Origin of the sequence: Falsiroseomonas sp. (assembly GCF_051859025.1) — a bacterium.
Taxonomy (GTDB): Bacteria; Pseudomonadota; Alphaproteobacteria; order Acetobacterales; family Acetobacteraceae; genus Falsiroseomonas.
Genome location: NZ_JBHYGL010000012.1, coordinates 284810 through 338496, shown reverse-complemented (window position 1 = coordinate 338496; position 53687 = coordinate 284810). Strand labels below are relative to the sequence as shown.

At 70.0% G+C, this 53687-nt stretch carries 56 protein-coding genes (1 of these 56 cut by a window edge); 21 read left to right on the top strand and 35 right to left on the bottom strand.

What is annotated here, in order from left to right:
• The first annotated feature begins 37 nt into the window (after nt 1-37).
• From ACTIE5_RS13770 to ACTIE5_RS13760, 3 genes are read left to right on the top strand one after another with little or no spacing between them, the layout of a single operon-like run.
• Complete coding sequence (locus ACTIE5_RS13770; RefSeq protein ID WP_439550275.1) at nt 38-1009, top strand: hydroxymethylglutaryl-CoA lyase; 972 nt, start codon at nt 38-40, stop codon at nt 1007-1009.
• Nucleotides 1009-1968 carry a Bug family tripartite tricarboxylate transporter substrate binding protein gene (locus ACTIE5_RS13765; RefSeq protein WP_439550274.1) on the top strand — a complete coding sequence of 320 codons (960 nt, stop codon included), beginning with the start codon at nt 1009-1011 and terminating at the stop codon, nt 1966-1968. The genes ACTIE5_RS13770 and ACTIE5_RS13765 overlap by 1 nt, the downstream gene beginning before the upstream one ends.
• Nucleotides 1965-3092, top strand: coding sequence for a CaiB/BaiF CoA transferase family protein (locus tag ACTIE5_RS13760; RefSeq protein ID WP_439550273.1), 1128 nt, complete (start codon nt 1965-1967; stop codon nt 3090-3092). The genes ACTIE5_RS13765 and ACTIE5_RS13760 overlap by 4 nt, the downstream gene beginning before the upstream one ends.
• On the opposite strand, the gene ACTIE5_RS13755 is transcribed toward ACTIE5_RS13760, so the two are convergent.
• From ACTIE5_RS13755 to ACTIE5_RS13715, 9 genes are all read right to left on the bottom strand, one after another.
• On the bottom strand, nt 3082-3396 hold the full coding sequence (locus ACTIE5_RS13755) for a hypothetical protein (RefSeq protein ID WP_439550272.1): 315 nt from the start codon (nt 3394-3396) through the stop codon (nt 3082-3084). The two genes, ACTIE5_RS13760 and ACTIE5_RS13755, sit on opposite strands and share 11 nt — an antisense overlap.
• On the bottom strand, nt 3396-4382 hold the full coding sequence (locus ACTIE5_RS13750; protein ID WP_439550271.1) for a phosphotransferase family protein: 987 nt from the start codon (nt 4380-4382) through the stop codon (nt 3396-3398). Before ACTIE5_RS13750 ends, ACTIE5_RS13755 begins: the two co-directional genes overlap by 1 nt.
• Nucleotides 4375-5580, bottom strand: coding sequence for an acyl-CoA dehydrogenase family protein (locus ACTIE5_RS13745; protein WP_439550270.1), 1206 nt, complete (start codon nt 5578-5580; stop codon nt 4375-4377). Before ACTIE5_RS13745 ends, ACTIE5_RS13750 begins: the two co-directional genes overlap by 8 nt.
• Before the next feature lie 14 nt (nt 5581-5594).
• Nucleotides 5595-6377 (bottom strand): SDR family NAD(P)-dependent oxidoreductase, encoded by a 783-nt coding sequence (locus tag ACTIE5_RS13740; RefSeq protein ID WP_439550269.1) that lies wholly within the window; start codon nt 6375-6377, stop codon nt 5595-5597.
• Nucleotides 6378-6432: 55 nt separating this feature from the next.
• Nucleotides 6433-6801 (bottom strand): response regulator, encoded by a 369-nt coding sequence (locus ACTIE5_RS13735; protein ID WP_439550268.1) that lies wholly within the window; start codon nt 6799-6801, stop codon nt 6433-6435.
• A gap of 8 nt (nt 6802-6809) precedes the next feature.
• Nucleotides 6810-8360 (bottom strand): sensor histidine kinase, encoded by a 1551-nt coding sequence (locus tag ACTIE5_RS13730; protein ID WP_439550267.1) that lies wholly within the window; start codon nt 8358-8360, stop codon nt 6810-6812.
• 147 nt (nt 8361-8507) lie between these two features.
• A complete protein-coding gene (hpxZ, locus tag ACTIE5_RS13725) occupies nt 8508-8885 on the bottom strand; it encodes an oxalurate catabolism protein HpxZ (protein WP_439550266.1) in 378 nt (125 codons plus the stop codon).
• Nucleotides 8886-8945: 60 nt separating this feature from the next.
• Nucleotides 8946-9854 carry a DUF6282 family protein gene (locus tag ACTIE5_RS13720; RefSeq protein ID WP_439550265.1) on the bottom strand — a complete coding sequence of 303 codons (909 nt, stop codon included), beginning with the start codon at nt 9852-9854 and terminating at the stop codon, nt 8946-8948.
• A 30-nt stretch (nt 9855-9884) separates the two neighbouring features.
• The gene (locus tag ACTIE5_RS13715; protein ID WP_439550264.1) at nt 9885-10625 is read right to left on the bottom strand and encodes an amino acid ABC transporter ATP-binding protein; all 741 of its coding nucleotides are present in this window, start codon (nt 10623-10625) and stop codon (nt 9885-9887) included.
• Nucleotides 10626-10750: 125 nt separating this feature from the next.
• Between ACTIE5_RS13715 and ACTIE5_RS13710 the strand changes: the two genes are divergently transcribed.
• Genes ACTIE5_RS13710 through ACTIE5_RS13695 form a run of 4 tightly spaced genes read left to right on the top strand, consistent with a single transcriptional unit; the run spans nt 10751 to nt 14539 of the window.
• The gene (locus ACTIE5_RS13710; RefSeq protein WP_439550263.1) at nt 10751-11029 is read left to right on the top strand and encodes a (2Fe-2S)-binding protein; all 279 of its coding nucleotides are present in this window, start codon (nt 10751-10753) and stop codon (nt 11027-11029) included.
• On the top strand, nt 11026-12504 hold the full coding sequence (locus ACTIE5_RS13705) for an FAD-dependent oxidoreductase (protein ID WP_439550262.1): 1479 nt from the start codon (nt 11026-11028) through the stop codon (nt 12502-12504). The genes ACTIE5_RS13710 and ACTIE5_RS13705 overlap by 4 nt, the downstream gene beginning before the upstream one ends.
• Nucleotides 12501-13610 (top strand): NAD(P)/FAD-dependent oxidoreductase, encoded by a 1110-nt coding sequence (locus tag ACTIE5_RS13700; RefSeq protein ID WP_439550261.1) that lies wholly within the window; start codon nt 12501-12503, stop codon nt 13608-13610. Before ACTIE5_RS13705 ends, ACTIE5_RS13700 begins: the two co-directional genes overlap by 4 nt.
• Entirely contained in the window at nt 13607-14539 is a 933-nt protein-coding gene (locus ACTIE5_RS13695; RefSeq protein WP_439550260.1) for a dihydrodipicolinate synthase family protein, read from the top strand. The genes ACTIE5_RS13700 and ACTIE5_RS13695 overlap by 4 nt, the downstream gene beginning before the upstream one ends.
• Here the strand turns inward: ACTIE5_RS13695 and ACTIE5_RS13690 are convergent.
• The 5 genes from ACTIE5_RS13690 to ACTIE5_RS13670 form a co-directional block, all read right to left on the bottom strand.
• Nucleotides 14502-15212, bottom strand: a complete 711-nt coding sequence (locus ACTIE5_RS13690) for an amino acid ABC transporter permease (protein WP_439550259.1) — start codon at nt 15210-15212, stop codon at nt 14502-14504. The two genes, ACTIE5_RS13695 and ACTIE5_RS13690, sit on opposite strands and share 38 nt — an antisense overlap.
• A complete protein-coding gene (locus ACTIE5_RS13685; protein WP_439550258.1) occupies nt 15212-15880 on the bottom strand; it encodes an amino acid ABC transporter permease in 669 nt (222 codons plus the stop codon). The genes ACTIE5_RS13690 and ACTIE5_RS13685 overlap by 1 nt, the downstream gene beginning before the upstream one ends.
• Nucleotides 15881-16019: 139 nt before the next feature.
• Nucleotides 16020-16835, bottom strand: coding sequence for a transporter substrate-binding domain-containing protein (locus tag ACTIE5_RS13680; RefSeq protein WP_439550257.1), 816 nt, complete (start codon nt 16833-16835; stop codon nt 16020-16022).
• A 102-nt stretch (nt 16836-16937) separates the two neighbouring features.
• Nucleotides 16938-18086: an MFS transporter gene (locus ACTIE5_RS13675; protein ID WP_439550256.1), complete on the bottom strand. Its 1149-nt coding sequence runs from the start codon at nt 18084-18086 to the stop codon at nt 16938-16940.
• A 13-nt stretch (nt 18087-18099) separates the two neighbouring features.
• Complete coding sequence (locus ACTIE5_RS13670; RefSeq protein WP_439550255.1) at nt 18100-18486, bottom strand: VOC family protein; 387 nt, start codon at nt 18484-18486, stop codon at nt 18100-18102.
• Between the two features lie 88 nt (nt 18487-18574).
• Between ACTIE5_RS13670 and ACTIE5_RS13665 the strand changes: the two genes are divergently transcribed.
• The 5 genes from ACTIE5_RS13665 (at nt 18575) to ACTIE5_RS13645 (ending at nt 25293) form a co-directional block, all read left to right on the top strand.
• Nucleotides 18575-19201 carry a TetR family transcriptional regulator gene (locus tag ACTIE5_RS13665; protein WP_439550254.1) on the top strand — a complete coding sequence of 209 codons (627 nt, stop codon included), beginning with the start codon at nt 18575-18577 and terminating at the stop codon, nt 19199-19201.
• 75 nt (nt 19202-19276) lie between these two features.
• Nucleotides 19277-20377, top strand: coding sequence for an efflux RND transporter periplasmic adaptor subunit (locus ACTIE5_RS13660; RefSeq protein ID WP_439550253.1), 1101 nt, complete (start codon nt 19277-19279; stop codon nt 20375-20377).
• An 11-nt stretch (nt 20378-20388) separates the two neighbouring features.
• Nucleotides 20389-23472, top strand: coding sequence for an efflux RND transporter permease subunit (locus ACTIE5_RS13655; RefSeq protein WP_439550252.1), 3084 nt, complete (start codon nt 20389-20391; stop codon nt 23470-23472).
• Between the two features lie 40 nt (nt 23473-23512).
• Nucleotides 23513-24601, top strand: a complete 1089-nt coding sequence (locus ACTIE5_RS13650) for an FAD-dependent oxidoreductase (protein WP_439550251.1) — start codon at nt 23513-23515, stop codon at nt 24599-24601.
• Complete coding sequence (locus ACTIE5_RS13645; protein WP_439550250.1) at nt 24598-25293, top strand: TVP38/TMEM64 family protein; 696 nt, start codon at nt 24598-24600, stop codon at nt 25291-25293. The genes ACTIE5_RS13650 and ACTIE5_RS13645 overlap by 4 nt, the downstream gene beginning before the upstream one ends.
• Here ACTIE5_RS13645 and ACTIE5_RS13640 read toward each other — a convergent pair.
• From ACTIE5_RS13640 to ACTIE5_RS13590, 11 genes are all read right to left on the bottom strand, one after another.
• Nucleotides 25290-26015: an aspartate/glutamate racemase family protein gene (locus ACTIE5_RS13640; RefSeq protein WP_439550249.1), complete on the bottom strand. Its 726-nt coding sequence runs from the start codon at nt 26013-26015 to the stop codon at nt 25290-25292. The genes ACTIE5_RS13645 and ACTIE5_RS13640 overlap by 4 nt on opposite strands.
• Before the next feature lie 5 nt (nt 26016-26020).
• On the bottom strand, nt 26021-26890 hold the full coding sequence (locus tag ACTIE5_RS13635; protein ID WP_439550248.1) for a polysaccharide deacetylase family protein: 870 nt from the start codon (nt 26888-26890) through the stop codon (nt 26021-26023).
• Nucleotides 26891-26892: 2 nt separating this feature from the next.
• Entirely contained in the window at nt 26893-27993 is a 1101-nt protein-coding gene (locus ACTIE5_RS13630; RefSeq protein ID WP_439550247.1) for a ring-opening amidohydrolase, read from the bottom strand.
• Nucleotides 27994-28129: 136 nt separating this feature from the next.
• Nucleotides 28130-28903: an ABC transporter ATP-binding protein gene (locus tag ACTIE5_RS13625; protein WP_439550246.1), complete on the bottom strand. Its 774-nt coding sequence runs from the start codon at nt 28901-28903 to the stop codon at nt 28130-28132.
• Nucleotides 28896-29744, bottom strand: a complete 849-nt coding sequence (locus ACTIE5_RS13620) for an ABC transporter permease (RefSeq protein ID WP_439550245.1) — start codon at nt 29742-29744, stop codon at nt 28896-28898. The genes ACTIE5_RS13625 and ACTIE5_RS13620 overlap by 8 nt, the downstream gene beginning before the upstream one ends.
• Nucleotides 29745-29756: 12 nt before the next feature.
• A complete protein-coding gene (locus tag ACTIE5_RS13615) occupies nt 29757-30707 on the bottom strand; it encodes an ABC transporter substrate-binding protein (protein ID WP_439550244.1) in 951 nt (316 codons plus the stop codon).
• 18 nt (nt 30708-30725) lie between these two features.
• Nucleotides 30726-31115, bottom strand: a complete 390-nt coding sequence (locus ACTIE5_RS13610) for an allophanate hydrolase-related protein (RefSeq protein WP_439550243.1) — start codon at nt 31113-31115, stop codon at nt 30726-30728.
• Nucleotides 31112-32449 (bottom strand): allophanate hydrolase, encoded by a 1338-nt coding sequence (atzF, locus tag ACTIE5_RS13605; protein ID WP_439550242.1) that lies wholly within the window; start codon nt 32447-32449, stop codon nt 31112-31114. Before atzF ends, ACTIE5_RS13610 begins: the two co-directional genes overlap by 4 nt.
• 186 nt (nt 32450-32635) lie before the next feature.
• A complete protein-coding gene (locus tag ACTIE5_RS13600) occupies nt 32636-33328 on the bottom strand; it encodes a GntR family transcriptional regulator (RefSeq protein WP_439550241.1) in 693 nt (230 codons plus the stop codon).
• 43 nt (nt 33329-33371) lie between these two features.
• Entirely contained in the window at nt 33372-34418 is a 1047-nt protein-coding gene (locus ACTIE5_RS13595) for a transporter substrate-binding domain-containing protein (RefSeq protein WP_439550240.1), read from the bottom strand.
• Between the two features lie 36 nt (nt 34419-34454).
• Nucleotides 34455-35309: a DUF4189 domain-containing protein gene (locus ACTIE5_RS13590; protein WP_439550239.1), complete on the bottom strand. Its 855-nt coding sequence runs from the start codon at nt 35307-35309 to the stop codon at nt 34455-34457.
• A 208-nt stretch (nt 35310-35517) separates the two neighbouring features.
• On the opposite strand from ACTIE5_RS13590, the gene ACTIE5_RS13585 reads away from it, so the two are divergent.
• The 4 genes from ACTIE5_RS13585 (at nt 35518) to ACTIE5_RS13570 (ending at nt 40855) form a co-directional block, all read left to right on the top strand.
• The gene (locus ACTIE5_RS13585) at nt 35518-36630 is read left to right on the top strand and encodes an S-(hydroxymethyl)glutathione dehydrogenase/class III alcohol dehydrogenase (protein ID WP_439550391.1); all 1113 of its coding nucleotides are present in this window, start codon (nt 35518-35520) and stop codon (nt 36628-36630) included.
• A gap of 129 nt (nt 36631-36759) precedes the next feature.
• Nucleotides 36760-38415, top strand: a complete 1656-nt coding sequence (locus ACTIE5_RS13580) for an NAD(P)/FAD-dependent oxidoreductase (RefSeq protein ID WP_439550238.1) — start codon at nt 36760-36762, stop codon at nt 38413-38415.
• Nucleotides 38412-39590 (top strand): NAD(P)/FAD-dependent oxidoreductase, encoded by a 1179-nt coding sequence (locus ACTIE5_RS13575; protein WP_439550237.1) that lies wholly within the window; start codon nt 38412-38414, stop codon nt 39588-39590. Before ACTIE5_RS13580 ends, ACTIE5_RS13575 begins: the two co-directional genes overlap by 4 nt.
• A gap of 65 nt (nt 39591-39655) precedes the next feature.
• Entirely contained in the window at nt 39656-40855 is a 1200-nt protein-coding gene (locus ACTIE5_RS13570; protein WP_439550236.1) for an LLM class flavin-dependent oxidoreductase, read from the top strand.
• 135 nt (nt 40856-40990) lie between these two features.
• Here the strand turns inward: ACTIE5_RS13570 and ACTIE5_RS13565 are convergent, their stop codons facing one another.
• Genes ACTIE5_RS13565 through ACTIE5_RS13525 form a run of 9 tightly spaced genes read right to left on the bottom strand, consistent with a single transcriptional unit; the run spans nt 40991 to nt 47038 of the window.
• Nucleotides 40991-41437 (bottom strand): bleomycin resistance protein, encoded by a 447-nt coding sequence (locus ACTIE5_RS13565; protein WP_439550235.1) that lies wholly within the window; start codon nt 41435-41437, stop codon nt 40991-40993.
• Entirely contained in the window at nt 41434-41991 is a 558-nt protein-coding gene (locus ACTIE5_RS13560) for a HupE/UreJ family protein (RefSeq protein ID WP_439550234.1), read from the bottom strand. Before ACTIE5_RS13560 ends, ACTIE5_RS13565 begins: the two co-directional genes overlap by 4 nt.
• Entirely contained in the window at nt 41991-42617 is a 627-nt protein-coding gene (gene ureG, locus ACTIE5_RS13555; RefSeq protein WP_439550233.1) for an urease accessory protein UreG, read from the bottom strand. Before ureG ends, ACTIE5_RS13560 begins: the two co-directional genes overlap by 1 nt.
• Nucleotides 42614-43348, bottom strand: coding sequence for an urease accessory protein UreF (locus ACTIE5_RS13550; protein ID WP_439550232.1), 735 nt, complete (start codon nt 43346-43348; stop codon nt 42614-42616). The genes ureG and ACTIE5_RS13550 overlap by 4 nt, the downstream gene beginning before the upstream one ends.
• A complete protein-coding gene (locus ACTIE5_RS13545; RefSeq protein ID WP_439550231.1) occupies nt 43293-43844 on the bottom strand; it encodes an urease accessory protein UreE in 552 nt (183 codons plus the stop codon). The genes ACTIE5_RS13550 and ACTIE5_RS13545 overlap by 56 nt, the downstream gene beginning before the upstream one ends.
• A 9-nt stretch (nt 43845-43853) precedes the next feature.
• Nucleotides 43854-45566, bottom strand: coding sequence for an urease subunit alpha (ureC, locus tag ACTIE5_RS13540; RefSeq protein WP_439550230.1), 1713 nt, complete (start codon nt 45564-45566; stop codon nt 43854-43856).
• Nucleotides 45566-45871 (bottom strand): urease subunit beta, encoded by a 306-nt coding sequence (locus ACTIE5_RS13535; protein WP_439550229.1) that lies wholly within the window; start codon nt 45869-45871, stop codon nt 45566-45568. The genes ureC and ACTIE5_RS13535 overlap by 1 nt, the downstream gene beginning before the upstream one ends.
• Nucleotides 45868-46170: an urease subunit gamma gene (locus ACTIE5_RS13530; protein ID WP_216837806.1), complete on the bottom strand. Its 303-nt coding sequence runs from the start codon at nt 46168-46170 to the stop codon at nt 45868-45870. The genes ACTIE5_RS13535 and ACTIE5_RS13530 overlap by 4 nt, the downstream gene beginning before the upstream one ends.
• Before the next feature lie 40 nt (nt 46171-46210).
• Nucleotides 46211-47038 carry an urease accessory protein UreD gene (locus tag ACTIE5_RS13525; RefSeq protein ID WP_439550228.1) on the bottom strand — a complete coding sequence of 276 codons (828 nt, stop codon included), beginning with the start codon at nt 47036-47038 and terminating at the stop codon, nt 46211-46213.
• A 304-nt stretch (nt 47039-47342) separates the two neighbouring features.
• On the opposite strand from ACTIE5_RS13525, the gene urtA reads away from it, so the two are divergent.
• From urtA to urtE, 5 genes are read left to right on the top strand one after another with little or no spacing between them, the layout of a single operon-like run.
• Nucleotides 47343-48587, top strand: a complete 1245-nt coding sequence (urtA, locus tag ACTIE5_RS13520) for an urea ABC transporter substrate-binding protein (RefSeq protein WP_439550227.1) — start codon at nt 47343-47345, stop codon at nt 48585-48587.
• Between the two features lie 43 nt (nt 48588-48630).
• A complete protein-coding gene (urtB, locus tag ACTIE5_RS13515) occupies nt 48631-50199 on the top strand; it encodes an urea ABC transporter permease subunit UrtB (protein ID WP_439550226.1) in 1569 nt (522 codons plus the stop codon).
• Complete coding sequence (urtC, locus tag ACTIE5_RS13510; protein ID WP_439550225.1) at nt 50196-51287, top strand: urea ABC transporter permease subunit UrtC; 1092 nt, start codon at nt 50196-50198, stop codon at nt 51285-51287. The genes urtB and urtC overlap by 4 nt, the downstream gene beginning before the upstream one ends.
• Nucleotides 51284-52024: an urea ABC transporter ATP-binding protein UrtD gene (urtD, locus tag ACTIE5_RS13505; protein ID WP_439550224.1), complete on the top strand. Its 741-nt coding sequence runs from the start codon at nt 51284-51286 to the stop codon at nt 52022-52024. Before urtC ends, urtD begins: the two co-directional genes overlap by 4 nt.
• A gap of 3 nt (nt 52025-52027) precedes the next feature.
• Nucleotides 52028-52720, top strand: a complete 693-nt coding sequence (gene urtE, locus ACTIE5_RS13500; RefSeq protein ID WP_439550223.1) for an urea ABC transporter ATP-binding subunit UrtE — start codon at nt 52028-52030, stop codon at nt 52718-52720.
• 98 nt (nt 52721-52818) lie between these two features.
• On the opposite strand, the gene ACTIE5_RS13495 is transcribed toward urtE, so the two are convergent.
• Nucleotides 52819-53687 carry the 3' portion of an ABC transporter substrate-binding protein gene (locus ACTIE5_RS13495; protein WP_439550222.1) on the bottom strand. It continues 511 nt past the right edge of the window, so only the last 869 of its 1380 coding nucleotides appear in the window; its start codon lies off the right edge, out of view; it ends in the stop codon at nt 52819-52821.

The window sequence follows — 53687 nt, the reverse complement described above, 5'->3', positions numbered from 1 at the left end:
CGCGACGATACCGGCAAGTAGCAAGGAGGAAATAGCCATGGCTGACCGGCCGAAGCGCGTGGAGTTCCGGGAGGAAGGGCCGCGCGAGGGCTTCCAGATCGAGAAGACCATCTTCCCGCTGGAGAGCCGCGTGCAGTTGGTGGAGGCCCTGGCCGAGACCGGCCTGCACCACATCCAGGTCGCGAGCTTCGTCAGCCCCAAGGCCGTGCCCCAGATGGCCGACAGCGAGGCCTTCTTCGCCGCCATCCGCAAGAAGCCGGGCGTCCACTACGCCGGCCTCTGGCTGAACGAACAGGGCTTCCACCGCGCCAAGGCCACGCCCGGCGTGGACCTCTCCGGCAAGATCTCCCTCTATGCCTCCAACGCCTTCGCGCTGAAGAACAATGGCTGCACGGCGCAGGAGATGGCTGAACGCCAGCGGCGCTGGCTGGAATTGTATGACGAGGCCGGGATCGCGCCGGAATTTGCCATCATCATGGCCGCCTTCGGCTGCAACTATGAAGGCGACATCCCACCCGATCGCGTGGTGGGGATGGCGAAGTTCGCGCATTCGATCTGTGCCGAACGCGGCCACAAGCTCCCGGCGGTGTTCCTGGCGGACACGATGGGCTGGGGCAACCCGGACCAGACGCGCCGCCTGGTCGGCATGGTGCGGGATGCGCTGCCGGATGTGCGGATCGGCCTGCACCTGCACGACACGCGCGGCATCGGCACCGCCAATGTCATGGCCGCGCTCGACATGGGCGTCGATTTCTTCGACAGCAGCGTGGCGGGATTGGGCGGCTGCCCCTTCGCGGCGCATGGCGATGCGGGCGCGGCCGGCAATGTCTGCACCGAGGACCTGGTCTTCCTGTGCCACGAACTCGGCATCGAGACGGGCATCGACCTGGAAGCCCTGGTGGAATGCGCGAAGCTGGCGGAACGCATCATCGGCCGCCGCCTGAATGGCCGCGTCATGCATGCGGGATCACTGGCGAAGTACCGCGCGCCGAAGCGGGAGGCCGCGTGATGATCGCCCGCCGTTCGCTGTTCGCGCTGCCGCTGCTGGCCACGCCCGCCTTCGCCCAGGAACGCTACCCCTCACGCCCCATCCGCTTCATCGTCCCCTTCGCCGCCGGCGCCGCCACGGATTTGCGGGCGCGCATCTTCGCCGAACGCATGGCGCAGGATTGGGGCCAGCCCGTCGTGGTGGATAATCGCGGTGGCGCCAATGGCTTCATCGCGGCGGAGGCCGTCGCCCGTGCCCGCGGCGATGGCTACACGCTGCTCTTCACCTCGAACACCACGCATGGCTCCAACCCCGCTCTGTTCCGCCGCCTGCCCTATGATCCCATCAAGGATTTCGAACCGGTGGCGCTGCTCGGCGTCTCCACCATGCTCGTCGTGGTCAACAACAATCTCGGCATCCGCAGCATCGCGGAGCTGATCGCCTACGGCCGCGCCAACCCCGGCAAGCTGAGCTTCGGCAGCGGCAGCCAGTCCAGCCGCATGGCGGGGGAGATGTTCAAGGCGATGGCGGGGATCGACATGGAGAATGTCTCCTACCGTGCCAACCCGCAGGCCATCACGGATGTCATCTCCGGCACCCTGCCGCTGATGTTCTGCGACACCACCACCGCGATCCCGCAGGTGCGGGAGGGGCGCGTCCGCGCGCTGGCCGTCACCGCCGGCGCGCGCATCTCCGCCATGCCGGACCTGCCGACGGTGGCGGAGGCCGGCAACCTGCCGGGCTACGAACTGGGTACCTGGACTGCGGTCTATGCGACGGCCGGCACGCCGCGGGAGATCGTGGACCAGCTGAACGCGAAGCTGCGGGAAATCCTGGCGCTGCCCGCCGTGGCGGAGCGCCTGCGCGCCGATGCGACGGAGCCGCTGACAGGCTCGCCCGACCATCTCCGCGATTTCACCCTGGCGGAAATCGAGAAATGGACCCGTGTGGCGCGCCAGGCCGGAATCCAGCCGGAATGAGCGGGCCTCTTGCTGGCATCAAGGTCATCGAGATCGGCCAGGTCCTCTCCGGCCCCTTCGCCGGCGCCATCTTCGCCGATCTGGGCGCCGACGTCATCAAGGTGGAGAAGCCGGAGGGCGGCGACGACGCCCGCCAGATGGGTGTCGCCTTCCGCCACGGCGATGCCTTCAATTTCCATGAGTTCAACCGCGGCAAGCGGAGCATCGCGCTGGACCTGAAATCGGAAGCGGGCATGGCGGCGCTGCATGCGCTGCTCGATGAAGCCGACATCCTCGTCCACAACATGCGCCCCGGCGTGCCGGAGGCACTCGGCCTCGATCCCTATGCGACGACCGAGCGCCACAAGCAGCTGATCTACTGCAACATGGGCGCCTTCGGTCACAAGGGGCCGCTGAAGGACCGGCCGGGCTATGAGCCGCTGCTGCAGGCCTTCGCCGGCCTCAACGCCATCACCGGTGAACCGGATGGCCCGCCCGTGCGCATGGGTGCCTCCGTCGTGGACCAGGGTACGGGCATGTGGACCGTGATCGGTGCGCTGTCCGCGCTGCAACAGCGTGCCCGCACCGGCCGCGGCTGCGTGGTGAACACATCGCTGTTCGAGACGGCGTTCCTCTGGGCAGGCCAGAAGGTCGGCGCCTATGTGAACCAGGGCAAGCTGCCGGAACGCCACGCCAGCGGCCACCCCGGCTTCGTGCCCTATGAAAGCTTCGAGGCTTCCGACGGCCCGCTGCTGGTGTGCTGCGGGAATGACCGGCTGTTCCGGAAATTCGCCGCGGAACTCGGCCACCCCGAATGGCCGCAGGACCCCCGCTTCGCCACCAACCGCCTGCGCCTGGCCAACAAGGCCGAATGCCTGGCGCTGGTGCGAGACGCGATGCGCCAGCGCCCGCGTGCGGAATGGCTGGAACGGCTGGTGGCGGCGGGCGTGCCCTGCGCGCCGATCAACACCATCCCGGAAATGCTGGAGGAACCGCAGGCCAAGGCCATCGGCATGCTGGTCACGCCACCCGGCGAGGACTTTTGCGTAACTGCCCTGCCGGTGTCCTTCGATGGCGAACGCCCTCAGCCGAAAGCGGGGGCGCCACGGCTGGATGGCCACAAGGGCGCGCGGTTCAGCCCGTAGCGCCCAGCGCCTTCGGCGCGCTCACCGCCGCGCGGGCACGGGCATAGTCCCGCAACAGCGCTGCGGTGGCGTCGTGGTGCGGCGTGCCGGGATCGTGCGCCCCCGCGCGGATCGCCGCCGCCAGCGCGGCCAAATCCGGCATCGGCGGCGCCACCGCATCCCGTTCCCGCAGCGCCAGCGCGATCGCGGCCGCCACCATCCGCGCCGCCATCGCCTTCTCCGGCGGCAGCGCCGGCAGAATCTCGAGCAACACCACGTCCCGCGCGGTGGCCAGCAGGTCCGCGCCGTCGGGCTTTTCCAGCATCACAGCGCCTCCACCATCGCCAGCACGTCCAGTTCCAACTCAGGCACGATATGCCCGGTCAGCGCCAGTTCCAGGCTGCGTTCCTGGCCCGAGAGGTGCCGCGCCGCCTGGTCGGCCGCGATGACGGCCCAGCGGATCGTCGCCATCAGCTCCCACCACGGCATCCGGGCGCGGTCGATCACGACACCAGCCTCCGCCTCATACCCCGCATAGAAGGCCTCCCGCGCACCGATGCCACCGGCCTCCCGCGCCACCGCGCCGAAGCGCCAGCACTTCGCGCAGAACCAGCCGAGATCGGCATGGGGATCGCCCCAGGCAGCGAATTCCCAGTCCAGCACGGCGGAAACCCGCGCGCCGTCCAGCATGATGTTGCCGGTGCGGAAATCATGGTGGCAGAGCACGGGCGCGACCGACGCCGGCACATGACGTTCCAGCGCCCGTAGCCCCCATTCCAGCACCGGCCGCGGCGTGCGCGCCTCATCCAGCCTCGCCCGCATCGATGCGATCATCGCCCGCGCCGCATCCGCCGGCGGATCGCCGAGGAAGCCGAGATCCGCGCGCGGCGGCACGATGCGATGGATGCGCGCGAGTTCCCTGCCCAGCGCGGCAACAACCTCATCGCCGTAAGGCGCCGCCTGCTTCACCACGCGATGCGCGGCGGCGATGCCGTCCACGCGCCCCATGACGAAAAACGGCCGGCCGATCACGCCAGTGTCCTCGCAGAGGAACAGCGGCGCCGCCACCGTCACCCCCGCATCCCGCGCCGCCCGCAACAGCGCGAACTCCGCCGCGCGCGGCAGGGACACCGCCAGCACGGCCGGCGCATCCGTGCGCAGCACCCAGCGCTCCGCACCCTCCCGCGTCTCCACATCCAGCGCCCAGTTCTGCTGGATGGCGCCGCCGGACAGCCGCTTCAGCGCGGTGATGCGAAGCCCGTCATCGCCCGCTGCGCGCGCCAGCCAGGCGCGGAGCCTTTCCTCATCCATGCGCGCCCCACTCGAAGAAGTCGCGCCCCTCCCGCCGCAGGAAATTCGCCAGCACCATGCGGTGCACCTCGCTCGCGCCATCCACCAGGCGGGCCTGGCGGGCGTAGCGATACATCCACTCCACCACCGTATCCTTGGAATAGCCGCGCGCGCCGAGCAGTTGCAGCGAGGTATCCACCGCCTTGTGCAGCGCATCCGCCACGACGATCTTGGCCATGGAGACCTCCTTCCGCGCGAAGCCGCCCTGGTCCAGCACCCAGGCCGCCTTCATGGTCAGCAGGCGCCCGATCTCCAGCTCCATCGCCGCCTGGCCCACCAGGCCCTGCACGCTTTCCCGGTCGATCAGCTTCTGCCCGAAGCTTTCGCGGGTCGCGATGCGCTCCATCGCGATCTCCAGCGCGCGGCGGCCCATGCCGAGCCAGCGCATGCAATGGGTCAACCGCGCCGGGCCGAGGCGGATCTGCGTCACCTTCAGCCCGTCGCCCACGCCCATCAGCACGTTCTCGTCGGGAATCTCCAGGCCATCAAAGGCCAATTCGCAATGCCCGCCATGCTCTTCCGGCCCCATGATCGGGATGCGGCGGACAATCTCCCACCCCGGCTGGTCGGCATGGAACAGGAAGCAGGTCAGCCCCTTGCGCGCATCGTCGGAGGTGCGCGCGATCAGCAGGAAGTGCTTCGACTCCCCCGCGCCGGTGATGTAGTGCTTGCGGCCCGTGATGCGCCAACGGTCGTTGCCGATGCGCTCCGCCTTGGTGTAGGTCAGGCCGGGATCGCTGCCGCAGCCATCGGGTTCCGTCATCGCGAAGGATGACTGCACATCGCCATCGACGATCGGTTGCAGCCAGCGCGTCTTCTGCGCCTCCGTCCCCACCTTCTCCAGCACCTGCATGTTACCGTCATCGGGTGCGGCGCTGTTGAAGACGACGGGGCCGAAGATGGATCGGTTCATCTCCTCATAGCAGGCGGCCATGCCGATCTTGGTCAGGCCGCCACCACCGCGATGCTTCGGCATCTGCAAGGCCCAGAGTCCCGCCGCCTTCGCCTCCGCCCGCATCCGCTTCAGCACAGCGGGGTGGATGTTCTCATGCTCGTCGTAATTGGCGCGGTCCGCTTCCAGCGGGATCAGCCTTTCATCGACGAAGGCGCGCACGCGGGTCTGCACATCCACGATGTCGGGCGACAGGCGAAAATCCATGCGGGGTGCTCCGGTCAGAGGCTGTTGACGGAATGGCCGCCATCGATGGTGACGACGCTGCCCGTCATATGGGCGCCGGCGTCGGATGCCAGCAGCAGCAGCGGCCCGGTCAGGTCATCGACCGTGCCGAGGCGGCGTTGCGGGATGCGCTTCACCACGGCCTGGCCGGCCTCGCTGGCGAAAAAGTCGCGGTTGATCTCGGTGGCGATGTAGCCGGGCGCCAGCGCGTTCACGCGGATGCGGTGGCGCGCCAGTTCCACGGCCATCTGCCGCGTCAGGTGCACCAGCGCCGCCTTGGCGGCGGAATAGCCGGCAACGCCCGGGATGACGCGCTCCGCCAGGATGGAGGCGATGTTGACGATGCTGCCGCCATTCCCCGCCGCCACCATCCGCCGGGCCACCGCCTGCCCCATTGCGAAGGCCCCGCGGAGGTCCACGGCCATCACCTGGTCCCAATCCTCCGCCGTGTGGTCCAGGAAGGGCCGCGTGGCGGCGATGCCGGCATTGTTGACCAGGATGTCCACCGGCCCGAAGGCGCGTTCCGTCACGGCCAGCGCATCGGCGATGGAGGCATCCTCCGTCACATCCAGCGCCACGGCGCGCGCGCCCTCCCCCAGCTCCTCCGCCAGGCCGCGCAGGCTGGCGGGCTTGCGCGCCCCCATCGCCACGCGGGCGCCCGCCCCGTGCAGGATTCGGGCGAAATGCCGGCCCAGCACGCCGGAGGCACCCGTCACCAGCGCGACCCGCCCTTCGAGCGAGAATGCCGCGAAGGGCGATCCCGCCCCGCTTTCCGCCATGCCCTGCCTCCCCGGTGCTGCGCCCCGCTGGATTCGCACCCGGGGGCCGCGCCGGTCAACCGGGTAGCAGGCGCCGCAATTCGGCCAGGACCGCATCCATGTCGAGCGGCTTGGAAAACAGGCTCACCGGCGCCTCCCCATCCCGCCGGAAGGCGTCCTGGCCGCCGGCGGGCGCGTAGCCCGTCATCACCACCACCGGCAGGTCCGGCCTGGCGGCGCGCAGCGCGCGGATCAGCCCCGCGCCATCCAGCCGCGGCATCCGCAAATCCGTCAGCAGCAGATCCGGCGGCTGGCGCGCCGCGGCCTCCATCGCCGCCTGGCCATCCGGGGCCAGCACCACTTCATACCCCTGGGCGAGGAGTTCATCCTCGATCGCCATGGCGGCGAGCCCCTCATCCTCCGCCACGAGTATCCGGTGCGCCATGCAAGCCATCAGCAGGCGACCGGGAGGGGAGCGAGCCCATCCACGGTGGGTTCGGCAAGCGCCAGGGTCATCGTGAAGCAGGCCCCCCCCTCGGGCAGGTTCGCGGCCGAAATGCCCCCGCCCATGCCGCGCGCCACCGCCGCCGCCAGCGACAGGCCGAGCCCGCTGCCATGGCCGGGGTCCTTGGTGGTGAAGAAGGGATCGAAGATCGACTGGCGCAACGCCTCCGCCACGCCCGGGCCATTGTCCCGCACCTCGATCACCGCCCGCCGCCCGACCTCCCGCAGGGATACGGCGATCCGCGCGGGCGAGGTGACGCCGGTGGCGCGGGCTTCCAGCACCGCGTCCCGGGCATTGGACAGCAGGTGCAGCACCGCCTGTTCGAGCCGGGCCGGCGTTCCCGTCACCGCGACGGCGCCAGGCGGGGCGGAGAAGGACAGCGCGATGCCGTCCGGTGCATATTGCCCATCCGCGGTCCACACCGCCGCGCCGACCACGCCCGTGGCGTCGAAGGTTTCTGCCGCCCCGGCTTCCGCCGCCGCCAGGGCGCGGATGCGGCCGACCAGGTCCCCGGCCCGGCGCAACTGGCCCTCCACCACGCCGATCGCCGCCATCAGCCGGGCGCCTTGTTCGTTCACTGCCCCCGTCGCGGCCTGCCGGGCATGGCGCAACCACAGCAAAGCGGCGTTCAGCGGCTGGCTCGTCTCATGCGCCAGGCCCGCGCACATGGTGCCGATGGTGGCCAGCCGGGCCGATTCGACCAGCCCGGCCTGCAGGCGCCTAGTTTCCGTGATGTCCCGCGCGCTGCCCAGCAGCCGGTCCACCTGGCCATCCGCGTTGCGCATCGGCACCAGCACGGTCTGCCACACGCGGTGGCCGTTCGGCGTCTCCGCCTCCACCTCGTAATGCTGCACCTCCCCCGTCTCCGCCGCGCGGCGCCAGTGGGGCAGGACGCGTTCGGTGATGCCGGGGATGAAGCCGGATTGCGCATCGCGCCCCAGCACCTGCGCAGCCGGCAGGCCGAAGAGCCGTTCATAGGCGGGGTTGACGGTTTCGGTCACGAAGGCCGCGCCACCCTGTTCCACCCGCAGGACGAACAGCGCCTCCGCCAGATTGGTGATGAAGGCGGCGGTCCGGGCCTCGCTGTCCAGCGCCCTTGCTTCGGCCGCGCGGCGCTCCTCCACCTCCCGCGCCAGCGCCGCCGGGCTGGGCAGCGCCAGCAGGCGGGGCAGCAGGGGCCAGAGCGTGATGGCGGTGGCGATGGAGACGGCCGCGCAGAAGGCCTTGATCAGCCCCTCCGCCAGCGGGTTCGGGTGGAACATGGTCCAGGCATGGGTGAGATGCGTGGCGCCGCAGGCGATGATGAACAGCGCGAACAGCCCGAAGATCCAGGGATAGGCCAGGTCCCGGCGGCGGACCGCGAAGACGACCAGCGCCGCAGGGATCGAGAAATAGGCCAGCCCCGTCCCGATATCGGAGAGCAGGTGCAGCCAGGCCAGGTCCGGGTCCACCAGCATGCAGACGCCAGGCGGGGCGAGGTTCGGCGTGAGGGTGGGCAAGGGGCCGGATTCTCGAACAGGGGGTTTGGCGTGGTCGGCTTCCAACCTCCTCCTTACCGCAGCCCGCCGCCGCCGCCCTCCGCCAAGCCATCATTGCAGCGCATCATCACGCGCGATTGAACGGAACGCGCCGACGTTGCGCCCGCATCATCCGCCCGCGGGCATCAGGGAAACATGGGCGGAGACGACGCGCCAGCCCTCCGGCATTCGCACCCAGGTCTGGCTCTGCCGGCCGATCCGGCCGTTGCGGGAGAAGGTGGTATTCGCCGTGGCGAAGTCGCGGCCATGGGTGGTGATCACGGTCCGCACCAGCTCCCGCTCCAGCCCGACGGAGGGGCGGGAGGCGCGGAAGGCCATGATCTCCTCATAGCCATGCAGGATCTCCCCGGCGCCGTAGCGGATGGTGCGGGGGTCGTTCCAGAACAGCTCGTCCAGCACGGCGACGTCATTCGTCACCAGCGCGACCTCGTAGCGCCGGAAGGCGGCAGTGACCTCGGCCACCACCTCGGGGATGTCGATTTCCATCAGATCTGGATCCTTCTGGGAGCTTGGGGCCCGACGGGGTGTTGAGCGGGGGGCGGCCCGTCAGTCGATCCCGAACAGTGCCGCCGGATTGGTCGAGGTCATCCGCCGCAATTCGGCATCCGAGAACCCTTCGCTTTGCACGAGGAGGAGATATTCCCGGAATGCCTCCACCGGCGGCGGCAGCAGGAAGACGCCGGCATCGGAGGAGAGGATGCAGCGATCCCCCGCGGCGCGGATGCGCGGCGTGAAATCCTGGATGGTGCTGGAGGAGGAGATCTTGTGCTTCTCCTCATCCACATGGGTCAGGCCGACCTGGGTCGCATGGGTCAGGATGAAGAAGCTGAGTTCCACATAGCCGCCGAGCGCCACGATGGCCGCGATCTGGTCCGTGCTGTAGCGCGAACCGTGGGTGCGGATCCGCGTCACGCCGCGCTTCCTCGCCTCCTCCGTCAGCGCCACGGCCTCACGGCCGGAGACATGGCCGCAATCGAACACCACGTCGCGCTCGGCGCAGAGGTCCATGATGGCGCAGACCACGTCGGGGACGACGTTGTTGTCCGGCACCTGGAAGGTGGTCTCGAGGAAAGCGGGGCCGCGGCCCTCCCGTTCCGCGATGTAGCGGGTGTGGTGCGTGGGCAGGGACACGAAGCGCGCGCCGGTGCCGGGGCCGTAGCCATAGCCGATGGCGGCCTTCGCCACTTCCAGCGTCACGCCGCCGGCCGTCGGCTGCATGATGACGCCGCCGAAGGCCTGGCAGCCGAGATGGCCGAGTTCGTCATTCGCCAGCGCGGCGAAGCCCGATGTGTTCTGGAAGTTGCACATGATGCCGATGGCCTTCATGCCGGCGGCGGCGGCCTGGCGGACGGCTTCGAACACATTGACGCTGCGGCCGTTCAGATGCGGCGCGCAATGGACATGGCAGTCGATGGCGCCCTTCAGCAGGTGCGAACCGGGCGGGACGTAGGGCATCGGGGCGTTCCTTGTCGTGTCGGGCGCGGTTCAGTGCCGCAGGATCTTCGCGGTGAATTCCTTCAGGCGCGGGCTCTGCGGCGCATCGAAGATCTGGGCCGGCGGCCCCACCTCCACCACCCGGCCCTGGTCCATGAAGACGACGGTGGTGGCGACTTCGCGGATGAAGGCCATCTCATGGCTCACGATCAGCATCGTCATCCCATCCGCATGCAGCGCGCGGATGGTGTCCAGCACCTCATTCACCAGTTCGGGGTCGAGCGCGCTGGTCACTTCGTCCAGCAGCAGGATGTCGGGGCGCAGCGCCAGCGCGCGCGCGATCGCCACGCGCTGCTGCTGCCCGCCGGAAAGTTCGTCCGGATAGGCGTTGAACTTCGCGCCGAGGCCGACCTTCGTCAGCAGCGCGCGCGCCTCCTCCTCCACCGCGGCGGAGGGACGCTTCTTCACCAGGGTCGGCGCGATGGCGACATTGCGCAGCGCCGTCATGTTCTGGAACAGGTTGTATTGCTGGAAGACGATGGCGAAGCGGTCGCGCGCCGCGCGCAGGCTGGCGCGGCTGGCATAGTCCACCACCTCATCCCCGATGGTCACGCGGCCCGCGCGCGGCTTCAGCAGCCCGACCAGCGCGCGCAGCAGCGATGACTTGCCGGACCCCGAGGGACCGATCAGCCCCACCACCTCCCCCTTCGCGAAGCGGAGCGTGACGTCGTTGAGCACATCCGCCTTGCCGCCGTAGCTGGCGGTCAGCCCATCAAGCGCAAGGAAGGCCAAGCCCGATCCCTCTTCCGGTTCCGTCGGTCGGGAGTGTCCGTGCGCGATCCCATCGGCGTCAAGCGACCCCGGGGGCATGGCCAGGGGGCATGGACGGAATTGCACGCGAGGATATGCTCACCACCGTGGCAGATGATCTTCGCATCGCGGGCATGACGCGCCCCGCACCGGTGAAATTCCGCTTCGGCGACGCGACCTTGAGCGCGCCGGCGGGCGAAAGCCTCGCCGCCGCCTTGATCGCATCCGGTATACGCCGGCTCGGCGAGGGCCTCGATCCCGCCCGCCCGCGCGCGGCGCTCTGCATGATGGGCGTCTGCCAGCAATGCCTGGTGCGCGTGGATGGAAGGCTGGCGCAATCCTGCCTGGTGCCGGTGCGCGCGGGCATGGTGGTGACGGCGGCATGATCGACATCGCTGCGGGCAGCGTGGTGGATATCGCTGCGGGCAGCGTGGTGGATATCGCCGTCCTCGGCGCGGGCCCGGCGGGCATGGCCGCGGCGACCGAGGCCGCACGGCGCGGCGCGAAGGTCGTGCTGTTCGACGAAAGCCCCGCGCCGGGCGGCCAGGTCTATCGCGCGCCACCCGTGGGCTACGCCATGCCGCGCGACGCGGATCGCGACGCAGGCGATGCACTGCGCGCCTCCCTCGCAGCCAGTGGCGCGGTGGTGAGGGTGGGCCATCGCGTCTGGGGCGTCGGCGGCGGGCCGCTGGTGCCGCTCGGCGATGCGACCGCGCTCTTCCGCCTGGATGCGCTGGCGCCGGATGGCAGCAACACCATCACCGAGGCACGCGCGCTGGTGCTCGCCACCGGCACGCATGAACGCATCATCCCCTTCCCCGGCTGGACCCTGCCCGGCGTGCTGGGCCTGGCCGCGGCGACGATCCTGCTGAAGGCGAATGGCGTGCTGCCGGGAAGGCGCGTCGTGGTCGCGGGCGCGGGGCCGCTGCTCTATGCCGTGGCCGCCAAGGTCGCGAAGGCCGGCGCGACGGTCGCGGCGGTGGTGGACCTGGCCGCCACATCGGAATGGATCGCGGCGCTGCCCGCGCTGATGGCCCGGCCGGATCTGCTGGCGCGGGGCGCCGCCTGGCGCGCGGGGCTGATGGCCAAGGGCGTGCCCGTGCTGGCCGCGCATCGCGTGGTGGCGGCGGAAGGCGATGACGTGCTGCGCCGCATCCGCGTCGCGCCACTCGCCGGCGGGGCGGAGCGTGTGATCGAGTGTGACGCCCTGACCATCGGCCACGGCCTGGTGCCCGCGACGGAGGCGACGCGCGCCTTCCGCGCCGCGCACCGCTATGAGGCACCGTCCGGCGGCTGGGTGCCCGTGCTGGACGAGGATCGCCGCACCTCCATCGCGCAGCTCTACGCCTGCGGCGATGGATCGGGCGTGCGCGGCGCCGCGGCCGCCCCTGCCTCCGGCCGCCTGGCCGCGCTGGCGGCGATGCGTGACCTGGCCCTGATCGACGCGGCCACGCACGCCGCCGCGCGCGCCACCCCCGCCACCGATTTCGCCCGCGCATCCCGCGCCGGCGGCGCCATGGCACGGATGATGGCGCTGCGCCCGGCACTGGTGGCGGCGATCCCCGCCGAGACGATCATCTGCCGGTGTGAGGGCGTCACCCGCGCGCAGATCGAATCCGCGGTCGCCGACGGCGCCACCGCGATGAACCAGGTGAAGCAGTTCACACGCTGCGGCATGGGCCCCTGCCAGGGCCGCATCTGCGGGGAAGCCGCCGCGGAACTCGTGGCCGCCAGGGTGGGAGGGCGGGAGAAGGCAGGCTTCGCCACCGGCCGCGTGCCGCTGCGCCCCGTGGCGATGGACGCGCTGCTCGGCGATTTCGACTACGCGGATATCCCCGTGCCGAGGCCGGCACCAATATGAAGGCCCCCTTCGATGTCGCCGTGATCGGCGCCGGCGTCATGGGTTGCAGCACCGCCCTGCACCTGGCCCGCGCCGGCATGAAGGTCGTGCTGCTGGACCGCGGCGAAATCTGCCGGGAGGCGTCGGGCGTCAATGCCGGCACGCTCACCATGCAGATGACGCGCGCCGCCCTCGTCCCCTACGCCTTGCGCGCGCATGAGATGTGGATGCGCATGGCCGATTGGTGCGATGGCGGCCATGTGCAGGCCGTCGATTGCCCCGGCCTCTCCGTTGCCTTCACCGAGCATGAGATCGCCATGCTGGAGGAACGCGCGCATTTCCGCCGCCAGGCCGGCGCGCCGATCGAGATCGTCAGCACCGCCCGGGCGCGGGAGATCGAGCCCGGCCTCTCCGACAAGGCGCTGCTCGCGGGCCATTGCCCCATCGACGGATTCACCAGCGCCTACCTGACAGGCCGCGCCTTCCGCCCCGCGCTGCTCCATGCCGGGGTCGAGTTGCGGGAGAACACGGCGGTGCGCGGCATTCAGCCCGGCTTCTCCATCGACACGGAAGCGGGCGAGATTCGCGCCACGCGCGTGGTGCTGGCCGGGGGCGTGTGGCTACAGGACATGGCGGGCTGGCTCGGGATCAACCTGCCGATCAAGGTGCTGATCAACCAGCTGGTCGTCACGGAACGGCTGCCGCCGGTGATGCGCACGGTGCTCGGCGTCGCCTCCGGCCTGCTCAGCCTGAAGCAATACGCCAATGGCACGGTGCTGATCGGCGGCGGCTGGCAGGGGATCGGGGATCGCGAGCGCGGCGGCCTGGCGGTGAAGCCGGACAGCTTCCTCGGCAATGTCCGCCTGGCCGCACATACCATCCCGGCGCTGCGCGATGCGCGCGTGGTGCGGTCCTGGCTGGGGCTGGAAGCGGAGACGGCGGATGCCCTGCCGGCGATAGGCCCGATCCCCGGCGTGCCGGATGCCTGGATCATCGGCAGCGTCCATTCCGGCTACACCAGCGGCCCCTATATGGGGAAACTTCTGGCCCAGGCCATCTGCGGGCAGGCGCCCGAACTCCCGCTGTTCCCCATCGACCGCCTGCTGGCGAAGGACAAGGCCGCATGATCCCCGAAGGTTCTTCCCGGTTTCACGGCATCTATCCCTCGACCGTCCTGCCGATGCGCGAGGATTTCTCGCCGGACTGGGACGCCTATGCGAAGCACACTGCGCATTGCACGCTGCGCGATGGCATCGCCGGTGTCCTGATGAACGGCCATGCCGGCGAGAATTTCGTCATGTCCCGCGCCGAGAAGAAGCGCGCCGTGGAGGTGACCGTCGCGACCGTCGGCGCCACGCGCATCGTCGTCGCCGGCGTGAATGCCGAAAGCAGCCTGGAAGCCGCGGCCGAGGCGCGGGAGGCGCGGGAGGCCGGGGCCGACGCCATCATGGTCTTCCTGCCCAACAGCTTCGCCCTCGCCCATTCCACCGCGCAGTCGGTCCTCCACCACCGCACCATCCGCGATGCCGTGCCAGGGATGCCCATCTGGCTGTTCCAGGCCCACCACGCCGCCGGCCGCATGGGGTTTCCTCCGTCCACGCTGGATGCACTGCTCGACATCCCGGAAGTCGTGGGCATCAAGGAGGGCGGCTGGGAGGTCGATGGCTATGACGCGCTGCGCCGCCAGGTGCGCGCGAAGCGCCCCGATGTCGCGGTCTGCGCCTCCGGCGACGAACACCTCTTCGCCTGCTACGTCCATGGCTCCGACGGATCGCTGGTGTCGCTCGCCGATCTGATGCCGGATGAGATCGTGGCGCTGGACGCCGCCGTGCGCGCCAATGATCTGCCCGGCGCCCGCGCCCTGCATGAGCAACTGGAACCGTTGGCGGAGGCGATCTACGGCGCGCCCCCCGGCGGCCGCGCCACCGCACGGCTGAAATTCTGCCTCGTTGAGATGGGCATCATCCCCTGCCCCGCCATCCGCCCGCCCCAGCCGCCGGTGGAAGGCGAGGAGGCCGCTATGCTGCGGGCAGCGATGAAGGCTTCCGGCTTGTGAGGCGCCTCTCCGCGTAGCGGCCGAGATTGGCCAGCACGAAGCTCACGCAGAAATACAGCACCAGCGCCGTGCCATAGGTCAGCAGCGCGGAGAAACCGCGCTGCGTCAGCATCTTCGCGGCGAAGGTCACCTCGATGAAGCCGATCTGGCTGACCAGCGACGTCTCCTTCACCATCGACAGCACATGGACGATGGAGGGCGGCAGGATCACCCGCCAGCTCTGCGGCAGGATGATCCGCCACATCGTCGTCAGCGCGCCGATATTCATCGTCAGCGCCGCCTCCCACTGCGTGCGCTTCACCGTCTCGAACCCCGCGCGGATATTCTCCGCGGCGAGTGCCGACATGCGCAGCGCGACCGCGGTGACGGCGATGACCCAGAGCGGCGCCTCGACCTTGGCGAACTGGCTGAGGAAGAAGACCAGCAGCAGCAGCACCAGGAAGGGGATGCGGCGGAAGATTTCCACCCAGAGGATCGCGGCAGCACGCACAGGCGCCACCGGCATCACCTGCGGCAGCCGCAGCACCGACATCACGAAGCCGATCGCGTAGCCGATCCCGCATCCCGCGACGGAGGCGAGCAGCGTATTGCCCAGCGCCTCCAGCAGGAACTTCATGTTCCACCAGGTGAAGAACCTGGGGGCCTCCATGAGGATGATGTCCCAGGCCGACATCAGAACACCTTCGCCTTCACCCGGAACAGCCAGCGCCCCACCAGCCACAACAGGGCGGAGGCGATGATGGTCAGCCCGATATAGATGACGGCGACGATGGAGAAGATCTCGACCGACCGGAAGCTGATCGCATTCGCGTTCAGCGCGCGGCCCGTCAGCTCCTCCACCCCGAAGATCGCGGCCATGGAGGTGCCGAGCGTCATGATGATGTAGTGGCTGGACAAGGCGGGATACAGCGCGCGGACGACATGCGGCGCGATCACGTACCAGACCGTCTGCGCGCGGCTGAAGCCCAGCGTCTCCGCCGCGTCGAGTTCCGCGCGCGGCACGCTCTCGAACCCCGCGCGCTCGATCTCCGTGAGGTAGGCGCCGGCATTCAGCGTCATGCCGATCAGCACGGCGGCGACGGGGGACAGGATGATGCCCATCTCCGGCAGGGCGAAGAACAGGAAGAAGATCTGCACGAGCTGCGGCGTGTAGGTGAAGAAGCGCACATAGGCGATCACCGGGATGCGCGCCGCGCGCGGCCCGAAGCTCAGCACTGCCGCGCCGACCAGCCCGATCACCAGCCCGCCCGCGAAGGCGACGGCCGCGATCCACAGCGCCATGCCCGCGCCCAGCAGGAAGTCCGGAAGGTATTGCCATACCTGGCCGTATTGCAGGGTCATGCGAAAAGCAGTGCCTCAGCCACTCGTCGCTCCCCGCAAGCCTGCCGTGGCTTTGCCACGGCAGGACGCACCGACTTTCCCGGGAAAGGCGCCATCCCCGGGGTCCCCGCGGCAAAGCGCAGCGTTGTCGTGGGGAGAATCAAAACATCGGGTTGAAGGGGATCGGCGTCGTCATCGGGACGCCGAAATACTTCTGCCACGTCGTGTTCACGAAGCCGGTGCGATGCAGTTCGAACAGGATCACGTTCAGCACGTCGCGGAGCGCGTAATTGCCCTTCTGCACGCCGATGCCGACCCAGAAGCTGGCCAGCACCTGGTCCAGGATCTTCCACTGCACCGGGAAGTTGCGCATCGGGATGACGATGGATTCCGCCACATCCACCATCGCATCGGCACGCCCCTGGGCGAGCGCGCGGAAGCAGTCTGGGTAGTTGTCCAGCAGCGTGACCTGCGCCTGCGCCGCATTGGCCTGGATCCAGGGCACGCCCACGGTGCCCCGCACCTGCACCAGCCGCACCGCGCGATTATTCAGGTCGGCCGGCGTGTTGATCGGCACCGCCGTCCCGCTCTGCTTCGTCAGCACCACCATGGACTGGGTGTGCAGCGGCACGGTGTAGTCGATGACCAGCGCGCGCTCGATCGTGCGGGTGATGGAGCCCAGCACGATGTCGATGCGGTCCGACTGCAGGAAGGGGATGCGGTCGGGGCTGCCGACCTGCACGATCTCCAGCTCCACATTCATCCGCCGCGCGATTTCCCGCGCGATGTCGGCGTCGAAGCCGTCGATCTGGTTGCGTTCGTTGAACAGGCCCATCGGCGGCAACGTCGGGTTGATGCCGGCGCGCAGCCGCTTGGTGGACAGGATCTGGTCCAGCGGCCGCGCCTGCGCGGCGGAACCCAGCATGGGCAGTGCGGCGGCGCCGGCGGCAAGGCCGAAGATATCGCGGCGATTCATGGATGCTCCCTTCGTCGATGATGGGCGCAGCCGTCGAAGGGGCCGCGATGGGCGAAGGCTATGCGCTGCCCACGCGCACGAAAAGACCCGCGCGGCGTATACTCAGCGTGTCAGCGCACGCCCTGCCAGCGCGGCGAGCAGCCCTGCCGCCAGCAGGGGCAGCGCGGCCAGTGGCCAGGCGATCGCGGCCAGCGCGCCGATGGCAGGCGGCGCCAACAACTGCGCCAGATTGTTCCCCTGCATCACCAGCCCCACGGCCGGCGCCACCAGCGCGGGCGATGGCACGGCGCGCGGCAGGATGGCGAAGCAGGAAGCCGGCACCAGCCCGCCGACTCCGCAGGCCAGCACCGCCAGCGCCGTCGCCGCGATGGCGGAGGGCACCAGGTAGACGCCGGCCGCGGTGACGGACATCGCCAGCGCGCCGGCCACCACCAGCCGTTCCGCCGCCACGCCGCGCGCCATCAGCGCGCCCGACGCCAGATTGCCCCCCGCATTGGCCAGCGCCGCCACCGCCGCCGCCACGCCCGCCATGCCCGTCCCGGCGCCCAGGCTTTCCAGCCGCGCCGGCAGGAAGGCCGCGATGCCGAGATACATGATGTTGTAGGTGGCGAAGGCGGAAGCGACCTGCAGCGGCCGCCGCGCCGCCACCAGCGCCCGCACCTGCTGCCCCATCGGCTGAAACGCGCCGGTTGCCGCCACGGGCGCCCGGGGCACCATCCGCCAGCAGGCGATCCCCGCCACCGCCAGCAGCGCCGCCAGCCCGGCCCAGGCAACCCGCCAGCCGAAGGCCGCGACCAGCGGCGCGCTCGCCAGGCCGAGTGCGACGCCAAGCGGCATATAGGCCCCCCAGATCGCCATGGCCGTCGCCCGGTCCCTCGCCGTGGCGAGCCCCGCGATCAGCCCCGGCGCCGCGACGGTCAGCAGGAGAAAGCCCGCACCCTCCGCGACTCGCGCGGCCAGCAATGCCGCCGCCCCCGGCGCCAGCGCCGCCGCCAAGGCCGCCACCGCGCCGAGCCCCAGCCCCGCCAGCAGCGCCCGGTTCGGCCCGATCCGCGCTGCCGCCAGGCCGATCGCGAGCCCGCCGAGCGCCGCCATCAGCGCGAACAGGGAGACAAGCAGCGCCGCCCCCGCCAGGCCCAGGCCGAATTCCGCGCCGATGGTCGTCATCGCCGCCGGCACCTTGCCGATCTGCGCGGCGCCCAGGATGCCGCCAGCCAGGATCGCCAGGATCGGTGGCCAGCGCGTGCTCATCGCGCGGGCAGGGTCAGCCCTTGCGCTCGATCAGTTCCACCTGCACGCCATCCGGCGCGGCGAAGAAGGCGATGCGCACGCCAGGCCGGGCCTCCCGCGGGCCATCCAGCAGGGCCACGCCCTTGGCGGCCAGGTCAGCGACGGCGGCGTCCATGTCCTGCACCGTCAGGCCGATATGCTCGATGCCCAGGAAGGGCGGCTTCGGCGGCGCATGGGTGTCCGCCGGCACCTGTTCGATGAAGACCGGCACGCCGTGCAGGTCCATCACCACGCGCAGCTTGCCGCCGGGCGTCATGCGGGCCTTGATGGAAGCGCCGAAGGCCGAGACATAGAAGGCCGCTGCGGCCTCCGGGTCCGGGCTGCGGAGGTGGAGGTGGTCGAAGCTGTAGGGGCTGTTCATGCCCGGCAGTCTCACCCGTTCGGCGGACCCTGAAAAGACGGAAGCGGGAGGCTGGTAATTTTATGACTGATGAATTACGTTATTCGTCATGAATACCATTGACCAACCCACCCGCCGCGGGGCCAGCGCCGAGGAAACCCGCCGCCGGATCGAGGACACGGCCGAGGCGCTGTTCCGGTCCATGGGCTACCAGAAGACCGCGGTGGCCGACATCGCCCGCGAACTCGGCATGTCGCCGGCCAACATCTACCGCTTCTACGCCTCCAAATCCGCGATCAACGAGGCCATCGCGTCGCGGATGCTGACGGGGGTGGAGGCCGATATCTGGACCATCGCCCGCGGCCCCGGCACGCCCCCCGAACGCCTGCGCCTGCTGCTGCGCACCCTCCACCAGCGCCACATGGCTTTGTTCTTCAGCGAAAGACGGCTGCATGACATGGTGACGGCCGCCATGGCGGAACATTGGGGCGTGGTGGAACACTTCATCCACGCCATCCAGACCGCCATCCGCCACGTGGTGATGGACGGGATCGCCAGCGGCGATTTCGGCGGCATCGATCCCGAAACCACCGCGCAATCCATCAAGCAGGCGACCCTCGCCTTCATGCATCCCGGCCTGATCGCGGAATGCATGGCCAACATCAAGTCGGACACCGAACTCGCGCAGGACCTGGAGGCGATGGTGGACCTCCTCCTCCGCGCCCTGCGGCCCTGATGGGTGTCGACTGACGATTATTGACTTTCATCACTTCATAGCCATACTGGGACCGTCCCGACCGGGAGAGGTCCCATGCCCGCTTTGCCCCGCCGTTCCGCCGCCGCCCTTCTCCTCCTGCCCCTCCTCGCGGGCTGCCGGGACGAAGCCTCCGCCGCCGATTCGGCCCCGCCCCAGCCCCGCCCCGTCCAGGTCGCGGAGGTCCGGCTTTCGGGCACGGAAGCCGTCACCGCCCATACCGGCGTGGTCCGCGCGCGGCGGGAGGTCGATGTGGGCTTCCGCACCGGTGGCCGCATCGCCACCCGCCAGGTCGAGGTCGGGCAACTCGTCCAGGCCGGCCAGACCCTCGCGACCCTCGACCCCGCCGACCTGGCGCTGAGCCTCCGCGCCGCGGAAGCGGACCTCGCCTCGGCGGAGGCGCAGTCCCGCCAGGCCGCCAATGATGCCGCCCGCGGGCGGTCCCTGCTGGCCGCCGGCCATGTCTCCCAGGCCGTGGATGACCAGCGCCAGGCGGCGGCGCGCGCGGCGGCGGAACGGGTGATCTCCGCCCAGGCGCAGCTGGATCTCGCCCGCAACCGCCTCTCCTACACCACGCTCCGCGCCCCCTCCCCGGGCTTCGTCACCGCGATGCTGGCGGAAGCCGGCCAGGTGGTGCCGGAAGGCCAGGCGGTGCTGCGCCTGGCGGACCCGGCGGAGCGCGAATTGCTGGTCCGTGTCCCCGAATCCGCTTTGCCCGGCCTGGCGCAATCCCGCGCGGAGGCCCGCTTCTGGGCGCGCCCCGACATCGCCCTGCCCGCCACGATCCGGGAAGTCGCCCCCCAGGCCGATGCCACGCTGCGCACCTACGCCGTCCGCTTCGCCCTGCCGCAGGCGCCGGATTGGGTCGCGCTCGGCATGACGGGCACGGTGCGGCTTTCGGTCGCGCGCGATGCCGCCGCCACCCTGCCCCTCACCGCGCTGCATGATCGCGGCCAGGGCCCCATGGTCTGGCGCGTGCTGGATGGCGGGCGGATCGAGGCCGTGCCCGTCACCGTCCGCGCGATCTCCGAGACCACCGTCGAACTCGCCGGCCCCCTCGCGCAGGGCGACAGGATCGTCGCCATGGGCCCGCAGGTGCTCGATCCCGGCCAGCGCGTGCGGATCGTCCAGTCCCGCCTCGCCGCAACGCTGCGCTGAGGGCCCGCGCCATGGAACGCTTCAACCTTTCCGCCTGGGGCGTGCGCAATGGCGCGCTGACCCTCTTCGCCATCCTGCTGCTCGCCCTCGCGGGCGCCGGCGCCTATATGCGCCTCGGGCGCGCCGAGGATCCGTCCTTCACCCTCAAGCTGATGATCGTCAGCGCCTCCTGGCCCGGCGCGACGGCGGAGGAGATGCAGGCGCAGGTCGCGGACCGCATCGAGAGCCGGTTGCAGGACCTGCCCCATCTCGACCGCGTGGAGACCTTCACCCGCCCCGGCTCCTCCGTCACCACCGTGATCCTGCGGGATACGACCCCACCGCGGGAGGTCGCGGGCCTCTGGTACCAGGTGCGCAAGAAGGTCGGCGACATCGCGAACACGCTGCCCACCGGCGTGCGCGGTCCCTTCTTCAACGATGAATACTCCGACGTCTATTCGGCCGTCCTCGCTTTGACCGGCGCCGACAATGCGGAGATGGTGCGCCAGGCTGAGCAGATCCGCCTGCGCCTGCTGCGCATCCCCGGCGTCGAGAAGGTCGCGATCCAGGGCGAGATCGAGAGCCGCATCCATGTCGAGGCCAGCCACGCGCGGCTCGCGACGCTGGGCATCCAGCCCTCCGCCATCCTCGATGCCCTGGCTCGGCAGAACCCGGTGGCCCCGGCCGGCGTGGTGGAGACCGGCAATTTGCGCGTCCATCTCCGCGTCGGCGGCGGGCTGGACGGGCTGGAGGCGATCCGCGCCGTCCCCGTCTCCGCCGGCGACAACCGCACCATCCGGCTCGGCGACATCGCGACCGTCACGCGCGGCCTGGCGGACCCGCCTTCCTCCGCCGTCTTCCATGATGGCGCGCCCGCGGTGCTGATCGCGGTGGCCAAGCAGCGCGGCTTCAACGTGCTGGCGCTGGGCGAGAGCCTGCGCAGCGAACTCGCCGCCATCCGCCACGACCTCTCCGCCGGGCTCGACCTGCAGTTGATCTCGAACCAGCCACAGATCGTGCAGGAAAGCGTGGCGGAGTTCCTGACCAAATTCGTGGTGGCACTCGGCGTGGTGCTGCTGGTGTCGCTCCTCTCGCTCGGCTTCCGCGCCGGCATCATCGTGGCGCTGTCCGTGCCGCTGACCCTCGCCGCCGTCTTCATCCTGATGGGCTATTGGGGGATGGAGCTGGAACGCATCTCGCTCGGCGCGCTGATCCTGGCGCTCGGCCTACTGGTCGATGACGCGATCATCGCGATCGAGGCGATGGTCGTGAAGCTTGAGGAAGGCTGGGACCGCGCCCGCGCCGCCGCCTTCGCCTGGGGCAGCACGGCGGGGCCGATGCTGTCCGGCACGCTGGTGACGATGGCGGGCTTCATCCCGGTGGGCTTCGCGGCCTCCACCTCCGGCGAATATGCCGGCGGCATCTTCTGGGTGGTGGGCGGCGCGCTGCTGGCCAGCTGGCTGGTCGCGGTGTGGTTCACCCCCTGGCTCGGCGTGAAGCTGCTGCCCACGCCGAAGCACCATGTGGCGCATGACCACCAGTATGAGGGCCGCTTCTACACGCTGCTGCGCCGCCTGGTCGGCTGGTGCGTGGACCATCGCTATGTCGTCATGCTCGCCACCGTCGCGATGCTCGGCGCGGGATTCGTCGGCATGGGCATGACGAAGAAGCAGTTCTTCCCCACCTCCGCCCGCCTCGAACTCCTGGTGGACGTCAACCTCCGCCAGGGCGCGGGGTATGAGGCGACGCGCCAGGCCGTGATGCGGGTCGCCGCCCAGGTGGCGGATGACCCGGACGCGGTGATGCACACCGAATATGTCGGCGCCGGCGCGCCCCGCTTCTTCCTCGCCCTCAACCCGGACCTGCCGAACGAGGCTTTCGGCAAGCTGGTGGTCCAGGCGCGTGACGTGCCCGCCCGCGAACGTCTCCGCGACAAGCTGATCGCCTATGTCGATAGCGGCGCGGTGCCGGAAGCGCGGGTTCGCGTCTCCCGCCTCGATTTCGGACCGCCCGTCGGCTTCCCCGTCCAGTTCCGCGTCATGGGCGGCACGCCGGTGCAGCTGCGCGAACAGGCGGAACGGGTGATGGAGGCGCTGCGCCAGGTGCCCGGCACGCGGGACGTGCAGCTCGCCTGGGGCGAACGCGCGCCCTCCCTCCGCCTGGTGCTGGATGAGGATCGCGTCGTGCAGCTCGGCCTGTCCCCCCAGGCGGTCGCGCAATCCATGCAGTCGCTGCTCTCCGGCGTCACCGCCACGCAGCTGCGCGAAGGCGCGCGCCTTGTGGATGTGGTGCTGCGCGCGCCAGCCGCCGAGCGCGGGTCGCTCGACAACCTCGGCGACCTCACCCTCATCACCGCGGCCGGCCCCGTGCCGCTGTCGCAGGTCGCGCGGCTGGAGCCGGTGATGGAGGAACCCATCCTCTGGCGCCGTAACCGGGAGGGATTCCTGACCGTGCGCGCCGACATCGCGCCGGGCCTGCAGGCGCCGGACGTCACGGCCGCCGCGCTGCCGGCCATGGAGGCGCTTTCCGCCACCCTGCCCGTCGGCATGCGGATCGAGGCCGGGGGCGCGGCGGAGGAATCCTCCAAGGCCAATGCCAGCCTGTTTGCCCTCTTCCCCTTCATGGTCGGCGCCATGCTGCTGATCCTGATGGTGCAGCTGCGCCATTTCGGCCGGGTGGCGCTGGTGATGGCGACCGCGCCGCTCGGCATCCCGGGCGCCGCCGCGGCGCTGATCCTGCTGGACCAGCCCTTCGGCTTCGTGGCGCTGCTGGGCGTCATCGCCCTGGCGGGAATGGTGATGCGCAACACGCTGATCCTGGTGGACCAGGTGCAGCAGGACCTGGCAGCGGGGATGGACCTTCGCCGCGCCATCATCGAAAGCAGCGTCCGCCGCGCGCGGCCAGTGGTGCTGACGGCGCTGGCCGCCGTGCTGGCCTTCGTGCCGCTCACCTTCTCCGTCTTCTGGGGACCGATGGCGGTGGCGATGATCGGCGGCCTCACCCTCGGCACGCTGGCGACGCTGCTGGTGGTGCCGGCGATGAACGGGCTGTCCCTGCCCCGACGCAAGGTCACGAAGCCGGCGCCGGTCCCGCCCGGGCTGGTGCCCGCGGAATAGCGCCGGGCTATCATCGCGCCCTGTCTGGAATCGGGGCGCGATGCAGAAGCATCTGATGCTGGTCGGCGGCGGCCATGCCCATGTGGAGGTGCTGCGACAATTCGCCGCCGCGCCCCTCCCGGGTTGGCGCATCACGCTGCTGACGCGGGAGGCGATGTCCCCCTATTCCGGCATGCTCCCCGGCGTCATCGCCGGCCTCTATCGCGAAGACCAGGCGCTGATCGATGTGCGGGCGCTCGCCGCCCGCGCGGGGGCGGAGGCGGTGATCGACCGGGCGACGGGCATCGACCTGGTCGCGAAACGCGTCCATCGCGCCGGCGGCGAATCCCGGCCCTTCGACCTGCTGTCGCTGGACACCGGCGCCACGCCCGACACCGCCCGCATCCCCGGCGCCGCCGCCCATGCCCTGCCGCTGAAGCCCATCGACGCCCTGCTGCCGCGGCTGCGCGCCCTGCTGGAAGCGCCCCCCGCCCGCATCGGCGTGGTCGGCGCCGGCGCCGCGGGGGTTGAGGTCGCGCTGGCCCTTCGCGCCCGCCTGCCCGCCACCGCCGTGGTGCTGGTGGCCGGCGCCGCTGGCGTGCTGCCCGGCTACCCCGAGACGCTGCGCACCCGCGTCACTGCCGCGCTGGCCGCCCGCCACGTCGACCTGCACCAGGGCGACGATGTGGCGGAGGTCTTCGCCGAGGGCCTGGGCTTCACCCGCCTGCCGCCCTTGCCGCTGGATGCCGTGCTCTGGGCTACCGGCGCCGCCGCGCCCGCCTGGCTGGCGGAAACCGGGCTGCGGCGCGACCGTGCCGGCTTCCTCCGCGTGGATGAATGCCTGCGCGCCATCGGCCGCGGCGATGTCTTCGCCGTGGGGGATTGCGCCAGCTTCGACCCGCTTCCCCTGCCCAAGGCCGGCGTCGTCGCCGTGCGCCAGGGGCCCATCCTGGCCCGCAATCTGCGCGCCGTGGCGGAAGGCCGCGCGCCGCTTCCCTATCGCCCGCAGGATGAGTGGCTGGTCCTGCTCTCGCTTGGCGATCGCCATGCGCTGGGCACGCGCAACGGCATGGTGGCGGGCGGCCGTGCCGCCTGGTGGCTGAAGGACTGGATCGATCGGCGGTTCATGGCGCGATACCAGGGGGGATGATGCGATCCAAGAAGCTGTGGGCCGGGCTGGCCGTGGTCGTGGCGCTGGTGGCGCTGCGCTTCACCGGGCTTGGTGATCTGCTGTCGCTGGAGACGCTGGCCCGCCACCGCGCGGCGCTGACGGGCTTCGTGGCGGCGAACTGGCTGCTGGCCGCCGGCGGCTTCATGCTGGCCTATGCCGCGGCGGTCGCGCTTTCCGTCCCCGGCGCGGTGATCCTGACGCTGTCCGGCGGCTTCCTGTTCGGCGCGCTGGCCGGCACCGCGCTGACGGTGGTGGCGGCGACCATCGGCGCCACGCTGGTCTTCCTGCTGGCGCGGCGGATCTTCGGCGCCGATGCGCTGGATCGCCTCGGCCCCGTCGCGCAGAAGCTGGCGGCGGGGCTGCGCCGCGATGCGGGCCCCTATCTGCTGGTGCTGCGCCTGGTGCCGCTGTTCCCCTTCTTCCTGGTGAACCTCGTCCCCGCCTTCGCCGGTGTGCGGCTGCCGGTCTTCGTGATGACGACGCTCATCGGCATCCTGCCCGCCACCGCCGTGTTCAGCCTGGCCGGCGCGGGGCTGGGGGAGGTGCTGGATGCCGGCGGCACGCTGGAGATCCGCAGCATCCTGACGCCGCAGATCATCGGCGCGCTCTGCGGCCTGGCGGCGCTGTCGCTGGCCGCCATCCCGCTGAAGCGCCGTTTCGCGAAGGATTAACCGAGCCGCTTCGCCAGCGCGTCGGACAGCCCGATGGTCTCCACCGGCGCATGGGTGGTGCCGGCGCCGATGCGCGCGCCGCCCATCGCCGCAAAGGCCGCGCGGATGCCCGTCTCCACCGAACACAGGACCGGCACGGGCAGGAGCGGCGCCAGCTGCGCCGCCAGCCCCGCCAGCCCGGCGCCGCCCAGCACCACCGCGTCCGCCCCATCCAGCGTCACGCAATCCCGGCAGGTTTCCGCCAATGAGGCCAAGGCGGAATCGGGGTCACGCGCGATGTCGCCGCCCGTCGGGGTGATGCTCCGCACGCCGGACAGGCGGTCGCCATAGCCGCGCCGCTGGTGAAACTCCTCCAGCATCGGCTTCCAGGCCGCGCCGCCGCTGACCACGCCGAAGCGGCGCGCGATGCGGCAGGCTTCCTGCGCGGTGGCATCCGCCAGGCCCAGCACGGGAACGGATGAAAGTTCACGCAGCGCATCCAGCGCGGGGTCGCCATAGCAGGCGATCAGCACCGCATCGGCATCCCCGCCATGCGCTGCGAAGGCGTCCAGCGTCGCGTGTTCCGCAATCGCGGCCGCCGCGCGGCTCGCGATGTAGCGCGCGCCGAAGCGCCCCGTGGCGCCCGTGATGGTGACACCAGGCGGGGCCATCCCCCGCGCGATGGCGACAAGGCGATCGGTGATGGAATCGGTGGTGTTCGCGTTGATCAGCAGCAGCTTCATGCGGATCAGGTCGGGTCGCCGCTGGAGGAATACCAGTCCATGATCTCCCGCCCTTGCATGAAGACCACGCCGGGCATCGCCATCAGGTCGTCCAGCATCGCCTCCAGCGCGCCGATGCGGTGGGGCACGCCGGTGATGTAGGGGTGGATGGCGAAGGACAGCACCTTCGGCCCGGCCTCCGCCAGCAGCCTGGCCGCCGCCAGCCGCGCGCGGCGGGGCAGTTCCTGTTCGTCATGATGCTGGATCATGGCGATGGGAATGTCGTTGAGTTCCACCGAATAGGGCATGGTCAGCACCTCCCCGGCCGAGGTCCTGAGCCGCGCCGGCAGATCATCCACCACGAAATCGGCGATGTAGCGGATGCCCGCTTCCGCCAGCAGGTCCGGCGTCTCCAACGTCTCCGTCAGCCCCGGGCCGAGCCAGCCCAACGGCGGTGCGCCCGTGAAGCGGGTGATGGCCTCGACCGTCCGCGCGATCATCGCGCGCTGGTCGGGCTCCCGGTGCGTCGGCACCTGCACGAAGCCATGGCCCATGAATTCCCAGCCGGCATCGTGGGCGGCCTGGGCCACGCGAGGATATTCGTTGCAGACATTGCCGTTGATCGACAGCGTCGGGCGGATGCCGCGCTTCGCGAAGGCGTCGAGGAAACGCCAGAACCCGACGCGCATCCCGTATTCATGCCAGGCCCAATTGGCGACATCCGGCAGCAGCGCCGCCCCGGTCGGCGGGCTGAGGACCTGCCGCGGCATGGGGTTGTCGATCAGCCAGTGCTCGACATTCACGACGGGCCAGATCGCGAGTTCCGCCCCATTCGGCAGCGCGGTCGGCGGCCGGTCCTGAGGTGCCGCGTAGCGCAGGCGTTGTTCGGGACGCATGGTCAGGACTCCACGATCACGGCGACGGGCCCGCCGCCATCCGGCCCTTGATGCTCCGCGCCGCCGGAGATGAACAGGTCGGTCCGCCCCGTCGCCGCCGCGGCGACGCCGCCGACCAGCGCCCGGGCGTGGCGCGTGGCGTTGATGTCGCTGTCATCGTTCATGATGTGGCGGTTGCCGCGGATGCGCCCGGAGGAGGACGGCTCCGCCTTCGCCAGCAGCGCCGCCAGCCTGCCGCGCTGCGTTTCCGTCAGCTGCCCCGGCGCCTGGAGCCCCGCAGCCGCGAGCGCGCGCTGCACCGCCGGAAGATCGATCCCGTCCTGCATCACGTCATGCGCGATCCGAAGCCCGCCCGCCCAGGCCTTGCTGTTGCCCAGCACGACGACCTCGTTCCGCGTGAGTTCAACGCCCGCCGAGGCACTCGCCACGCCCGACCACAGACGAAAATCCTCACCGATCACGGCATCGGAAAGCTTCTCCGCCGCCACCTCCCCCAGCGCCAGCGCGACGCCGAGCGCCGAGGCCCCGCGCGACAGGCCCATGGAGCGATAGGTGTCATGCGTCGCGACGGTCGCACCCCGCGCCTCTGCTTCCGCGATGCGTTCGCTGGTCAGCAGGGGGCATTTCACCTGGACGTAGTGGACATCGGCCACATCGGCGATGCCCGCATCGGCCATGGCGGCGCGCACCGCGGCGGCGGTCGCCTCCACCTGCGCCATCCGCCCCAACTCCTCCGGCCGGAATTCCGGCGTGAAGGCGGTGCCGATGGCCAGCGCGCCGGTCGGCGCCGCATCCGTCTCCGTGACCGAGAACAGGATGAAGTGGGGCGCGAGGCCCCCCTCAGTCCCCCCCGACATCACCATCGCCACGCGTTCCGCCACCACCGCCGGCGTGGTGCCGAGATGCGCCGCCAGCATCGTCGCCAGCGCACTCACGGCGTAGGCTCTCGTAAAATCGTTGACGCAGCCATTGCCCTCGGTCTTGCCGAGGATCGCGACGATATGGGCGGGGTCCACCGCGCGCGCCGCGAACAGCGCCTCGATCCCCGCCATGTCGGCGGGATGGCGCATCGGGACCCGATGCACCTTGACCATCCGGGTCATGCCAAATCCTTGTCGGAGACGGTGGCGTCCGCCGCCGGCGGGCAAGCGGCCGAATGGCCGCCGCCGGCAATACGGCGCAGCCAAGCGAAGCGCCGGCGACTGAGGGCGGATCGCTCTCGATCCGCAGGGCAAACCCTCATGCCGCCTTCTTCGCGTGATGGCTATGAAGCCGCGCGCCGAGTTCGCGCCGCACCTCATTGAACTCCGGGGAGGACACGTCCCGCGGCCGCGGCAATTCGATCCGGTGCTCGCTGGCGATCCGACCCGGCCCGGGCTCCATCACCACGACCCGGTCCGCGAGGAAGATCGCCTCCTCGATCGAATGCGTGACGAACAGCACCGTCAGCCCCGTGCGCTGCCACAGCTCCAACAATTCGTCCTGCAACCGCTCCCGCGTCATCGCATCCAGCGCGCCGAAGGGCTCATCCATCAGCACCACCTCCGCGTCATTCGCCAGCACGCGGGCGATCGCCACGCGCTGCTTCATGCCGCCGGAGAGCTGGTGCGGATGCGCATCCGCGAAGCGCGTCAGGCCGATGAGGTTGACGAAACGCTCGACCGTCTCGGCCACTTCGGATTTCGGACGGCCCCGCGACTTCGGCCCGAAGCCGATGTTTTCCCGCACCGTCAGCCAGGGGAACAGGCCATAATCCTGGAACACCATGCCGCGATCCGGTGCCGGCCCCGCGATGGGCTTGTCCCACATCAGCGCATCGCCGTTGGTCGGCTGCTCGAACCCCGCCACGATCCGCAGCAGCGTCGATTTCCCGCAGCCGGATGCGCCGATCAGGCAGACGAATTCGCCCTTCTTCACGGTGAGGTTCGCGTCGCGCAGCGCCTCGATGCGCGTATCGCCCAGCGTGTAGGTCTTGCCGACATGCTTGATGTCGAGGATGGGGATCTCAGCCACGATGCATGGGGCTCCAGCGCAGGGCGCGGTTCATCAGCATGACCACGACGCGGTCGCTGACGAAGCCGGCGATGCCGATGACGATCATGCCGCAGATCACAAGCTCCGTGCGGCTCAGCGTGCGCCCATCCATGATGACGGCGCCAAGACCCTGCGGAACGCCCGTCATCTCCCCCACCACGATCACGAACCAGGCCAGGCCGAGGCCGAGCCGCAGCCCTGTGAAGATGGAAGGCAGCGCGGCCGGCAGCACCACGCGGAAGAACTGCGCATTGCCGCGGCAGCCGAGCATGGAGGCGGCCTCGAACAGTCGCGGCTCCACGTTCTTCACGCCGAAGATGGTGTTCAGCAGGATGGGGTAGAAGGCGCCGAGGAAGACCAGGAAGAAGGCCGATTTCGGCCCCAGCCCGAACAGGATCATGGATAGCGGCAGCCAGGCCGTGACGGGGATCGGCCGCATCAACTGCAGGAACGGATCGAGCAACTGCCTGACCAGCGTGATACGCCCGATCAGCAGCCCCAGCGGCACCGCGACCGCGGCCGCCAGCAGGAAGCCGCCATAGACGCGCGACGCGCTGGCCAGCAGGTGCAAATGGAGCGTCGCGGAGAAGGCATCGTCCCAGATGCCCCCCACCGCGAAATCCACCATGTATTCCGCGACCTGGGCGGGGGACGGGATCAACCGCGTCATCCCCGCCTTCACCGCGAGGTGCCAGCCCAGCAGCAGCAGCAGCGGCACCACCAGCGACAGCGCGATGGGGCCGAGGCGTTTCGCCAGGCGCTGCCCCGCGCTGCGCGTGGGCACGGCGGCGGGCGCCGTCGCGATCAATGCCTCGGCCATCGCACCGCTTCCTTACGACGTCGCGACTTCGTTGGAGAAGCGCGGGTTGAGGAAGGTGTTGAAGTTCGGCAGCTGGCGGATCTGCCGCATCTCCAGCATCTGCTGCGCATAGGCGCGCGCCTGGCCGAGCACCGTGTCGTCCAGCTTCCAGATGTATTCGACGTTGTTCGCCGCCAGCGCGTGTTCCACGGCGGCGCGGGGCGCGCCCAGGATGCGGACGGTCGCGTCCGCCACTTCCCGCGGATTCGCCATCATGTATTCGCTGGCGCGGCGATGGATGCCCAGCATGGTGCGCACCAGCGCGGGGTCCTGCGCGATCTGCTGTTCGCTGGTCGCGAAGATCATGTTCAGACCGCCCATCGCGGTGCCGTAGGGGTATTCCACCAGCTGCCCGACGCCGGAGGAGATCGAAAGCCCCGGCCCCGGCTCCGCGCCCACATAGGCGTCGATGTCACCACGGGCCAGCATGGCGTGCATCTCGCCGAAGGGCACGCGGACGCTGGTGATGTCGCGCACCGTCATGCCGGTCTGGCGCAGGCGTTCCAGGATGAAGACCTCCTGCGTCGAACCCGGCCAGATGCCGACGCGACGGCCGCGCAGGTCCGCGATGGTGCGGATCGGCGTGCCGGCCTTGGAGACGACGCCCATGCCCTTGTTGCAGAAGGCACCGACGACGACGACAGGTTCGCCCGCCGCGCCGCCCAGCAGCGCCGCCGCGATGCCGAAGCCGCCGAAATTCACGGAATTCGTCACGACCGCGTTCTTGCCATCGGTCGGGCTGTCGAAGGTCGTGATCTCGATCCGGAGGTTCGCCGGCGCGAAACGCTCATAGAAATGCGGCGTCATGGAATGGATGAGGCGCAGCGACCCCATCCGGACCGTGCGGCTCGCCTGCGCATTGGCGATGTGGGGCGCGGCGACCAGCGCGGTGGCCCCGGCGAGAATATGGCGGCGACGGATCATTGTTCGGTTCTCCCTGTTTCAGGCGGTTGCGAGGCTGGCGATGAAGGCGCGCCATCCCCCGAATTCGGAAATCTCGGTGGCGCCGGTCAGCCCCTCGGGCTCCACCAGGAAGCCCTTGGGCGTGGTGCCATCGGCCAGGCGCAGCGTGCCGATGCAAAGCGGCGCGGGGATGCCCGCGACGAAGCGCCCGAAGCCATCCGCGGGCAGCGCCCAGACCTCGGTCGCGATGGCGTGCCCCTGCGCCACGCGCAGCAGCCCCGGCCGCTTCGGCGGCCCGCCGGCCAGCGCGAAAAGCCGGTAGCAGGGCTCGGTCAGCACGGCGCGGCGCAGTTCGGCCCCTTCCCGCACCAGTTCCGGGTTCAGCACCATGCCGGACAGATGCGCGCCGACGACGGCAATCTCGATCATGCTGCGAAGCCCTCCATCAAGACGCTGCCGGTGGCGGCCAGCGCGGCGTCGCTGCCGCGCGGCCCGATCAGCGTGACGCCGAAGGGCAGGCCGTCCGGCCGCAGCGGCGCCGGCACGGCGATTGCCGCCAGATCCAGCAGGTTCACGAAATTGGTGTAGGTGCCGAGCCTGGCATTGGGCCCGATCGGGTCCGCCGCCAGTTCCGCCAGCGTCGGGAAATTGGGCGCGGTCGGCACCAGCAGCGCGTCGATCCCGTCCCAGGCCGGCAGGGTCGAGAGCCGCAGCTCCGCCAGGCGGAGCAGGCCACGGAAGGCATCCGTGGCGCTGAAGCGCGCGGCGCCGGCGATGATCCGCCGCGTCACCGGGTGCATCGCCTCCGGCGGCACCAGCGCGCCGAAGGCGGCGTCCCGCTCCGCCACGAAGGCGCCCTCATACAGCAGCCGCGCCACTTCCAGGAACGGTGTCAGGTCCCGCTCCACCAGCGTCACGCCGGCGGGCAGCTTCGCCAGCGCCGCATCCCAGGCCGCGCGCTGCGCCGACCCATCCAGGTGCAGATCCGCCGCGCGGGGAATGCCAAGGCGGGTCAGCGCCGCGCCCGGCGTGCCGAGCTCGATCGGCCGCGACCAGGGATCGCGCCCATCCGCCCCCGCCATCACGGCGTAGCCGGCCCAGGCATCCCCGACATTGCGGGCGAAGACGGAAATGCAGTCGAGGCTCGGGCAGGCCGGCACCACGCCGCGGGACGGGATGGCCCCCACGCTCGGCTTCAGCCCCACCAGCCCGTTCAGCGCCGCCGGCACCCGGCCGGAGCCGGCGGTGTCCGTGCCCAGCGACAGCAGGGCGAGCCCCTGCGCCACCGCGACGGCGGAGCCGCTGGAGGACCCGCCCGGCACGCGGTCCGGCGCGCAGGCGTTGCGCGGGATGGGATGCGGGCTGCGCACGCCGACCAGGCCCGTGGCGAACTGGTCAAGGTTGGTCTTGCCCGTGACGATCGCCCCCGCCGCCACCAGCCGCGCCACCGCCGGCGCCGATTCGGCCGGCATGTAGCCATGGGCCGGACAGGCCGCCGTGGTGGGCATCCCCTGCACATCGATGTTGTCCTTCACCGCCACCGGCACGCCCCAGAGGGGAAAGCGAGCGGGATCGAAGGGCGGCAGCCGCGCCAGCATCGCCGCGATGGCGTCGGGCGAGGGCCGGAACAGGTAGATGCCCGGATCATCCACCGCCTGGTGGCGCGCCTCCAGCCCCGCCATGACGGCGGCGGGCGAGAGGCCAGCGGCATAGGCGGCGTGCAGCGCGGCGATGCTGTCGGGCAGGAGGGATGCGAGGGTCATCGCGCCCCCATCAGCAAACCGCGTGCCGCCGCCCGGATTCCCTGCCGATCAAGAGGTTGAGGAACTGACCGCCAGCCCCGGTGTATGCAACGCACGGCAGGAATGCCGATTACGCCCAACAAACGGGCAGATCACGCCCCGAAACGCCTGGGCGCGTGTATGCAAGCGCGCCCAATTGAACAAATATCAGGCAGCGTCCGGCCGCTGCCGCGCGCCCGCCATCGCGATCCAGGTGCGCTCCGTCACGCCGATATGCGCCCGCAGCGCCGCCGCCGCCCCCGCCGCATCCCCCCGCTGGATCGCGGTCACGATCGCCACATGCTCCTCATGCGACCGGCGCATCCGGTCCGGCGCTTCCAGCTGCGCGGCCCGGAAGGGGGCCAACCGCCGCCGCGTCGCGGTGGCGATCTCCGTCAGGTAGCGGTTATGCGCCCCGGCATAGAGCAGGTGGTGGAAGGCGACATTCGCCGCCCGGTACCCCGCCACATCCCCGTCCCGGACCATCCCGGCCATCACGGCGATCTGCCGTTCCAGCCCCCGGCGCTCCGCCGGCGCCATCCCCATGGCGCAATGCGCGGCAGCCATCGCCTCCAGCTCCGCCATCACCACGAACATTTCCGCGAGTTGCCCGGCATCGGGGATGGCCACCAGGCAGCCGCGGCGCGGCACCGCCTGCACCAGCCCCGTCGGCGCCAATTGGCGCAGCGCCTCCCGCACCGGGGTGCGGCTGACCGAGAACTGGGCCGCCAGCGATGCCTCGTCCAGCGCCGCGCCGGGCTTCAGGCGCCCCGCGACGATGTCATCCGCCAGTTGCGCGGCAATGGCCTCCGCCCGCGTCGGGCGCGGCTTCGGGGGATCATGGGGCGGGGCGGCGGCCATGCCGCTTTCTGGCGCAGCCGCGCGCGCCGCGTCCAGCGATCCCTCAGCGGAAGGGGAAGGGATACATCAGCCCGCCGCGCAGCCAGAGGTCCGACAGCCCGCGATCGAGCCCGATCGGCGATCCCTCGCCCAGATTGCGGTCGAAGATCTCCCCGTAATTGCCGACCTGGCGCACCGCCTCCATCGCCCAGGTATCGGGCAGGCCCAGCGCCTGGCCGAGGCCGGGATCGACGCCCAGCAGGAAGCGGGTTTCGGTATCGTCGGACCGGATCGCGGCTTCCAGGCTGCCGCTCGTCACCTCCAGCTCCTCCGCCGCCACCAGCGCGTGCAGCGTCCAGGCCACCACCTGGCGCCAGCGATTGTCGTGGCCCGGCACGAAGGGCGTCAGCGGCTCCCGGCTCAGCCGTTCCGGCAGCACCACGGCGCTGGCGGGGTCCGGCAGATCCGTCGCCTTCAGGGTCGCGAGTGCCGCGGCATCGGCGGAGACGCCATCGCATTCCCCGGCCCGGAAGGCGCGGATCAGCGCCGGCCCGCCCTGCGCCACCGGCACCGGCGTCAGGCTGACGCCCATGCGCGTCGCGGCGCTGTGCAGGATCGCCAGGCTGCCATCCACCGCCGGGGCGGCGACGCAGATGCGCTTGCCGTCCAACTGGCGGAAGGCCGCGATATCGGCATCCGCCCGCACCATCACGCCCTGCCCGTCGTAGAACAGCACCCCCACCGGCACCAGGTTCCGCCCGGCATCGCGCAGCGCCGTCGCGGTCAGGTTGCTCGACAGGATATCGACCTCCGCGCGCTCCACCGCCTCCAGGCTGGCGGCCAGGCTCGGCGCCGTGACGAAGCGGACCTTCGCCGCATCCCCCAGCACGGCGGCGGCGACGGCGCGGCAGAAATCCGCATCCAGCCCGCGCATCACGCCCTGCGCATCGGGGGCGGAGAAGCCGGGCAGCAGGCCGAAGACGCCGCAGCGCACCTCGCCGCGCTGCCGGACGCCATCCAGCACGGGGTTCTGGGCTTGCACCTGGGCCTGAACGGGGGCCGCGAAGCCGATTCCGGCCAGCGCGAGGAAACCGAGGAGGGCGCTTCGCATGGCGGGGCTCCGGAAAGGGGGGATGGGGCGCATGGTTCAGCAGCCCGACATGGCGATGCGGCAGGTGATGCTGGAACTCGCGGCTTCGGCCAGGCGGCAGGTGTTCAGCGCCTGCGCCTCCGCCTGTTCGCGCGTCTGGCCCACGCCGCTGGCCAGGCGCCGCACCTGCACCGGCGGCGTCGTCAGTGCCTGCACCAGCGCGCCGCAGGCATTGGGGAAGTCCAGCGCCACGCGGCACTGGTTGCGCCCAGCCACGGCTTCGCAGGCGCGGATCGCGTCCATGTTCGCCGCCAGCCGGTCCGTCTTGCCGGAGGAGAAGCCGAAGGCAGTGGAGGGCGGTTCCGCCGTGTAGATGAAGCCGAATCGCCCCCGCATCGCGGCCGCGGTCGCGGCCACGGGGGCGGAGGCCTGGATGGTGCTGCCGCTGGCGCAGCGCGCCAGGCAGGCGTTCTGCAGGCTCTGCGGCTGGCTGTCGCAGGCCGTGCGGCAGGATGGCGGCGGCGTGGCCACCGCCACCCGCCCGGGCGCGCTGGTGGACAGGCTGCGGAAGCAGGGCCCGGCCGCCGGGCCGGCGCCCTGGCCGCAGGCGTTCAGCGTGGGCGTCGCCCAGCGTTCCGCGGGGATGGCGATGCGCCAGGGCCCGCCATCCCGGCAGGACACGTCCCAATAGGCGATGCGCCGCGGGTCGAGTCCCGCCTGGAACAGCACCGTCACCTCCGCGCAGGCGTAGCGGTTCTGGGTCAGCAGGCTGCGGAAGGCCTCGCGCCGCCCGGGCTCGTTGCGCGCCAGCAGGGCGTCGTTCGTGGGGTTGCCGGTCTGCGCCCGGGCCTCCGGCACGCCGACGGCCAGCAAGGCACCGAGCACCAGCAACGCCGATCGAATGAGCCCCATGGCGCCTGCCCCCGAAACCGTTCCGCCCCCCATCCTAATGGGCAGGCCCGCCCCGGCAAGGTGCCCGACGCGGAGCGTCCCAAGATGCCACGCGGAGCGTCCCAAGATGGCACGCGGAGCATCTCAAGCTGCTGGACGCGGCGCCCCCCGCGCTTTAGGCCATGGCTGGGCGCAGCCAGGGCCCATGGATCGACGGAGCGGCAATGCGATGAAGACGCGCGCGGCGGTGGCCTTTGCGGCCGGCAAGCCCCTGCAGGTCATGGATGTGGAAATCGGCGGCCCGCGGGCCGGGGAGGTGCTGGTGGAGGTGAAGGCCACCGGCCTCTGCCACACTGACCTCTACACCCTCTCGGGCGCGGATCCCGAGGGGCTGTTCCCCGCCATCCTCGGCCATGAGGGTGCCGGCATCGTGCGGGAGGTCGGCGCCGGCGTCACCAGCGTGAAGCCCGGCGACCACGTGATCCCGCTCTACACGCCGGAATGCCGGCAGTGCAAAACCTGCCTGTCGCGGCGGAGCAACCTGTGCACCGCGATCCGCGCGACGCAGGGCAAGGGCGTCATGCCGGATGGGTCGTCGCGCTTCTCCTGCGACCAGGGGACCGTGTTCCATTACATGGGGTGCAGCACCTTCGCGAACTTCACCGTGCTGCCGGAGATCGCGCTGGCGAAGGTCCGCGAGGACGCGCCCTTCGACAAGATCTGCTACATCGGCTGCGGCGTGACGACGGGCATCGGCGCCGTCATCAACACCGCCAAGGTCTGGGCTGGCGCCAATGTCGCGGTCTTCGGGCTCGGTGGCATCGGCCTCAACGTGATCCAGGGCGCCCGCATGGTGGGGGCCGACAAGATCATCGGCGTGGACCTCAACCCGGCGCGGCAGGAGATGGCCCGCAAATTCGGCATGACGGACTTCATCAACCCGAACGAGGTCGGCCACGACAAGGTCGTGCAGGCGATCGTGGATCTGACCGGCGGCGGCGCCGATTTCAGCTTCGAGTGCATCGGCAACACGAAGGTCATGCGCCAGGCGCTGGAATGCACCCATCGCGGCTGGGGCGAGTCGATCATCATCGGCGTGGCCGGCGCGGGTCAGGAAATCTCCACCCGCCCCTTCCAGCTGGTCACGGGCCGTTCCTGGCGCGGTACGGCCTTCGGCGGCGCCCGCGGCCGGACCGACGTGCCGAAGATCGTGGACTGGTACATGCAGGGCAAGATCGACATCGACAGCCTGATCACCCATGTCATGCCCCTCGATGACATCAACCACGGCTTCGAGTTGATGGAGAGGGGCGAGTCCATCCGTTCCGTGGTCGTCTACTGACGGCAGCGCCCGCCCCGCCGACGCGGGGCGGGCCAGCCACCCCCGTGACAGTGGCGCCGGGAGGCCCGGATCGGCTAAAGCCCCCCTGCCCCGCCGGCAGGACCAGGGGCGACGAAAGCCCGTGAGAGCATGCTGCGCCTGACCGAACTGAAACTGCCGCTGGACCACGCCGAGGGCGCGATCGAGGCGGCGCTGCGCGAGAAGCTGGGCCTGAAGCCCGGCGATCTGCGCGCCATCTCCGTTGCGCGCCGCGCCTGGGACGCCCGCCGACGGTCGGCGATCGAACTCGTCTATTCCGTGGATTTCGAGGTCGCCGACGAAGCCGCCCTGCTGCGCCGCTTCGCCAGCCACCCGGTCTATGGCCGCACGCTGACCACCACGCCGGACACCAGCTACCGCCCGGTGGCCCAGGCGCCCGCACGCCTGCCGAAGCGCCCTGTGGTCATCGGCACCGGCCCCTGCGGCATCTTCGCCGCCCTGATCCTGGCGGAGATGGGTTTCCGGCCGATCATCCTCGACCGCGGCAAGGTGGTGCGCGAACGCACCAAGGATACCTGGGGCCTCTGGCGGCGCGGCGTCCTGGAGCCGGAAAGCAATGTCCAGTTCGGGGAGGGCGGCGCCGGCACCTTCTCCGACGGCAAGCTCTGGTCCGGCATCAAGGACCCGCAGCATCTCGGCCGGAAGGTCCTGACCGAATTCGTCGCCGCCGGCGCGCCCGAGGAAATCCTCTACGTCGCGAAGCCCCATATCGGCACCTTCCGCCTGGTGACGATGGTGGAGAGCATGCGCGCGAAGATCGAGGCCCTGGGCGGCGAGTACCGCTTCGGCACCAAGGTCGTCGACTTCATCGTGGAGACCGGCCGCGACGGCCAGCGCCGCATGCGCGGCGTGGTGACGGAGGCCGGCGAAACGATCGAGACCGACCACGTCGTCCTCGCCATCGGCCACTCCGCCCGCGACACATTTTCTCGAATTCACGCCGCCGGGATTTTCGTCGAGGCCAAGCCGTTTTCCATCGGCGTGCGGATCGAGCATCCGCAATCCATCATCGACCGCGCGCGCTTCGGCACCTTCGCGGGCAACCCCATCCTGGGTGCCGCCGACTACAAGCTGGTGCATCACTGCGCCGGCCCCGCGCTGAAGGGCCGCAGCGTCTATTCCTTCTGCATGTGCCCCGGCGGCACCGTCGTCGCCGCCGCCAGCGAACCCGGCCGCCTGGTGACCAACGGCATGAGCCAGTATTCCCGCGCCGAGCGGAACGCCAATGCCGGCATCGTCGTCGGCATCACGCCGGAAGTGGACTACCCCGGCCATCCCCTCGCCGGCATCGACCTCCAGCGGCACTGGGAGGAACGCGCCTTCGTCGCCGGCGGCGGCACCTATGCCGCGCCCGGCCAGCGCGTCGGCGATTTCCTCGCGGGCCGCGCCTCCACTTCGCTGGGCGACGTCGTCCCCAGCTACAAGCCGGGCGTCACGCCGACCGACCTGTCCCTCTGCCTGCCCGATTTCGTGGTGGCCGCGATCCGGGAAGCCCTTCCCGCCTTCGGCCGCACCATCAAGGGCTTCGACCTGGCCGATGCGGTGATGACGGGGGTGGAAACGCGCACCTCCTCCCCCATCCGCATCCGCCGGGATGCCACGATGCGCAGCATCAACACGCTAGGCCTCTATCCCGCCGGTGAGGGCGCGGGCTATGCGGGCGGCATCTTCTCGGCCGGCGTTGATGGCATCCGCGTGGCGGAAGCCGTGGGCCGGGACATGGCAGGATTGGCAGAAGCCGCGTGAACAACAATTTCGATGTGGTGGTGCTGGGCGCCGGTGCCGCGGGGCTCTTTGCCGCCATGCGCGCGGGCCAGCGCGGGCGGCGCGTGCTGCTGCTGGATCACGCCGAGGAGCCGGGCAAGAAGATCCTCATCTCCGGCGGCGGGCGCTGCAACTTCACCAACCGGGACTGCCTGCCGGACCGCTTCCTGTCGCAGAACCGGCACTTCGCGCGCTCGGCCCTGGCCCGCTACACCCAGCACGATTTTCTCGAGTTGGTGCAGAAGCACCGGATCGCGTGGCACGAAAAGACTCTCGGGCAATTGTTCTGCGACGGCTCCGCCCGCCAGATCGTCGCCATGTTGGTCGCGGAATGTGAGGCCGTCTCGGTCGACCTCCGCTGCCACACCCGCATCACCGGCGTGACGAAGGACACCCACTTCCGCATCGCCACCACCGCCGGCACCTTCACGGCGGAAAGCCTGGTGCTCGCCACCGGCAGCCTCTCCATCCCCAAGATGGGCGCCACCGGCTTCGCGCATGACCTGGCCATGCAATTCGGTCTGCCGCTGACGGAAATCCGCCCGGCCCTGGTGCCGCTGACCTTCGGCGACACCATGCTGGAATTGATGCGCCCCCTCTCCGGCCTCGCTCTCGAAAGTGTCGCCAAGGCCGGCAAGGCGGCGTTCAGGGAGGCGATGCTCTTCACCCATCGCGGCCTCTCCGGCCCCGCCATCCTCCAGGCATCCTCCTACTGGCGCGAAGGCGAGATGCTGACGCTGGATTTGGTGCCGGACCGCGACGCCACCGCCGTGCTGCTGGCCGGCAAGCGCGCCCGCCCGAAGGCGGAAGCCAAGACCATCCTGGGCGACCTCCTGCCCGCCCGCCTCGCCGCCGCCATGGCCGCCCAGCATTTGCCGCCGCGCACCATCGGGGAGATCGGGGATGGCGATTTGCGAAAGCTTGGCGCGATGCTGAAGGCCTGGGCGCTGAAGCCCAGCGGGACGGAAGGCTACGCCAAGGCCGAGGTCACGCTCGGCGGCGTGGATACGGAAGCGCTCTCCTCCCAGACCATGATGGCCAAGGACGTCCCCGGCCTGTTCTTCATCGGCGAAGCGGTGGACGTGACGGGCTGGCTCGGCGGCTACAATTTCCAATGGGCCTGGTCCTCCGGCTGGGCGGCCGGCGAAGCGGCGTGAGCCGCTTGGCATAGCCTCCGAACCGCCCCAAGCTTCCCCCAACACGCATTCGGGGAACGCTTCCAATGGCCAAGCGCGGCATGCAGTTCGGGATCTTCCTCGCCCCCTTCCACCGCCTGGGCGACAACCCCACCCTCGCCATCTCCCGCGACATCGAGATGCTCGAATGGCTCGACCGCCTCGGCTTCGACGAGGCCTGGATCGGCGAACACCACTCCGCGGGGTGGGAAACCATCGCCTCCCCCGAACTCATCATCGCCGCCGCCGCCGAACGCACGAAGACCATCCGCCTGGGCTCCGGCGTCACCTCCCTGCCCTACCACCACCCCTTCCTGGTCGCGCAGCGCTTCGTGCAACTGGACCACATGACCAGGGGCCGGGCGATGCTGGGCTGTGGGCCAGGTGCGCTGGTATCCGACGCCTACATGCTCGGCATCGACGCCACCACGCAGCGCCGCCGGATGGATGAGGCACTGGAAGCCATCATGGCCCTGCTGGCCTGCGACGGCCCCGTGACGCGCAAGACCGACTGGTTCGAGATGCAGGAGGCGCGCCTCCACCTCCGCCCCTACTCCGACCCGCATTTCCCCATCGCGGTGGCCAGCACCCTGACCCCCGCCGGCCCCGCCACCGCGGGCAAGCACGGCGTGGGCATCCTCTCGCTCGGCGCCGGCATGCCCGGCGGCCCCGCGGCCCTGCCCGGCCAGTGGAAGATCGCGGAGGAAGCGGCCGCGGCCGCCGGCAAGACCATCAGCCGCCGCGACTGGCGCCTGGTGATGAACGTCCATGTGGCGGAGACCGACGAACAGGCCCTGGCCGATGTCCGCGTCGGCGAACGCCTGGAAACCGCCACCTATTTCGAGGACGCGCTGGGCCGCCCGCCCGGCCGGTCCCAGGACCCGCTGACGGACGGCGTGAAGGCCGGCACCACCCTCGTCGGCTCCCCTGAAACCGTGGCGCGCGGGATCGAGAAGCTGGTCGAGGCCAGCGATGGCGGCTTCGGCGGCTTCATGTTCCGCGCCAATGACTGGGCGAACCGGGAGCAGACCTGGCGGAGCTACGAGCTGTTCGCCCGCTGGGTCATGCCCCGCTTCCAGCAATCGCTGGACACCGTCCGCGGCTCCTACGAATGGGCCGTCGCCAACCGCAAGACGATCTTCAGCCCGAATGTGGAGGCCCTGCGGAAAGCCTTCACCGACCATGGCAGCGCCGTGCCGGAGAGCTTCGACGCAAGGGCCTCCGGCGCGCGCGACCTGAAGGGGTAGCGATGGCCGGAAATCACTGGTGCCGGCATTGTGTTCCGTATATGTTCTGTTCATCAAGCGGCGAAACTGCGTCCTGAAGGGCCCATCCCCGGCCGCCGGGACACCGCGAAAACGGTGCTAAAAGTGCTAAAAGGGCTAAAGCCGCTGTATTCTTGAGGGGTGCTGCCGCAGCCCGAGCGATTCCTGGAACCGCAGCAGGTAGCCATCCGGGTCCTGGACGATGAACTGCCGCACGCCGGATTCATGGCCCCCGGCGCGGTACCACTTCTCCTCCGGCGCCAGGTAGAGCGGCCAGGAGGCAGCTTCGAGCGCCGCCAGCACCGGCGCGATGGCGGGGAGTTGGATCTGCAGGTTGATCCCCCGCCCGAAGGGGCGCTCCAGCGGGCCGGTGATCCAGCGCCGGCCAGGTCGGAAGGCTTCCTCCAGCATCACCTGCACCCCGTCGCGGTGCAGATAGGCGAAGCCTTCCTCCGGCCGGTCATAGGCGACCGCGAAGCCGCAAAGCCCGCCCCAGAAACGGAGGCTGGCCGGAAGCTCCGAGACCAGCAGCTCCGGGACGAGCTTCGCGTAGTCGAAGGTCACACCAGGATGGCCAGCACCATCGCCGCCGCCATGGCACCGCCCGCGATCCGCACCGGAACCGCGGAGAGCTTCATCGCGCCCAGCACACCAGCGCCATGCAGCGCGGCCGTCGCCAGCAGGAAGCCCGCCGAATAGCCCAGCGCGCCATTGCCGGCGGCCAGTTCCAGCCCATGGGCATTGCCATGCAGCAGCCCGAAGGCGGCCACGATCGGCAGCGCCAGGCCGAGCGACAGGCGCGCGGAGGAGGCCACCAAAGCGCCCAGGATGATGACGGAAGCGAGGATGCCGCCCTCCACCATCGGCAGCCCGATGCCTTCCATGCCGAGCACGCCACCCAGCGCCATGCCGCCCAGGAACAGCGCCGGCAGCGCCAGCACCGCACGGCCACCCATCAACCCGGCCCAGAGGCCGACAGCCACCATGGCAAGGATATGGTCCATGCCGCCCACGGGATGCATGAGGCCGGCGACGACGCCATGCACATGGTCCCCCGCGCCATGCGCGAAGGCCGGAACCGGCGCCAGCAGCGCCGCCAGGGTCAGGAAACGGCGCATCACGCTGCCTCCCCGCGCCGCGTCAGGCCGCCCGAGGCCAGGATGAAGGCTGCGATTTCTGCCACGCCTTTGTGCTCCTTGAGGTTGGTGAACATGAAGGGACGCACGCCGCGCATCTTCTTCGCGTCGCGGTCCATCACGCCGAGGTCTGCGCCGACGAGTGGCGCCAGGTCGATCTTGTTGATCACCAGCAGGTCGCTGCGGGTGATGCCGGGCCCGCCCTTGCGCGGGATCTTGTCGCCGGCGGAGACATCGATGACGTAGATCGTGAGGTCAGCGAGTTCCGGGCTGAAGGTGGCGGCCAGGTTGTCGCCGCCGCTTTCGATGAACAGCACCTCCAGCGTCGGATGCCGCGCCGACATCTCCGCCACCGCCGCCAGGTTGATGGAGGCATCCTCCCGGATCGCGGTGTGGGGGCAGCCGCCGGTCTCGACCCCCATGATGCGGTCGGCGTCCAGCGCGCCGCTCCGCGTCAGGAATTCGCTGTCTTCCTTGGTGTAGATGTCATTGGTGATGGCGGCGATGTCGTTGTGGTCGCGCATGTATTTGCACAGGCGATCCACCAGCGCCGTCTTGCCGGAACCGACGGGGCCGCCGATGCCGACGCGGAAGGGTCCGTTACTCATGAGCGGAAGAGCCTCGTGTATTGCGTCTCATGACGCAGGGAGAAAAGGTCGATGGCGAAGGCCGCGGCGCCGAGATCGTCGGCATCCCGCACGGCCAGCGCTGCTTCTGTCGCGCGCAGCACGATGGGCAGCAGCGCGGCGGTGGCAACCTGCCCATCGGTCTGCCCCAGCGGCACCACACGCACGCCGGCGGAAACGATGTTGCTGGCAAAACCCGTGAGCCAGCCGAAGACGGCGTCGCGCAGCTGAATGCCGTGGAAGGCAGCCGCCGCGCCGAAGGCGACCGCATGCGTCAGCCGACCAGGGTGCCTCGCGGCAAAGCCAGCGAAGCGCTGTTCCGGCCAGGCGGCGTTGGTGGCCAGCGCGAAGGCCTGGCCGGGCTGCGTCGCCTCCAGCGCCAGTTCCGCCGTGCCGCGCCAGCACGCGCCAAGTTCAGTGATCTCATCGAGCATCTTGTCATCGCCCGCCTCCGCCGCCCGCCAGGCCAGCGCCAGCAGCCCGCCATCCACGGCACCCGCACCGTGCAGCAGCGCGGCCTCGACATAGGCGACGAGGTCCACGCGCTTCGTCACCGCCCCATCCTCCACCGCCATCTCCAGCCCATGGCTGTAGGAGAAGGCGCCGATCGGATAGGCCGGCGACAGCCAGGCGAGGAGCCGCGCGAGGGCGGCGGGGTCAGTGGCCGTGGTGATGGCAGTCGGGCCCATGTTCGTGGTCGTGCCCATGGTCATCGCCGTGTTCATGGCCATGCCCATGCGGATGCGCCGGCAGGCGGTTGTGTTCGCCATAGGCCCCGCCTTCGGGGTTGAAGGGCGCCCGCACCTTCCGCAGCGTGGCGCCGAGGCCTTCCAGCATGCGGATGATGACGTGGTCGTGCCGGATCAGGATGGTGTCGCCCGCCAGCTGCGTCGGCAGATGCCGGTTGCCGAGGTGCCAGGCGAGCCGCAGCAGCAGCGCCGGTGTCGGTGCCGTGACCTCGACCAGGTCCTCCGCCGCCGCCTTCACGCGGATGAAGCCGCCATGTTCGAGTTCGAGCCCATCGCCATCCCGCATGACGGTGGCTTCCGCCAGGTCCAGCAGGAAGGACCCGCCGCGTTCCGTCAGGTACATCTTCCGGCGGCGGTAGCGGTCGTCGAAGTCGACATGGACGGTGTCGCGCTGCTCGGCTTCCGGCCAGGTGCCGGCGGCATGGACGGCAAGCGCGCGGGGTGGCGTGGTATTCGGCATCAGGCTCTCTCAGAACAGGAAGTAGCGCTGCGCCATGGGCAGCACGGTGGCGGGTTCGCAGACCAGCAATTCGCCGTCGGCACGGACCTCATAGGTTTCCGAATCGACCTCGATCCTCGGCAGGTGGCTGTTCAGCACCATGTCCTTCTTGCTGATGCCGCCTCGGGTATTCACCACCGGCAGCAGCTTGCGGGCCAGGCCGTAGCGCGCCGCGATTCCGGCCCCGATGGAGGCGCCGGACACGAAGGTGACGGCGGACAGCGTGTTGGCCCGCCCATAGCTGCCGAACATCGGCCGGTAATGGATGGGCTGCGGCGTCGGGATGGAGGCGTTGGGATCGCCCATCGGCGCCATCGCGATCGTGCCGCATTTCAGCACATAGTCCGGCTTCACGCCGAAGAAGGCCGGCGACCACAGGACGAGGTCCGCGAGCTTGCCGACCTCGATGCTGCCGACATGCGTGGCCACGCCCTGCGCGATGGCGGGGTTGATCGTGTATTTGGCGATGTAGCGGCGGACGCGAAGATTGTCGTTGTCGCCCGTCTCGCCCACCAGCCGTCCACGCTGCGCCTTCATCTTGTGCGCGGTCTGCCAGGTGCGGATGATCACCTCCCCCACCCGCCCCATCGCCTGGCTGTCGGACGACATCATGGAGATGGCGCCGAGGTCGTGCAGGATGTCCTCCGCCGCGATCGTCTCCTTGCGGATGCGGCTCTCCGCGAAGGCCACGTCCTCCGGGATACGCGGGTCGAGGTGATGGCACACCATGAGCATGTCGAGATGCTCATCCACGGTATTGCGCGTGTAGGGCATCGTCGGATTGGTAGAGGACGGAAGAAAATTCGGGTGGCCGATCACCTTGAGGATGTCAGGCGCGTGCCCGCCGCCGGCACCTTCCGTGTGAAAGGCCTGGATGGTGCGGCCGCCGATGGCGGCGATGGTATCCTCCACGAAGCCGCTTTCGTTCAGCGTATCCGTGTGGATGGCGACCTGGATGTCGTACTGGTCCGCGATGCGGAGGCAGGTATCGATTGCCTTCGGCGTCGTGCCCCAATCCTCATGCAGCTTGAAGCCAGCCGCGCCGGCGAGCACCTGCTCCTCCAGCCCCGCGGGGAGGGAGACGTTGCCCTTGCCGAGGAAGCCGAGATTCATCGGGAAGGCTTCCGCGGCCTGCAGCATCCGCTCCATGTGCCAGGGGCCGGGTGTCACGGTGGTGGCCAGCGTGCCATGGGCGGGGCCGGTGCCGCCGCCGAACATGGTGGTGACGCCGGAGACCAGCGCCTCCTCGATCTGCTGCGGGCAGATGAAGTGGATATGCGGGTCGATGCCGCCCGCGGTCAGGATGCGGCCCTCGCCCGCCAGGACTTCGGTCCCCGGGCCGATGATGATGGTGACACCGGGCTGCGTATCCGGGTTGCCCGCCTTGCCGATGCTGTGGATCAGCCCGTCCTTGAGCCCCACATCGGCCTTGTAGATGCCGGTGTGGTCAACGATCAGCGCGTTGGTGATGACGGTATCGACGGCGCCCTGGGCGCGCGTGACCTGGGATTGCCCCATGCCGTCGCGGATCACCTTGCCGCCGCCGAACTTCACTTCCTCGCCATAGATCGTCAGGTCGCGCTCGACCTCGATGACAAGATCCGTATCGGCGAGGCGAAGGCGGTCGCCCGTGGTCGGGCCATACATGCCGGCATAGGCGCGGCGGGACAGTCTCGCGGCCATCAGAGCTTGCCCTCCGTCTCACCGCGGAACCCGTGCACGATGCGCGCGCCGCTGTAGGGCACCAGCGTCACGCTACGCGACTGCCCCGGTTCGAATCGCACCGCCGTGCCGGCGGGGATGTCGAGCCGCTGGCCGCGCGCGGCGGCGCGGTCGAAGCGCAGCGCGGGGTTGGTTTCCGCGAAATGGTAGTGGCTGCCGACCTGGATCGGGCGGTCGCCGGTGTTGGCGACCTCGATCTCGGTCACGGGGCGGCCGACATTGAGTTCGATCTCGCCCTCGGCGGGGAAGAGTTCGCCGGGGATCATCGAATCGGCTCGTGCACGGTGACGAGCTTGGTGCCGTCCGGGAAGGTCGCCTCCACCTGGATCTCATGGATCATCTCGGCAATGCCCTCCATCACCTGGTCGCGCGTCACGACGGTGGCGCCATCGCGCATCAATTCGGCGACGCTGCGGCCATCCCGCGCGCCTTCGACGACGTAGTCGGTGATCAGGGCCACCGCCTCGGGGTGGTTGAGCTTCACGCCGCGTTCCAGGCGCCGTCGCGCCACGGTGGCGGCCATGGCCACCAGCAGCTTGTCCTTCTCACGCGGCGTCAGGTTCATGCGTCACCTCTCATTCGCGCCTAGCATGGCGCAGGCGGGATCATGTGCGCCACAATCTTGGCAGCCGGGGCGGCAGGGATAGCGCGGCCTGGCGCAGCGCCACCAGGGCACGGGCGACACCCGCGCGTACCGCGCCGGCCTCCCCCATCCAGCGCGCCAGCAGCAGGCCGGGGGCGACCACGCCGGCGCGTCCATCGGTCAGGTCGCGCAGCAGGTCGCGGTGGGAAGCGGCCTCCGGCGCGGCCAGCAGCAACGTGGCGACCGCGCCGGCGCCATCCAGCACGAAGGGCGATGCGGCGGCGCCGGGATCAGCCAGCCGGAAGGCATCGGCCCAGAGCAGCCGGCCGTCGCGGCGGATGCGCCAGCGATCATGCACCGCGCCCTGGGTGAAGCGTTCGCCGCGGGCCGCGCGGCCCAGCACCAGCATCTCCGCCGCCAGCAGCGTGGCGTCGCCGGCGATGTCCACGCCCATGCGGCGCGTCAGCCTGGCGCCGTCGAAGACGATCGTCTCCTGCGGCAGCCATTCGCAGACGCTGCCTGCTTCCAGCCGCAGCGTCGAGGCAATTTCCGTCTCCGGTCCCAGCGTGCGGTAGATCTTTTCCGCGGCCGGCGTCGTCGCCGTGAAGCGTGCGCGCGGGCCGAGGGTGATCGCGACCTCCAGCGAATCGCCACCGGCGAGGCCGCCCGCGACATTCACCAGCGCCGCCTGTTTCGGCTCCGCCGGATCGCTGTCCGGGAACAGGATGCGCAGCGGCGATGACTGGTAGAGATGGGCGATGCGCGCCCCCCCGGGCGCGGCAACCAGGCCAAGTTCGGCGCGCCCGCGGGAGCGCTGGTGGGAAGGCGCCGGCGGCGCGTCTGTCAGCATCGCCCACAAGGTTGCACGGGCTGGCGGCCCTGCAAACAGGGACGCGCGGCGGCAAGGTGGAAACGTGTCCGCACTGACACCTTGCACAGATCCGCAGCGCCGAAACCGGCCCCCGGGCAATGATCGCCCGCTTCTTGGGCGATGGGCGAGGATGCCGAAACGCGAAAGCGAGGATTGCCATGGCCCGATCGTATGCAGGCGCTCTGGCACGCATCTCGCAACTGCGATCGCGGGGCGGAAGCTGGGGGACCACAGAGGTCCATCGCGGTCCGCCACGACCCGCTGCCTGAGGAGGCCCCGTTCCATGAACCATCGCATGCCGATCACCCGGCGCGCCGCGCTTGCCACCTTCGGCGCCGCCATCGCGGCACCGTCCATCCGCCCGTCCTTCGCCCAGGCCGCGCCGATCCGCGTCGGCGTGCTGCACTCCCTCTCCGGCACCATGGCGATCAGCGAGACCGCGCTGCGCGACACCGTGCTGATGATGGTGGAAGCGCAGAACGCCCGCGGCGGCATCCTCGGCCGGCGGCTCGAGGCGGTGGTGGTGGACCCCGCTTCCAACTGGCCGCTCTTTGCCGAGAAGGCACGTGAGCTTCTCGCCGTCTCCCGCGTCGATGTCACCTTCGGCTGCTGGACCTCGGTGTCCCGCAAATCCGTGCTGCCGGTGTTCGAGGAGCTGAACGGCCTGCTGTTCTATCCCGTCCAGTATGAGGGCGAGGAGGAAAGCCGCAACATCTTCTACACCGGCGCCGCGCCGAACCAGCAGGCGATCCCGGCGGTGGAATACCTGATGTCGGCCGATGGCGGTTCCGCCCGCCGCATCGCGCTGCTGGGCACGGACTATGTCTATCCGCGCACGACCAACCGCATCCTGCGCGCCTTCCTGAATTCGAAGGGCATCCCCGATGCCGACATCATGGAGGAATACACCCCCTTCGGTCACAGCGACTGGCAGGGCATCGTCAGCCGCGTGAAGCGCTTCGCGGGCGAGGGCAAGAAAACCGCCATCGTCTCCACCATCAACGGCGACGCGAACGTGCCTTTCTACCGCGAGCTCGGCAACCAGGGCATCAAGGCGGAAGACATCCCCTCCGTCGCCTTCTCGGTCGGTGAGGAGGAACTGGCGGGCATCGACACGCGCCCGCTGGTCGGCCACCTGGCGGCGTGGAACTACTTCATGTCCGTCGACAGCCCCGCCAACACGGCGTTCAAGACGATGTGGCAGAACTACATCCGCAACCCGCGCCGCGTGACCAACGACCCGATGGAAGCGACGCTGGTCGGCTTCCAGATGTGGGCCCAGGCCGTGGCGCAGGCCGGCACGACGAATGTCGATGCCGTGCGGACCGCGATGTACGGCCAGAAGGTGGACGCGCCCAGCGGCTACACGCTGGAGATGCACCGCAACCACCATTTGTCCAAGCCCGTCATGATCGGTGAAGTGCAGGCGGACGGCCAGTTCAACATCGTGTGGAAGACGCCGGGCCCGATCGTCGCCGAGAACTGGAGCCCCTTCATCCCCGAGAACGCGAACCGTCGCCGCGGCTGAGCAGGAAACGGGGGCAGCCTTCGGGCTGCCCCCATACCCCCTCATGAAGCACACGCTCCTCGCCTTCCTGCTGCTGCTCGCCGCCGCGCTGCCGGCACGGGCGCAGGATGCCTTCGTGGCCGCCCTGCCCGGGCTGGCCGGCAATTTCAATGCGCAGGCGGAGGCAGTGGATCGCCTGGGCGCCCTGGCCGACCCCCGCGCGATTCCCGTGCTGCGCGCCCTGTCGGATGGCCGGCTGCTGAAGCGCGCCGACAATTCGCTGGTGATCCGCGAAGGCGGCACCACGACCGATGCACTGACCGGCGCCGCGACCGATGCCGTGGGAACCGAAGTCCTGCGCATCAACAACCGCGTCCGCGTGGCGCTGCGCGGCGCGCTGGGCCGCCTGCAACTCGTCTCCCCCGATCCGGCGGAGCGCCTGGCGGCGGCCGAGGCCGTGTTCCGCAGCCGCAGCGCGGAGAATGTGCCCCTGCTGGATGCCGCGCTGGCGCGGGAGACCGTGCCCCGCATCCGCGACCGCATGGCGATCGCGCTGGCCGCATCCCGCCTGCTGGCGAGCGACCCGGCGGCGAAACTGCTGGGCGTGGAGGCGCTAGGCGCCACCTCCTCCCCAGAAGCGCGATCCGTCCTGCTGGAGGCGCGCGCCGGCAACCCTGACATCCTGCCGCAGATCGAGGCCGCGGTCGCCGCCATCGACCGCCGCCTGGCCGTGCGCCGCGCGGCGGAGACGTTCTTCCAGGGCCTGTCGCTCGGCTCCGTCCTGTTGCTGGCGGCACTCGGGCTCGCCGTCACCTTCGGCGTGATGGGCGTGATCAACATGGCGCATGGCGAATTCGTCATGCTCGGCGCCTACACGACCTTCATCGTGCAGGAGGCCTGCCGCGGCATCCCATGGCTGCTGCCCTGGTCGCTGCCTCTGTCCGTCCCCGCCGCCTTCCTGGTGGCCGCGGCCTGCGGCGCGCTGATGGAGCGCGGGCTGATACGGCACCTCTATGGAAGGCCGCTGGAGACGCTGCTGATGACCTTCGGCGTCGGCATGATGATCCAGCAAACGGTGCGGCTCGTCTTCGGGGCGCAGAACCGGGAAGTGCTGAGCCCGCCCTGGATGCAGGGCACGCTGATGCTGCCCTTCGACATTCCGGTGACGCAGAACCGCCTGTGGATCCTCGCCTTCTCGCTGGTCGTCCTGGCGCTGACCGTGGCCGCCATCCGCTTCACCCGCTTCGGGCTGGAGATGCGGGCCGTGACGCAGAAGCGGGCCATCGCGGCATCCATGGGCATCCGCACGGGGCGCGTCGATGCCCTGACCTTCGCCTTCGGCTCCGGCATCGCCGGCATCGCCGGCGTGGCGCTCAGCCAGATCGACAATGTCTCCCCCAACCTAGGCACCGGCTACATCATCGACAGCTTCCTGGTGGTGGTCTTCGGCGGCGTGGGATCGCTCGCGGGCACGCTGGTCGGCGCCTTCGGATTGGGCCTCGTCAACAAGGTGCTGGAGCCCTGGGCCGGCGCGGTGCTCGCGAAGGTCTTTGTGCTGATCGCGGCGATGATCTTCATCCAGCGGCGGCCGCGCGGGCTGTTCGCGCAGAAGGGACGGGCGGCGGAAGCATGAGCGCGACTGCCTCCCCCCTTCCCGTGTCGCGCGCCAGGCTCGGCCTGCGCGCCGGGCTGCTGGTGGCGCTACTGCTGCTGGCGGCCATGCCGGTGCTGAACCAGCTGCCGGTGGCGCATCCGCTCCACGTCTCTGACTTCCTTGTCAGCATCACGGGCAAGTGGATCTGCTACGCCATCCTCGCGCTGTCGCTCGACCTGGCATGGGGGTATGCGGGCATCCTGTCCCTCGGCCACGGGGCGTTCTTCGCGCTCGGCGGCTATGCCATGGGCATGCACCTCATGCGCCTGATCGGGCCGAGGGGCGTCTATGGCCATCCCGTGCTGCCGGATTTCATGGTGTTCCTGGGCTATCAGGAATTGCCCTGGTACTGGCTCGGCTTCGACAATTTCGCCTTCGCCATGCTGATGGTGGTGCTGGTGCCGGGCGTGCTGGCGCTGGTGCTGGGGTGGCTGGCCTTCCGCAGCCGCATAACCGGCGTCTATCTCTCCATCATCACCCAGGCGATGACCTACGCGCTGATGCTGGCCTTCTTCCGTAACGACATGGGCTTCGGCGGCAATAACGGCTTCACCGACTTCAAGGAACTGCTTGGCCAGCCGCTGAACACCGACACGGCACGAGCCGGGCTGTTCTATGCGTCGCTGATATCACTCGCGGCTGCCTTCCTGATCTGCTCCCGCATCACGCGCAGCAAATACGGCCGCGTGCTGACCGCGATCCGGGATGGCGAGAACCGCGTCCGCTTCCTCGGCTACAACACCACGCACCACAAGCTCTTCGCCTTCGTGCTCTCCGCCATGCTCGCGGGCGTGGCGGGCGCGCTTTATGTGCCGCAGGTCGGCATCATCAATCCCGGCGAATTCAGCCCCGCCAATTCGATCGAGGCCGTGATCTGGGTGGCGGTCGGCGGGCGCGGCACGCTGGTCGGCGCGATCCTCGGCGCCTTCACAGTGAACGGGTTGAAGACCTGGCTGACCAGCGCGGCGCCGGACCTCTGGCTGTTCGTCCTCGGCGGCCTGTTTGTTCTTGTCACGCTGTTCCTGCCGAAGGGGCTGATCGGCCTGCTGAAGGGGCGCGACGCATGAAGGAGGGACGCAGGCTCTACCTCGATGGCGTCTCCGTCGTTTTCGACGGCTTCCGGGCGCTGAACAACCTGTCGCTGATTGTCGAACCCGGGGAGTTGCGGTCGGTCATCGGACCCAACGGCGCCGGCAAGACGACGATGATGGACGTCATCACCGGCAAGACGCGGCCGACCACCGGCACCATCAATTTCGGCGATGTCGACCTCACCAGGCTGGACGAGGCTGCCATCGCCAATCTCGGCATCGGCCGCAAGTTCCAGAAGCCCACGGTCTTCGATGCGCTGACCGTGTTCGAGAACATGGAACTCGCCCTCAAGGCCCCGCGCGGGCCGCTGGCCTGCCTGCGCTGGGCGCTGACCGGTGAGGCGAAGACCCGCATCGACTCGACGCTGGAAGAAACCGGCCTGCTCGATCGCGCGCAGGACCTGGCGGGCATCCTCAGCCACGGGCAACGCCAATGGCTGGAGATCGGGATGCTGCTGATGCAGGACCCGGAACTGCTGCTGGTGGATGAACCCGTCGCCGGCATGACGGATGCCGAAACCGAGCACACCGCCGCCCTGCTGGTCCGCATCGCTGGCAAGCGCAGCGTGGTGGTGGTGGAGCATGACCTGGAATTCGTCCGCGCCCTCGGCCGCCGCGTGACGGTGCTGCATGAGGGCACGGTGCTGTCCGAAGGCTCCATCGACCATGTGCAGAACGACCAGCGCGTCATCGAAGTCTATCTGGGGCGCTGAGCGATGCTGAACGTGGCCTCGATCGATCTCTCCTACGGCGCCAGTCTCTGCCTGCGCGGCGTGTCGCTGGTCGCGGAACCCGGCAAAGTGACGGCGGTACTGGGGCGCAACGGCGTCGGCAAATCATCCCTGCTGCGCGCCATCATGGGGCTGGAGAAGGTGCGCGCGGGCAGCATCACCTGGGAAGGGCGGGATGTAACGCGCCTCGGCCCCGCGGAACGCGCGCGCGCCGGCATCGGCTATGTGCCGCAGGGGCGGGAGATCTTCCCCTTCCTCACGGTGCAGGAGAACCTGGAGACGGCGCTGGCCGCGGCGCCGCGCGGATCGACCGTGAGTTCGGAGATCTTCGACCTCTTCCCCATCCTGCGGCAGTTCCTGCGGCGGCGCGGCGGTGATCTTTCCGGCGGCCAGCAGCAGCAACTCGCGATCGGCCGCGCGCTCTGCGCCCGGCCGCGCCTGCTGATCCTGGATGAGCCGACGGAGGGCATCCAGCCCTCCGTCATCAAGGACATCGCCCGCGTCATCCACCACCTCGCGCGCGACCGCGGCATGGCGGTGATCCTGGTGGAGCAGTACTACGATTTCGCGCGTGAACTCGCCGACAGCATCGCCGTGATGGTGCGCGGCGAGGTGGCGCTTGCCGGCCCCGCGGGTTCGCTCGATGAAGCCGCGGTGCGGAAACTGCTGACGGTCTAGAGCATGCTGCGTTCGCTTGAACGCAGCTCGTGCTCTAGAAGTCATTGAATCTAGAGCAAGAAATGCGTTCAGATGATTCCATCTGAACGCATATTGCTCTAGGCGATGCCCAGCACGCCCTTGCCATCCAGCGTGATGCCGCCGAGGTCCTTGCGATGGGCGAAGACCTCGATGGGATGGAACAGGTAGAGCCAGGGCGGGTTGGCCTGCAGCCGGGACAGGCAGTGCCCATAGGCTGCCTCCCTGTCCGGCTCGGTCACGGCGTGGTTGGCGGCGGTGATCATCGCCTCCAGCGCCTGGTCGTCATGCCCCTGCCACCAGATGCCCTTCACGGCGGAGGACACCTTGTCGTTCAGCACGCGATAGGTGCTGTGGGGCGTGGAATCGAAGATGGCCATGTCGCCCATCTCCTTCCGCCCGACCTCGCGCGCGAATTCGGGGCGGTCCTTCTGGACCTCGATCCGGGTCGGCAGGCCGATGGCGGCAAGGTCGGCGGCGACGCGTTCGCTGATCTCCCGCGCCTTTTCCGGCATGTGCTCCGGCGTGCGGATCAGCAGTGGCGAGGATGGCACGGCGCCATCAAGTAGGCGGCGGGCGGCATCCCGATCATGCGGGATGGGCGATAGCGCCGCCGCCTTCATGCCGAGATGCAGCGGGCTGACGATGGTGGAGGAACGCTGGCCGAGGCCGTGGAACAGCCCATCGATGATGGCCTGCGAATCCACCGCCATGTTGACGGCGCGCCTTGCGGCTTCGCTGGTGAAGAAGCCCTGGGCGCAGTTGAGGTAGTACATGACGGAGAGTGTGTTCAGCGCGCGGCCCCAGGCGAGGTCGTCGCTGAAATCCGGCGCCGCGTGCATCCGTTCGACGTTCATCGCCGCATCCGCGCTGCCGTCGCGGAGCGCGCGGAGGCGATCATCGGCATCCGGAATCGCGGTGAAGGCGATGCGGTCCGCCGGCGCCGCCA

Excerpts from the sequence above, each read along its gene's own strand:
- ACTIE5_RS13645 (WP_439550250.1), top strand. The coding sequence starts at position 24,598 with ATGATGCGATCCAAGAAGCTGTGGGCCGGGCTGGCCGTGGTCGTGGCG.
- hpxZ (WP_439550266.1), bottom strand. The coding sequence starts at position 8,885 with ATGGAAATCGACATCCCCGAGGTGGTGGCCGAGGTCACTGCCGCCTTC.
- ACTIE5_RS13765 (WP_439550274.1), top strand. The coding sequence starts at position 1,009 with ATGATCGCCCGCCGTTCGCTGTTCGCGCTGCCGCTGCTGGCCACGCCC.
- ureC (WP_439550230.1), bottom strand. The coding sequence starts at position 45,566 with ATGGCCGCGAGACTGTCCCGCCGCGCCTATGCCGGCATGTATGGCCCG.
- urtA (WP_439550227.1), top strand. The coding sequence starts at position 47,343 with ATGAACCATCGCATGCCGATCACCCGGCGCGCCGCGCTTGCCACCTTC.
- urtB (WP_439550226.1), top strand. The coding sequence starts at position 48,631 with ATGAAGCACACGCTCCTCGCCTTCCTGCTGCTGCTCGCCGCCGCGCTG.
- urtD (WP_439550224.1), top strand. The coding sequence starts at position 51,284 with ATGAAGGAGGGACGCAGGCTCTACCTCGATGGCGTCTCCGTCGTTTTC.
- ACTIE5_RS13675 (WP_439550256.1), bottom strand. The coding sequence starts at position 18,086 with ATGAGCACGCGCTGGCCACCGATCCTGGCGATCCTGGCTGGCGGCATC.
- atzF (WP_439550242.1), bottom strand. The coding sequence starts at position 32,449 with ATGACCCTCGCATCCCTCCTGCCCGACAGCATCGCCGCGCTGCACGCC.
- ACTIE5_RS13665 (WP_439550254.1), top strand. The coding sequence starts at position 18,575 with ATGAATACCATTGACCAACCCACCCGCCGCGGGGCCAGCGCCGAGGAA.
- ACTIE5_RS13735 (WP_439550268.1), bottom strand. The coding sequence starts at position 6,801 with ATGGCGCACCGGATACTCGTGGCGGAGGATGAGGGGCTCGCCGCCATG.
- ACTIE5_RS13770 (WP_439550275.1), top strand. The coding sequence starts at position 38 with ATGGCTGACCGGCCGAAGCGCGTGGAGTTCCGGGAGGAAGGGCCGCGC.
- ACTIE5_RS13545 (WP_439550231.1), bottom strand. The coding sequence starts at position 43,844 with ATGCCGAATACCACGCCACCCCGCGCGCTTGCCGTCCATGCCGCCGGC.
- ACTIE5_RS13535 (WP_439550229.1), bottom strand. The coding sequence starts at position 45,871 with ATGATCCCCGGCGAACTCTTCCCCGCCGAGGGCGAGATCGAACTCAAT.
- ACTIE5_RS13690 (WP_439550259.1), bottom strand. The coding sequence starts at position 15,212 with ATGTCGGCCTGGGACATCATCCTCATGGAGGCCCCCAGGTTCTTCACC.
- ACTIE5_RS13640 (WP_439550249.1), bottom strand. The coding sequence starts at position 26,015 with ATGAAGCTGCTGCTGATCAACGCGAACACCACCGATTCCATCACCGAT.
- ACTIE5_RS13740 (WP_439550269.1), bottom strand. The coding sequence starts at position 6,377 with ATGGCGGAAAGCGGGGCGGGATCGCCCTTCGCGGCATTCTCGCTCGAA.
- ACTIE5_RS13615 (WP_439550244.1), bottom strand. The coding sequence starts at position 30,707 with ATGATCCGTCGCCGCCATATTCTCGCCGGGGCCACCGCGCTGGTCGCC.
- ACTIE5_RS13695 (WP_439550260.1), top strand. The coding sequence starts at position 13,607 with ATGATCCCCGAAGGTTCTTCCCGGTTTCACGGCATCTATCCCTCGACC.
- ACTIE5_RS13760 (WP_439550273.1), top strand. The coding sequence starts at position 1,965 with ATGAGCGGGCCTCTTGCTGGCATCAAGGTCATCGAGATCGGCCAGGTC.
- ACTIE5_RS13570 (WP_439550236.1), top strand. The coding sequence starts at position 39,656 with ATGGCCAAGCGCGGCATGCAGTTCGGGATCTTCCTCGCCCCCTTCCAC.
- ACTIE5_RS13530 (WP_216837806.1), bottom strand. The coding sequence starts at position 46,170 with ATGAACCTGACGCCGCGTGAGAAGGACAAGCTGCTGGTGGCCATGGCC.
- ACTIE5_RS13595 (WP_439550240.1), bottom strand. The coding sequence starts at position 34,418 with ATGCGAAGCGCCCTCCTCGGTTTCCTCGCGCTGGCCGGAATCGGCTTC.
- ACTIE5_RS13610 (WP_439550243.1), bottom strand. The coding sequence starts at position 31,115 with ATGATCGAGATTGCCGTCGTCGGCGCGCATCTGTCCGGCATGGTGCTG.
- ureG (WP_439550233.1), bottom strand. The coding sequence starts at position 42,617 with ATGAGTAACGGACCCTTCCGCGTCGGCATCGGCGGCCCCGTCGGTTCC.
- ACTIE5_RS13525 (WP_439550228.1), bottom strand. The coding sequence starts at position 47,038 with ATGCTGACAGACGCGCCGCCGGCGCCTTCCCACCAGCGCTCCCGCGGG.
- ACTIE5_RS13745 (WP_439550270.1), bottom strand. The coding sequence starts at position 5,580 with ATGGATTTTCGCCTGTCGCCCGACATCGTGGATGTGCAGACCCGCGTG.
- ACTIE5_RS13750 (WP_439550271.1), bottom strand. The coding sequence starts at position 4,382 with ATGGATGAGGAAAGGCTCCGCGCCTGGCTGGCGCGCGCAGCGGGCGAT.
- ACTIE5_RS13670 (WP_439550255.1), bottom strand. The coding sequence starts at position 18,486 with ATGAACAGCCCCTACAGCTTCGACCACCTCCACCTCCGCAGCCCGGAC.
- ACTIE5_RS13550 (WP_439550232.1), bottom strand. The coding sequence starts at position 43,348 with ATGACCATGGGCACGACCACGAACATGGGCCCGACTGCCATCACCACG.
- ACTIE5_RS13585 (WP_439550391.1), top strand. The coding sequence starts at position 35,518 with ATGAAGACGCGCGCGGCGGTGGCCTTTGCGGCCGGCAAGCCCCTGCAG.
- ACTIE5_RS13720 (WP_439550265.1), bottom strand. The coding sequence starts at position 9,854 with ATGCCCTACGTCCCGCCCGGTTCGCACCTGCTGAAGGGCGCCATCGAC.
- ACTIE5_RS13705 (WP_439550262.1), top strand. The coding sequence starts at position 11,026 with ATGATCGACATCGCTGCGGGCAGCGTGGTGGATATCGCTGCGGGCAGC.
- ACTIE5_RS13680 (WP_439550257.1), bottom strand. The coding sequence starts at position 16,835 with ATGAATCGCCGCGATATCTTCGGCCTTGCCGCCGGCGCCGCCGCACTG.
- ACTIE5_RS13620 (WP_439550245.1), bottom strand. The coding sequence starts at position 29,744 with ATGGCCGAGGCATTGATCGCGACGGCGCCCGCCGCCGTGCCCACGCGC.
- urtE (WP_439550223.1), top strand. The coding sequence starts at position 52,028 with ATGCTGAACGTGGCCTCGATCGATCTCTCCTACGGCGCCAGTCTCTGC.
- ACTIE5_RS13685 (WP_439550258.1), bottom strand. The coding sequence starts at position 15,880 with ATGACCCTGCAATACGGCCAGGTATGGCAATACCTTCCGGACTTCCTG.
- ACTIE5_RS13630 (WP_439550247.1), bottom strand. The coding sequence starts at position 27,993 with ATGACCCGGATGGTCAAGGTGCATCGGGTCCCGATGCGCCATCCCGCC.
- ACTIE5_RS13580 (WP_439550238.1), top strand. The coding sequence starts at position 36,760 with ATGCTGCGCCTGACCGAACTGAAACTGCCGCTGGACCACGCCGAGGGC.
- ACTIE5_RS13660 (WP_439550253.1), top strand. The coding sequence starts at position 19,277 with ATGCCCGCTTTGCCCCGCCGTTCCGCCGCCGCCCTTCTCCTCCTGCCC.
- ACTIE5_RS13600 (WP_439550241.1), bottom strand. The coding sequence starts at position 33,328 with ATGGCCGCCGCCCCGCCCCATGATCCCCCGAAGCCGCGCCCGACGCGG.
- ACTIE5_RS13755 (WP_439550272.1), bottom strand. The coding sequence starts at position 3,396 with ATGCTGGAAAAGCCCGACGGCGCGGACCTGCTGGCCACCGCGCGGGAC.
- ACTIE5_RS13655 (WP_439550252.1), top strand. The coding sequence starts at position 20,389 with ATGGAACGCTTCAACCTTTCCGCCTGGGGCGTGCGCAATGGCGCGCTG.
- ACTIE5_RS13590 (WP_439550239.1), bottom strand. The coding sequence starts at position 35,309 with ATGGGGCTCATTCGATCGGCGTTGCTGGTGCTCGGTGCCTTGCTGGCC.
- ACTIE5_RS13650 (WP_439550251.1), top strand. The coding sequence starts at position 23,513 with ATGCAGAAGCATCTGATGCTGGTCGGCGGCGGCCATGCCCATGTGGAG.
- ACTIE5_RS13700 (WP_439550261.1), top strand. The coding sequence starts at position 12,501 with ATGAAGGCCCCCTTCGATGTCGCCGTGATCGGCGCCGGCGTCATGGGT.
- ACTIE5_RS13635 (WP_439550248.1), bottom strand. The coding sequence starts at position 26,890 with ATGCGTCCCGAACAACGCCTGCGCTACGCGGCACCTCAGGACCGGCCG.
- ACTIE5_RS13560 (WP_439550234.1), bottom strand. The coding sequence starts at position 41,991 with ATGCGCCGTTTCCTGACCCTGGCGGCGCTGCTGGCGCCGGTTCCGGCC.
- urtC (WP_439550225.1), top strand. The coding sequence starts at position 50,196 with ATGAGCGCGACTGCCTCCCCCCTTCCCGTGTCGCGCGCCAGGCTCGGC.